Origin of the sequence: Cohnella herbarum, from assembly GCF_012849095.1 — a bacterium.
In the GTDB taxonomy this organism is placed as follows: domain Bacteria; phylum Bacillota; class Bacilli; order Paenibacillales; family Paenibacillaceae; genus Cohnella; species Cohnella herbarum.
Genome location: NZ_CP051680.1, coordinates 7,675,001 through 7,732,671, shown reverse-complemented (window position 1 = coordinate 7,732,671; position 57,671 = coordinate 7,675,001). Strand labels below are relative to the sequence as shown.

Sequence of the window (57,671 nt, the reverse complement as noted above, 5' to 3'; positions counted from 1 at the left end):
CGGATTCCACCTTCCATATCGAAAGCCGTCCCGGAACCGGAACGACAATTACCATCAAGATCCCGCTAGGAGTGATAGAGCTATGAACGTAATTCTTGCCGATGACGAAAGATTAGTACGTTCCAGTCTAAGAAGCATGCTTGAAGAGTTGAATATTCCGATTCGAATCGTCGGCGAAGCCCGGAACGGCGAAGAATTATTAAAGCTGGTCAAGTCCTCGTCCCCGGATCTGATCTTCGTCGATATCCGTATGCCCAAGATGGACGGGCTTGAAGCGATCCGCGAAGGAAAACGATTCGCGCCGGACGCGAGTTGGGTAATCGTCACCGGGTTCTCCGAATTCAAATACGCTCAAGAAGCCATCCGGTTGGGTACCAGCAATTATTTACTTAAACCGGCGGAACCCGAGGAATTGGAGAAATGCGTCCGCATGGCTATCCAAGAGCAGAACAAAACCGCCTATTACTTGAACTGCGAATTCGAGCATTGGCTAACGACCCAGCTTCGCAAATCGAGCTCGGAAGCCATCGATTCCCGCGAATCCTCCTATCAGGGATATCGTTTAACGGGCTTAACGCTTTACTTGAACAAAACCGACTTGAAACCGGGATCCTCGGATCTTATGCAGAAGTTGGCGCAAGAGATTCAACAGGCGATTGTCAAACAACCCGAGTTCAAAGAAGTTCGAAGCGGAATCGTAAGCCTGCGTAGCGAAACGATATCTTGCTTCTGGGCTTTTCCCGTTACGGGTTCGCCTGCTCATATACCCTTGATTTCTAGCATCGAGAGACAAGCGTTGTCCATCGTTAACCGGGAACCGGGATCTTCCATTCACGTATTGCGGACGAACGATTGCGAGGATGTGCTAAATCTGCTGCGCGAGATGGAGGAAATCCATGCTTTAGCTCCGCTCCGGGTTTTGTTTCCCGTTAGTTCCGAAGTTTTGTCTATTGCCGCATTACGTGCCGCTGCCGTTGTCGGTAAATCGAATGTCTTTGAATTCTGCGAACATCTCGTTCAATTGATCAACCTGTACCACCGTAAGGATTATGTAAGCTACCTGAAGAAAGTCGCCACGATGAAGAAACATGACATGCGGGATCTATTCGAGAGTCGCGATAAGCTTAAACACGTTTGCCGGTTTCTCGCGAAGGCCATTCATTCGCCGGTTCACGAAGGGATGTCCGCACCGGACTGGTACCAGGCACTGCAACGTCAAGGAGAAGATTTGCTGACGGACTCCAATCTGAATTCGCCTATGGATAAAACGGATGTTATTCAACGCGTAATCGAATACGTCGATAAACATTATATGGAGGAAATAGGCATCGGGACGTTAGCGGGAGAATTCAACGTGACTCCCAACTATTTAAGTACGCTATTCCATAAAAGGAATGGCGTCACCTTTGTCAAATATTTAACGAATACCCGTATGCTGAAAGCCAAAGAGCTTCTCTTAACGAAATCCGAGTTTAAGGTTCAAGATGTCGCCCAAGCCGTCGGATATTTCAGTTCTCGACATTTTACCAAATTATTTCTTGAACATTTCCAATGTTACCCTTCCGAAATTCGAGAAAGAAACGGATAATAGACCTATACGGTCAAACCGAAATCGGGAATGATGCGAAATACGCGAATGCGACGAACAAGGAGAGATCAGATGAAATCAATCGGATTTATCGGACTCGGCACGATGGGCGAGCCTATGGCCGCCAACCTAATACGCAAAGGTTATTCCGTGCTCGTGTATAACCGCACTCCGGGAAAAGCACGGCAACTGGTGGATTTGGGAGCGGACGAGGCCCCTACTCCTCTGGAAGTCGCTAAGCGAGTGGACGTCGTCATTACGATGATCAGCAACGACCAAGCGATCGAAGAGGTTTATTTCGGGGAAAACGGGCTACTCAAAGAGATCAAGCCCGGGACGACCCTTATCGATAGCAGCACGATATCGCCGGCGCTAGCTAGGCGACTCGCTTCCGAGGTTGCCGATCGGTTCTGCGATTTCATAGACGCTCCCGTTACCGGCAGCAGGCCCGCGGCGGTAGACGGAACGTTGCTGTTCATGGCCGGCGGAGACAAGATGACGATCGCCGATCATCAGGATATATTGCTCGCCATGGGTCGGGAAATTATTTATATGGGAGATAGCGGGAACGGAGCAACCGCCAAGCTTGCCCACAATACGATCGTCGGCATTAATGCCGCCGGATTGATCGAGGGCATGGCGATCGCGGCTAAGAGCAATATCGATGCTTCCTCGTTCCTGCGGATCGTTCAAGGGGGCGGTGCCGCAAGCAAACAGGCAGACCTGAAGGGCAAGAAGATCATAGATAGCGAGTACAGCGTGCAATTCTCGCTTGCGCTAATGCTGAAGGATCTTCGTCTCTCCTCCGTCCTTACGGACAATCTCGGAGTCACCTCTCCCATGCTGGAAGCCGCCCAAGGCATGTTCCAGCTCGGTGAAGCCGCCGGTTACGGCGAGTCGGATCTATCCGCGCTTGCTCAAGTTTACGAGAAATGGATCGGCAAGAAAATCGGCGCTCCCGCTTCCCCATCCGTACCGGAGAGCAAGCTTGCCGAACGGCGCCGCAAAATCCGTTTGCCGCTGGATATCCCGCTCATGATGTCTATTTACCAATGGGAAGGCGACGGCGGATTCCACGGGCAATCCGTTAATGGTTACCTGCGCGATCTCTCCGAGGACGGTATCCAGATCGAATCGGATTTCCCGCTCGAGAAGGACATGTTCATCGTCCTTCACTTCCTTCAGGAATCGGCGCTTCCTCCGATGACCGCGCGAATTATTCGAATCGAACGTCATAACGGGGCTTTCAAATACGGCTGCATGCTGTCCGCGTTGCCGCTGTACCAGCGAATTCAACTTCAGGAATACATCTCTAAACAATCTAGTTAAGCCAAGCATAAACGGCGGGAGCCGCTTGATGTCCCATTCGGACTCAAGCGGCTCCCGTCGTTTTATGAACTTTAGAAGAGGTTCCTTCGTTATTGAAGCTTATTCGTTTTTAACCTTGCCTTCAAGTAATCTCAGGATGAGAACGGCTGCTTCCGATCTCGTGGTCGTGCCTTTCGGGTATAATTTGCCGCCCGAACCGCGAAGTATTCCCAATGGAATCAGCTTTCCGATCGCCTGCCGAGCCCATCCGGCGACTTCGTCGCTGTCGATGAACCGTTCCTTGATTCCATCGGGAACGCTCGCTGCGGATTCGTTGTTCTTATGCAAGCCGAGTAGACGGGCAAGAATGACTGCCGCTTCCTCTCTTGTGATCGCATCGGCAGGACGGAACTTTCCGCCTGACCCGTTAATCAGTCCAAGCGATGCCGCTTCCTCTACCCAAACCGCATACCATGCTTTCGAATTCACGTCCGCAAAGCTGTATTTCTCCCCGGATTGGGTAGAAAATTCCGCCGCCGGATTCATTCGTTGCAGAAGCGCGATCGCCAGCTTGGCGAATTCCGCTCTGGTAACCGGCCGATTCGGCTCGAAGCGATTCTCTCCGGTTCCTTCCGCCAGGTGCTTAGCGGCAAGCACCTCGATATCCACCCTTGCCCAATGATCGGCCGTATCTTCGAAAGTGTAATTGGCCAGCATTACGGCGTAGGTTCCGGTTTCCTTAAATACGGCGGTCATCCCGCTTCCCTTATCCGAGATACCCCCAACATAGGTCCATACTCGCGATTGATCCGGCTCCAGGCGATAGATACCCAGCTTGCGGGGGTCGGCGCCGTTAAGGAGATTCGAATCGTACCGTATCGTCAATGCGCCGGGTTTCAGCAACGACTGGCCTTCGCCTATTTTAAGGAAATAAGCCTGACCAACCAATGATAGTCCGGATCCTTCAGCAGGCTTCGCTTCCCGTATCCCTGCCTCGCTTAAACGGGCCGCGCTCAGTTCCGTCGCCTTCAACAAGGAGCCGCTTGACAGCATCAATCGGAGTTCGCCTTTGAACAGGTCGTATTGTGCTGCCTCCGTTCCAAGCTGCGCCGTCTCTATACTATGATATGCCGGATTATCGGGCTGTTTAACAGGTCCCGGCTTTGTACCCGGCCCGCCGTTTCCACCCCCGCCTGGTTGCACAGAACCACCGCCAGCAATCGATTCAACCTTCTCCGCATAGGATTCATTGCCGGATAAATCGATTGCCGAGACAAAAATTTCATAGCTCGAGCCTCGTTCAAGATCGCTTATCCGGTGAGAAAGCACTCCCTTCCGTACGGTAGCGTTACCGACTTCCGCAAGCTGGCCCGATTTCCTCCAACTTAGTCGAACAGAGGCGAAATCCGCATCGGGCGGATCTTGCCAACTAACCTGAATACCTCCTGCTTCTAATGCCGCTATGGCTTGAATCGCGCTTGGCATAGTTGGAGGCGTTATATCCGCTCCGATAGACTGGCTTGCGCCGGTCGTGGCATTTATGGTTTTTCTCGCGGCGTTGCCCTCGCCGTCAATGGCGCTTACATCAATGCGATAAGATGTATTTTCCTCTAACCCTTCCAATAGCGCATACTGAACGCCTTTAGCTACCACTACCGGCGCAAGATTTTGCGCTGCCGCCAAGCCATTCGCACGTACGGCAACAATCTCCAATCTGTCGAGATCGGCATCCTCCGGGTCGCGCCAACTGACGAGAATTCGTCTGCTGTCGCTGTCCGCTCGTAGTTCCGTGACCTCTGCGGGGGCCGCCTCGTCTAGTGCCGTAATCCGAACTTCAGTACGATAGTCCTTCAACATGCCAACGTGATTGTAGCTTTGAACCGCGGCGTTGATAAGCGCTTCATAACTTCGGCCGACTTCAAGAGCGGTCTCCGGAGTAAACCGAACGGTACGTGCAACCCTCTGCCCGAGGTATACGACCGGATTAAGCAACGATACCGTCCCGTCTATAGGCCGGCCGTCATCCGGGTTCAACACGGCAATCGTCAGATCGTTCGCATAACTTTCAAGCACATGACGGTTAAAAGTAATATCGACGTAAGAACCTCCAGGCCCGGGCGTCACTTGCTTAACCTCAGGAGGCAAATAGGAAATCAGACCGACGTTTACGTCGAAATGGGGCGGGAGAACGGTCATTTCCCAACTCTGCGCGGGTAGATAACCAATTTTCTCATATAACACTTTCCATTTGCCTTCCGGTACATCCCAGCCGTAGCGGCCGTCCGGAGTCGTTTGCAGCGGATTCTGTTGACCGTACCAGTCGGCGTCCCAAACCTTCCATCGGTTTTCCTCTTCAATCCAGTGGATTGCCGTAGCCGAAACGTCCCCTATCCGGTTAGATTCATCAACTTCGTAGACGTAACCGCTCGGATCATAAATCCAAACCGGGTCCGCCAACCGTTGTTTCGGCTCCCTTCTAGGCTTACGTTCCTCGTCTTCGGGCTCGCACTGGGGATCCGAGGCAAAGCCATCCTTGATTCGCTGAAACTCGCCTGCCGCCTCCCCGTCCAGTACTTTCCCTATTCCATTGCTGACCAAGAACATGGCAACCGTCCCGATACCGAAGGTCGCCGGCCCCATGACTGCTCCTCCAAGCATGATCGCCGCCTTCATCGATTCATTGACGATTAGCTTCGTATGCAGCTTATCCAGTTGATCGGCATATTTCTTCGTCGAGGCCGGCGAACAGTTTCCGGACACCTGATCCAGTAACTTACCCATCTCTTCAAGCGTCTCGTTCACTCCGAGCCCATCCGCAAGACTATATGCGGCGTCGATTGTTTTCCAGGTGTTCTCTCCGGCTTTGGAAGCGAAGGCTAGTCCGACACGCGTTGCCACGACCGAGACCGCGCCGCTTACCGAAGCGCCGTTGACCATACCGGTAGAAACTTTTTTTCCATTCAGCAGTCCCGCTTCGCTGAACGCCTGCTCGGGAATGTAGGTGAGCAGTTCTATCGATAGCTTGCCATTGCGGAAGGAATGACTGATTTGCGTGCCGTAGAACGGAACGCCAGTCTCTGCCGCCTTGATCAGGTCCTGCTGCGTCGGCGTATAGAGTTGACGTTCCAGCGAGACGTTCATATTGAAGTCCGCATCGCCGCTAGACGTAGGAATGACTGCCTTGTAAGTCGCAGTTTGCCGATTGCCGTTATCCTCTCTCGGCGAGATCTCTACGGTCTCCTCCTTTACCTGCTGGAAACGGGAAGGAAGCGCCGAACGCTGCTCCGCTTCGGACTTTACAAAGGAACCAATGCTCTCTGCTTGCTCGATCGGTGTGTAATCTATGCCAATCCGGCCAGGTTTCTGCTGGTAAATAAAAGACTGATAGGTTCCGTCCTGCTGGCGGGAAGCTTCAACGATTTGATCACCGAAGTAGAATTTGACATCCTTCACGCGATTCGGCTTATTGAATACGGCAGTCAGCACGAACGGATTTCCGGGCGTGTACACATACGGGAATTTGCCCGGATCCTCTCCCGGCGCGAAGCTAACTAAGCGACCGTTCGTTTGCCGCATGCTAAAGTTGACGATCTCTGGATAATTGACGTCGTAGTAAACGACGGACAACCCGCTGCTCCAGGTTTGGCCGTTCTTCTCCGCCTCGGCCCGCAGCCGGTACGTCGTCAGATCAGCCTCGCCTGCGAGGTTAAGCTTAGTCGACCACAAGCCGGCCGATGAGGCAATCGTTTCTCCCGCAAGCATTTCCCTGTCGTAAATCCGGATCGCGCTCCCCGGAACAGCAGAGCCGCTGACTAGAAAATCCCGCCTTGCCGTAAACGCCGGAGCCGTCAGCGTCACGCTCGATAGCTCTATGAACGCGCTGCCGAGAGGTTCTTCCACGGCGGTTCCGTCTATCGCATGTTTCATTGCGGGAGCCGGAGCTATCGCTAATAGATCAGGCGGAGTACTCCCATCCAGCCGGAGTTTATAGGAAACCGCTCCCGAAGCACGCGAGGCAATCGTTCCGATCGGCACGTAGAACCGATCCTCTTCGCGTATCGGCTCTACCGCGACGCCGTTAAGGACAACGCTACCCGCGACGAGCTCGGAATAGGCGGGAATATCCAACCTCAGCTTTGCATCCGTCGATGCCGTTTGCGCGCTATTGCGATAAGCAACTCGAACTTGGACTTGATCGCCTTGCGAAACCGTCTGCCGGTCGGCGGAGACTTGATTGCCTTCCCGACCCGCGTAGCTTCCGTTAGCTATCGGAACGATCTTGCCCAGACGAATCGTCTCTCCAAGAGCCGCTTGAAACCGGTTAGACGCCCAATAGCTTCCTGCCTTATACTCGAGCTCGTAAATCCCTTCGGATGGAAGCTTGATCTCGACGAGTCCGGAGCGACTCGTGCCGCCGTACATTTCCTGTCTTTTGTCGCCTTCGACAATCTTATAGAGTCTGTAACTGCCGTATTCCGGAAATAAAGAGAAATCCGCAATCGCCAGCGCCTTCGAATCTTCTAACCGTAGTTCCACCTGACCTTTCATATTCTCATCGATAACGGTAACGCCGCAGGCCGACGGTAGGCCTGCTTCCGCGCCACTGGCGCAAAACCTTACCTCCTCGCCCATTCTAGCCTTCACTACGGTCGGGTTGCCCCTTTGAACGATTTCATTAGAGGAAGTAATCCGATAGTGAACCGCTTCGCGCCAATCCAGCTCGTAAGGGCCGACCCAATCCCCATTCCCCATTCGCGTAAAAAGGTTTACCGTAACCTTAGAACGCTCCTGTCCCATCGTAATCGGCGCTTCCTGTTCGCTTGGTGTAAGGTAAAGCGTAACCGGATCGCTCGAATTCATAGTTGCTTGTTGCCATGCCGTGATCGTCGCGCTTCCTTCTTTGGCTAGAACCGAGTAAGTTCCGTCTTTAGCCGTCACGGTTTCGTATACTTTGCCCCCGCTGCTCACCCTCACATTCGTATCTGCGGCAGGCCTTCCCGTTTGAAAACTGACTTTGCCGAATACTCTAACATTGTCCCGTTGCCTTAGAGTAATGGTCATCGTATTTTTTCCGGCCACGAGTTCCTGTTTCATTTCCCCATGCTGAATTTCATTCCCTTCCGTCGTGACTCTTATCGTTCTGCCGATCAGATGTACCAAATCCGTAAAAGTCGTCACTCCTTCCGCATTCGTCCTACTCACTTTCGGCGTCCCGCCATCCATAGCATCAAGAGCGACCTGCGTGATCACCGGGCTTCCCGAAGCGGATTTAACAGTAACGACCAAATCCGCCAAACGAATCGGCAGCGTCACTGAGCGGAGCTTGCCGGCTTCGACGGAAGCGGGCTGGGGAGATCCTTCCAACAAATCTATTCCCCGCGAATCTCTGACGATATAGCGATAATCCGCGGCGGGAGGCAATCCGGTGAAAATATGGCTCTGACTGGAACGGTAGGAAGCGCTCTGAGTTACGCCCATGGACTCGCTATATACCGTTACCTTAACATCGCCGTGCTCTTCGCCGTCTCCCAGCTTCACCTCCAACGAACCGGCAATTACCAGAGGAACCCGCAGTCCTTCGCGCTCTGCCTCCAGTTCCAGCTTTGCATCCGTTGCGACAGCCCGAATCGACGTCAACTCAATGGCATCCTGGGGAACAACGAAAGCTCCATTGAACGCAGTACCTATACCGACCAGACTGGTTTGCAACCGCGCCGTTCCGGATGCCGTGCGATACAGGAGAGTTACCTTTACTTTGGCATCGGCGTTCGCCGTGAGCCCAAGTTCAATTCGTTGACCCGTCTGGACGTACTTATTATAAGTAACGGCCGCTTCAATCCTCATTGCATAAATCCCGAAGGGATGCAGCGATGCCTCGGTTTTCTGGCCATAGGCAAGAGAAACAGACTGCGGAGCGGAGAGTAGGGTTCCGTCGCGTTTTTGCATGTGAACCTTGTACGTTTTCCCGCCTGCTAGGAATATAGGATAGCTGTTCGTTCCGGATACGTAAGGAAGCGTGGCGACCGTTGCCCCGGAAGAGGTCACCACGATATCCGTCCGATCGAGCAATTGAGGATTTGCGGCGACGACCTTCATTTGAAGCTGCCCCGCAACGTTGACTGGCAATCCCGTTGCTGTCTTCTCGAATCCGCCGCTCGCCAGTCTGACACGGATACCTGTAATCTCAACCGTCCGTTCCGGCAATGTAAATAACCCGCGGTATACACCACCTGCAGCCTCGGGCAAATTCACCGTCAATTGTTTCGGTAGCTGATTGGCATCGTTGCCAGGCTGCGAAACCTTATAGTCAATGACTGCTTCCACGGCTTGATCAGGCTTCCCCATAGCTTCGATTGTTAGGGTACTAAGCGGCTTCAGTTGCTCCTCCACCTTGTCGCTATCCGGCACGGACCAGTTAGCAGAACTTAGGGGATCAATTTCTCCACCCTCGCAATTGTCTAGACAGATGACGTACACTCCTCTTCCTTCCGCGCCGTCCGCCGTCGTATAGATAACGCGGCTCCCGTCCCGATTCACATGGACGTCCCGCGTCGAACCCGTGATATTGCCGATCGAACGTACGCGATTCGGCGCTTCGACCTCGAAACGAATAGCTCCTCGCTGCGCCAAGAAAGGCGCCTCGTCCATGTTAGGAACATTATTGTAATAGTCCGTTACGACGTATTTGCCGTCTGCCGACAGATAAGGCTTCTCTAAACGAATGTCTCCGTCTCCCGGCAGAGAATTGATGATCGAGCTGCTTTCGGATAGTCGGTCATAACGCATCAACAGCTTTAGATCGTGAGCTTCTTCAGTGCCATTAAGCGCATTAAACACGATCACATTCCCGTTATGCGACAGGACAGGGGAATGAATCGCCATCTCGCCCGTTTGGCCTCCTAGCCGAGGAATCGCTATTGGCTTGAGTTCATTGGTTTGCGTATCGTAAAGGAACAGCCTGCTAAACGACTCTTCGGCTTCGGGCGATCCTGTCGGCAACAGTTCCCTGGCGGTTGATTCGAATGCGATATATCGCCCGTCTCCGCTGATGGAAGGCTCTTCGCTGCCGCTTGTCGTCTGCACACCCTCCGTGCCCTGGCTAACCCGGGAAATAGAAACGACTTCCGGGTCCGTCAGGTCGGCTAGGAACACGTCCTCCGCGTTGTTCGTATCCCCTGCGACCAACTCGCCGCTATAGGAATTGAACACTACGCGTTTGCCGTTTGCGCTTATCCCGATTCCCGAGAAGCCGCCGCTATACTGGGCAATTACTCTCAATGTTTCGTTTACGCGATCGTATACGGATAAAACGTACTTCTGCGTACTGCTGCCGTCGACCGATTTTAGGACTTGCGAAACAACCCATCGACCATCATCGCTGATCGCCATTCCTCTGGTCCGGAAGGAACCATTCGTTTTATCTACGAACCTGTCTTCTTCCGTTGACAGATTATATACGTAGACTCCCGGAATATCCCTGGTTTGAGACCGATAAGCGACAATTTCTCCGTCGCCGCTAATCGCCGCGTCTATAAAACTAGGTCCGCCCGACGCCACTTGCGTCGCATATTGATGGAAAGTAGCGGCTTTGATCGATGCTCCATCGGACTTGTTGCCAGCGGCGTCTACCGCATACAGCGTATATACGTATAAGTTTTCTGGAGAAAGTCCGAAGTCCGTATGCGACAGTCCGGTGATCGTCCGACTGCTGCCGCCGTTGCGTTCCAACTCGTAATGATGATAGGAAGGATCGGGTACTTGCTGCCCCGGGTTGTCCGGATCGGGAACCGTAGGAGGCACCCAACTGATCGTAACCGAATTGAAGGTCGTCGATACTTCATGATCCAGCGAATAAATATCGGGAGGCGTGCGATCCATCTCTAACGATACCGGTGCGGAAGGATCGCTCTGCTGACCTTCGTATTCCGACATAACCGTCAGCTGATACTCCCCATCCAGCAACTCTAACGAGAAGCTGAAGCCGCCCGTTTCGGTCGCGTCCGTGGAATCATAGACGGAAGGCTGTCCAACCGGCACCCCATTTACTACTCGGACATAGTAAAGCGTTACATACGAATTCGGATCCGCCGTTCCGGTTACTTCAACGACATCTTGGTTCGTTAACGCAGGCAACGGATCGATCGTCGGAACCGTTACGTTCGCAACGGCCGAAAACTCCGCCGATACCTGAGCTTCTGCCGGTGACTCTTGCACCGGTTCGTCCGGCCCTTCCGGCAGCTCCAAACCGTTTTCCAACATTCCGGCAACCTCGCTCAACAGCCTTTCTTCAAGAGAAGCATTCGCCTCCGCTCCTACGGATGCGGTACCTAGCGGACTCGCGATGCAGCTTATAACCAAAACAATCGTCAAGATTTGACTGAACCACTTCTTCATGTCTCTATCCTCATTTCCTACTGCCTAATGCTTTTAATTGTAAAATCGAATAAGCTTTATACCTAGTTACTTATTGTCATCGTTTTTGTCATTCAAGTCATAAAAAAAGCCGCATAGTTGTCAAATTAGCATGACTAATTACTAAGGGCTATCGCATCAGACTTGCTTCGAGCCGAGTACGTATAACGGTTTAAATTTGACCGATGTCGGACATTGCAGCAAACAACAATCGAGAGCAATTTTTCTAGCGGCTGCCACAGTCGCTATTTAGTAAGAGCGCACATTTCCGTTAGATTTTGAAAAGCTCCTTTTTGAGCAGAATAACGGATCTTGGGTTCCGTTATTGAAACTAACGTAGTGAGCCTAAATATTAAGCGATTCCTAATGCGATTGCCCTGACTAATGGACTTGGTTTTGGACATTTTCCGGAAATTATACTTTCCGATAGAAATGAAAAAAACCGTCAAGGAAAATCTCCCTGAAGGTTTTTTGGATTTTGATGCTCGGGGTACTAATTGCCCCTGGAAATTGGCTAGCGCGACGGGAAGCGTTCAAGTGTGATATGAATCATCCTTTGAAACGCGCCGGCTCCACCCTACTGCGGCGGCTGATCCGGTCGGTCGGCGCGCGTTCCCGAAGGAAGCCTCCCGGCCTTGCGCAGCGCCTCTCTAAGCAAATACTCGATATGACCGTTGACGCTCCGAAATTCGTCCTCTGCCCATTTCTCCAACGCTCGGTGAAGTTCGGCATCTACCCGAAGCGGAAATGCTTTCTTTTCCTTGGCCATACCCTGTTACCCGTACATCGTGCCCGTATTGATAACCGGCGTCACCGCCCGGTCAGATACGATTGTCACCATGAGATTGTTGATCATCGCCGCGCGACGTTCTCCGTCGAGCTCGATGCCGTTATCCTTCAGTTGGGCCAGAGCCGATTCCACCATCGTTACCGCGCCCTCGACAATCTTCTGTCTAGCCGCGATGATCGCGATCGCTTGCTGCCTCTGCAGCATGGCGCTGGCGATCTCCGGAGCGTAAGCCAAGTGGGTCAGCCGAGTCTCCAGCACTTCGACGCCGGCGATCGAGAGACGAGACTGCAGTTCGCGCGTCAGTTCCGCCGACACCTCGTCCGAGTTGCCTCGGAGAGACGGCTTCTGCTCCGTCTCCTCCGTAAACGTGTCGTAAGAATAGTGGGCAGCGATATGCCGCAGAGCCGTCTCGCTTTGTACCTCGACGAACTTGGCATAATTGTCTACGTCGAATACCGCCTTCGCCGAATCGACGACCTTGAACACGACGACGCAGCCGATCTCGATCGGATTGCCTTCCGCGTCGTTCACCTTAAGCGTGTGGCTGTTGAAGTTGCGAACCTTAAGCGAAATCTTCGTTTTTCCGGTAAACGGAATGACCAGCCATAGCCCGCTGTCGGATACCGTTCCTTTGTAACGCCCGAAAAAAGTAATCACCTTCGCTTGGTTCGGGTGAACGATCGTGAGCGAAGTAAGCAACACGATAGCTAGCAGGTCTAACGCGATTCCCGCCATAATGAGTAAGCCGCTCGGTTCCGGACGATCCCCTCCGTAGATGAATAGCGCGATGCTTCCGCCCAGGGAAGCTAACACCAGCAAGAGCGCCAGAAATCCGTTTACGTGCCAGGCTTTGGTCATTGTCATAGGGGATGGCCACCTCTTTATGATTATATTTATTTGATATAAAAATGATATCACTTTTTACAATGGATTTCCAGAGTGGAAAAAGTGAAAACAGCTAACATCGTCCTTAAAAATGTAAAAAACGTTGTGCCGCCTTTATGGTGGCACAACGTTTTTAAGAGGTTAACGCATATCGTCGCTTAAAGATTTGCTCCACGTCTCGCTGCCGTCCGAGTTACGAATAGCTTCATGCGAGATGGTTGCTTCCTGAACCTCTCCGAAAGCCCAGTGGCTTGCCGGCATATCCGGGAACATTGGAGCAAGGCCTTTCAGCGGTCCGCGGTAAAGCATGCGGTTAATCATCGTTACGGCTTCCGAACGGATGATCTTATTGTTCGGTTTGAAAGTGCCGTCGGTATAGCCTTTCAAGAATTGACCATTGTACAGCGCTTCGATCGCGTTGCCCGCCCAATGTCCGGAGGTATCCGAGAAATGGGCTTTCGCGGGTTGGCCGGCTTCAAGTTTCAGGAAACGAACCATAACCGAGGCCAATTCTCCTCTGGTGATCGGTTCGTCCGGACGGAACAGTCCGTCATTGCCCGGAGTGAAGTAGCCGTGTTTCGTCGCGATTTTAATGTAATTCGTCGCCCAGTGTCCTTTGCGAACGTCCGTGTAAGGCATCGGGTAATTAACTTCCGCGTTCTCCGTCAAACGCGCTACGATTGCAGCCAACTCGGCGCGGGTCATGTTGTTGTTCGGCTTGAATTCCTTATCCGGGTGACCAAGGATATAACGATAATGCTTCAGATTGCCGAAGCGGTCCGAATTCACGTTAAGCTTCAAGGAAGCTTTCGCGATTTTCGTTACGCCCGAAGCGGTCCATTCTCCGGAAATCTCGAACACTTTTTCCGCTTCATTCAGCATCGCCCACTTAAGGACAGGTTTGAAGGTGCCGCCCTTGCCGCCGGACACATTCGTTACTTTCCAAGTGATCGTATTGCCCTTCACTTCTCCACCGTCAGCGTCTACGACAGTCGCTCCTTCAGGAACGACGAACTTGACTTCGCCGGACGTCAACGTAGAGGAAGATTCGTTCTTGTACGTCACCGTAACTTGTGTTTGTTCCCCTTCCTTCACCTGATTTTTCTCTACGGAAAGGTTAAGGGAAAGATCCGGCGTCGGAACTCCGCCGCCTCCGGATCCACCGGAAGGGATCGGGTTGAGCTGCAGGTCGTGCTGAACGACGTCCCATTCGACGCTAAGCGTCGGGCTGATGTACGTGGTGTAGCCACTCTTCGAGACGACCAAATAATAATCCGTTTCCGAATAAACCATAAATGCATAGAAACCGTTCACGTCTGTAGGTTGGTCCGGGCTCAGGTTGTCGTTAGGCGGGAAGACCCTTGGCGGCAACGTGACGAGTCCGCCCAGAGGCAAACCTTTGCCATCGTTCCTAGGCGTATTCGCGTAATGAAGTTCGACTTTGGCGCCTTCGATCGGCAAACCTGTCACTGCGTCGGTCACGTGGCCGTAAGGGTCGACGAGCTCATCGAGAATGTTCATCTCGCCGTCGGCAGTTACGCTCACCGCGCTTTTGGCAATAATCATCTTTTGGCCAGGTTCCAATTCGTAACGGACTTCAAGCGTGTAGTCTCCTACCGCCAAGCCTTCAGCGTTAAACACGCCTTGGCTATTCAACGGGAACGACTTAGGCGAAGATCCGTCCATGATGTAGGTACCGTCGGATTTTTTCAGATAGATACTCGTTCTGGACAGAAACTCCCCATTCAGATCGAGATCGCCCAGCAAAGATGACTGGCCGTTCGGTTTCTTGAACAGGACGAGACCGGTAACGGTTTTCTCGGAGTTGAAGTTTTCGTCCCCGATTCCCAATACTTCTCCAACCTTAGCTTTTTGATGGAAAGTGATCGGGGTTTTTACGCCCCCGATATCGACCAATTTAACGACTTCGATATCGTATACTTCATCGGCTTTAGGCACTACGACGTAGTAAGCGCCCGTGATGTTGTCCGTGGTTACCGTTTCATCGAAATCGACTCCTGGCGTAATGATTCCGTCTCCATTCAGGTCGAGCGTCACCCTAACATCGGCGCCCAAGACAGGAGCATTTTTTGCTCCTTCCGTAATGACGCCACTGATCGAAGCCGGCATGAACGTTACGTCGATCTGAGCTTGAGCGCTAAGACCTCTTGAAGCATCGTTTGCGTTAGCTTCCAACACAATCGTCTGTTCGGTCGTCCCGCTAATCTGAGGAGATTTATAGACGACTGTTGCCTTTCCGTCCGCGTCCGTTATCGCGCGATTCGGACCTACGAAGCTGCCCGTGCTTGCAGGAGCAGTGAAAACAACCTCAACGCCCGAGATCGGGGTGCCGGTGTCGTCTACCAAAGTCGCCGTGAGCTCCGATGTCGAGTTCCCGTCACCCAATATTTTCTTCGGGTTGGCGGCCAGAGACAGATTCGCTCCGACGACTTGGAAATGATTGTCCGTCAGCTTGGTCGGCTGTTCCGACACTACCGTGCCAAAAGCGTCGATCGACTTGAACGATACCATATACTCGCCTTTCGGCGTAGAAGATTGAAGTTTGAAGGAATCGTTGCTCCATTTCTTAAAGCCCTGGGTTTCCCAAGTAAGCAGGTTCGCCAGTTGCAATTCGACCGCTTGTCCGTTGACGTCCGCGATCACTTTCTGCGCATAGACGGAGCTTACGACGGATAAGCGCAGCGGTTGTCCCGGAACACCGGTCACGACCGAAGGATCGCCCTGAGCTTTATCGCCGACCCAACCCTCGAGCGCTTTGTGAACGCGGATGGTGACGTTGGCGGGCGCGCTGGTTATATGACCGTCATTAACTGTATAAGTAAAAGAATCTCCCAAAAGATCGAACGGATCATTCGGTGTATAGATCCAAGTCTTCCCCGAAAGGTCTGAGAGATCATTATCTAAGACTCCAGTGGAAGGCGGCAGCGTAAAATAATTGAGGACATCTAGTTCATCGCTGTCTTTGCCGACAAGAACGATCTTAACGGAGGATTGTCCTTCTTCCATATCGATCAGCAACGGCTCTGCTACCGGAACGCCATTGTACCTAATGACAATGTCCCCCGGCAGATCGGAATCGTGCATCCCGTCATTTCCTGTCCACGGAATAGTGACGGTGTCTCCGATCGGATAGGTTGCTGACGGCTCGAAAAATAGATTCTGCAATTGATCGCCGGACAGAGTCACGCTGTCTCCTGGCGTAAAATACGTTACTCCGGTTACCGACACGGTACCCAATTTACCGTAAGTACCCAGATCCGATGGCAAGTCGATCGTAACATTCGAGAGATCGTCCTTGTCCGCGTCCTGATACGAAGGCGCCAAAGCAAAGTTTCCTGCTGTAAACGTAATTCTCTCTCCCATAAGACCGGTCTTCGTAATGTCATCGACTACCGGGGGAGTATTAATATGAATGATGACGTTGTTCGGGTCCTTGGCGTATTGCAGGCCGTCGGATCCGTTCCATTGGAATACGACGTTGCCAGTTACGCCCGGCGCCGGAGTGAATACCAGACCGGCGAGATTGGCGACGTCGATTTCATCGTTTGCGTTCACAGGGGTGCCGTTCAACGTTAAAGATCCTTTGGCACCATCAGGGAGCGTAACGATTTTAACAGTCGTCAGCGCTTCAAGGCCCGGATCGATATACCTCGGAGCAAAATCGCTTTGTCCAAGCGGCAATGGCATGTTGATCTTGGCGACTTTGTAGATCTCAAGCACATCCGGCGAGCTGTTGACCGTCACCTTAGCATCACTCGGCGCATATTTGGTGCCGTTGTGTCCGTTCCACAAGAAATCGACCGTTCCGTCGAATCCATCCGAGACGGGGACGAAAGCGAGTTGTGCGACCTGCGCGATCGGAATCTCGGCTCCGGCAACGACAGGCACGCCGTTCAGTTGCAATTCGCCTTTCGCAGGGTCCGGCAGCGTCACGATTTTCACGGTTTGCAATTGATCGCCGTTAGCCGTTCCGCCGTTGATCTTCAAGTACTTGTCCTTAAAATCGTCTTCGGTAAAAGAAGTCGGAGCCGCGCGATAGCCCGATTTGGAGATATCCGCGACGAGCGGGTCGTGCGTGGAGAACGTAACTACGTGCTCCGCAAAGCCCGGATTCGTGAAAAATTCCTTCTCTTCAAATGCAGTTCTCTCCGTCCCTGCCGGGTACTTGGTGAGATCCGCGGGACCATTGCCGCGATCGTCGAATAAGACAATATTAACGACGTATTCCTTGGCAGGATCGATTCCGGGATCTGTAATGACGAGCGCATTATCCCACTCTTCTTCAACGTCGGCCGCCGGCTTGCCAAAAAACTGCTTGCCGATGCCTAAGTTTCTCTCCACGATTTGTCCGTTAACGATCGTTTTCTCGATGACGTTAACTTCCATCGCGAAGTTCTGTCCGGCAATATTCGGGGTCAATCCGGTATTCAGCGTGAGCTTGCCGTTTACGACCTTTAATTCCGCAGTCGTAATCTCGCCCGTATTGCGAATGCCGCCGTCGATCACCAATTGGCCCCAATCCACCTTCATGGTCCAGTTGGTATTGGCAAGCGAACTGCTGCTTCTCGTATCTTGGTAGTAATGATGGATCGTAATGCCAACGTAATTATCGCCGAGCGCGATCCGATTAAATTGCTCCGCCGCAAAGCTGAGCACCGTCGTATTCCAGCTCTCATTTTTCCCCGACAATGCGCCGACGAGAGCGGATTCCTTGATTTCCTTTTTGTAATCCTGTCCGTTAGTACCTACTTTGGAAGCTTCGATATTCGTTTTCCATGTGCCCGTCGTTTGCCACGGCGTATACGGGATTCCAAGAGCGATATCCGCGGGATTGGAGGAAAAATAAACCCGATCCCACTCCCCATTCCCCGACACCGCGGCAATATATTCGTCCACGTCATAAGCCCGGATCAACAGCTGAGCGCTCTTGGTCGGAAGCTGCTTGACGTCCGTAATCTTAAATTCGACAGGGTACTTGGAGTAGTTGTCGGCCGTGGTTTTGTTTTGATTCTTGATGTTCGTGTCCATATCCGAGTCTTTGGTGGACGACGAGGCCCCCCCTCCCCAATTGTCGTTGTCCGTAAAATAGGTTACCCCGACGGACGTCAAGGCGCCGGCCGCCTCCGCATTGGACGGGCCCACCAGCCACTGGCCTCCCGCGAGCAGCAGAGCCAGCATTCCCAGCGCTGCTTTTCTACTCCACCCCCTGTTTCTCTTGCTTAACAATCCGCCCGTACTCTGAGTTTCCATTAATTTTTTCTCCTCTATTTATATTTACTCTTTCATAACCATTAATTTACTATTATCATCTGATCCATTTCTGAACAATTCGACAATAAATAACATTAATTAAGAATTTTCTACTACGTAAGACCCGGAAATAAAACAAAAAAAGACGACCCCTGAGATTACATCAGGAATCATCTTTTTAACAGCATTATCTAGTTTCTTATTTCGATTAATCGATATACGAGCAAATATAATCCGTAACCGTCTTAACGTTCAGCTTAAAGCTGGAGTTCGCAGGCACTTCGAATTTCGTCGGCTCGTTGATTTCTTGCCATTGATCGTTGCCCGGAAGCAGAATGGAAAGCTCGCCTGCTTGGATGTCCATGATTTCCTTTTGCGCAGTACCGAACTCGTACTCGCCCGGAAGCATGATGCCCAGCGTGATTTTGGTGCCGTCTTCGAAAATAACCGCTCGGCTCGTTACTTTTCCTTCGAAGTATACATTGGCTTTCTTCACTACGGATACATTATTAAATTGCGACATCGTTTCTCTCCAGCTCCCCTGTTAGCTTTGGTTTGAATTACACTAATTTGTTGAATTGAGCGACAACGTTGTCTACCGTGAAGCCATATTCTTTAATGACGCGATCGCCCGGAGCGGAAGCACCGAACGTGGAAATTCCGATAATCGCACCGCTGTCCCCAACATAACGCTCCCATCCGAACGGATGAGCCATCTCGATCGCAAGACGGGCTTTGATCGCTTTAGGCAGAACGCTTTCTTTGTAGCTTGCGTCTTGTTTCTCGAACAGATCGAAGCTTGGCAAGCTGACAACGCGAACGTGTACGCCTTGCTCTGCCAATGCCTTCTGGGAAGCGACGGCGAGTTGAACTTCCGAGCCCGTAGCGATCAGGATTCCTTGCGGCTGTCCGTTAGCCGCTTCGGAAACAACGTATCCGCCTTTGGCGATGTTGTCGCGAGCCGACGAAGTACCTTCGAGGATCGGAAGGTTTTGGCGCGTCAGCACCAAGGCAACCGGGTTGTCTTTATTTTGCAACGCATAAGCCCAAGCAGCGGATGTTTCGTTCCCGTCCGCCGGACGGATAACCGTTAGGTTAGGGATAATCCGGATTGACGCCAATTGCTCGATCGGTTCGTGCGTAGGACCGTCTTCTCCGACCGCGATGCTATCGTGCGTCAGTACGTAAACGACAGGCAAGCCCATCAGAGCAGCTAAGCGAACCGCCGGACGAAGGTAGTCGGTGAACACGAAGAACGTGCCGCCGTATACTTTTAATCCCCCGTGCAGCATAATTCCGTTCATTGCCGCAGCCATGCCGAACTCGCGAATACCGAAATAGATGTTGCGGCCGTCGTAGTTGCCCGGTTTGAATACCGGCAGGCCTTTCAGGTGCGTCATCGTGGAGCTTTCCAAGTCCGCGGATCCGCCCACGAGGAAAGGTACGTTTTTCGCAAGTCCGTTCAAGGCATTCCCCGAAGCAACGCGAGTCGAGAGCGGCTTATCTTCGGAAGTGTATACCGGCAGATCCGCATCCCAACCGCTTGGCAATTCGCCTGCGAACGCAGCCTCGAATTGAGCCGCAAGCTCAGGGTAAGCCGATTTATATTTCGCGAATTGAGCATCCCAAGCCGCGTTCGCTTGTTCGCCCGCTTTCTTGATTTCCGCGAAATGGGCGCGAACTTCCTCAGGCACGTGAAACTCTTCATGCGGCCATTCATAGAAGCCTTTAGTCAATTTAGCTTCGTCCGTTCCGAGAGGGGAACCGTGCGGGCCGGCATGTCCGCCTTTACCGCCTTTGTTCGGGGAACCGTAACCGATCACCGTTTTCACTTCGATGAGAGTCGGTCTGGCAAGGTCCGCTTGCGCTTCGGCGATCGCTTTAGCCAACGCGTCGAGGTCGTTGCCGTCTTCCACGCGCAGGTATTGCCAGCCGTATGCTTCGAAACGTTGGCCCACGTTCTCGGAGAACGACAGGCTTAATTCGCCGTCGAGCGAAATATCGTTGGAATCGTACAGAACCACAAGTTTACCCAGTTTCATATGGCCGGCCATCGAAGCGGCCTCGGAGGAAACCCCTTCCGATAGATCTCCATCTCCGCAGATGGAATATGTGAAGTGGTTAACTACATCGTAACCTTCGCGATTGTAAGTAGCAGCCAACTGCGTCTCGGCCAATGCCATACCGACAGCCATGGCAACCCCTTGGCCAAGCGGACCGGTCGTAGCGTCTACGCCAGCCGTATGTCCGAATTCAGGATGCCCCGGCGTTAATGAACCCCACTGACGGAAATTTTTCAGTTCTTCCATCGGCAGATCGTATCCGCTTAGGTGAAGCAAAGAGTATAACAGCATGGAACCATGTCCCGCGGACAGTACGAAACGGTCGCGGTCGATCCATTGCGGTTTGGACGGATTATGTTTCATTGTTTTCGCGAACAATTGGTAGCCCATCGGAGCTGCGCCCATCGGCATGCCGGGATGTCCGGATTTCGCTTTCTCGATCGCATCGATCGATAGCGTACGTACCGTTGTAACGGAGAGTTGGTCGATTGCTTTAGTGCTGACAGTCATTAAATTGATTCCTCCTAGTTAGAAACCTACAAAATGTCTCATGCGCACGTCGAAAAAATTAATTTTCGCATACATACTGTGAAATATTGTACCATTATGCTTCGTCCATTTCCATCCTTTATGCCATGCAGTCAAGCAAGAAAGGGATCGTAAGCACTCGCGCGCTTACGATCCCTTCATCTAAAAGTATAAACTTTTTGCCTTACACGAAAGCTACCGTTTTATTTTGATAAACGAGCATTCTGTCCTCGACATGCCATTTCACCGCGCGGGCTAGTACGATTCTTTCGATATGACGGCCGATACGTTTCAATTCGGTCACGTCGTCGCGATGAGTAACGCGCTGGATATCTTGCTCGATAATCGGACCGCCGTCCAATTCTTCCGTCACATAGTGTGCCGTCGCGCCGATCAGCTTGACTCCGCGATTGTACGCTTGCTGATAAGGCTTGCCTCCGACGAATGCCGGAAGGAAAGAATGGTGGATATTAATGATGCGATTGTGATACTGCTCGATGAATTTCGGGGAAACGATTTGCATGTATCTGGCAAGTACGATCAGATCGACTTTACCGGACGTCAGTTCCCGTTGTTTTTGCTCCGCTTCCGCTTTCGTATCCGCAGTAACCGGAACATGGTGATACGGTATTCCGAAGGATTCGACCAGGCTCCTCATATCGTCGTGGTTACTGATAACCATGCTAATCTCCGCGTCCAAGTCTCCGGCTTGCCATTGCCACAGAAGTTCGGTTAAGCAATGATCTTCCTTCGATACGAAGATCGCGATCCTTTTGCGCCGCGCCGCGCGGAAAATACTCCATCTCATCGAGAAACGATCCGCGATTCGGTTGAAATCCTCTTGAAGGGACTGCAGGCGTTGCTCTAGTTCTTGCAGATCGAATTCAATCCGCATGAAGAACATGCCGCCTTCCGGATCCATCGTATATTGATCGGACTGCACGATGTTCGCGCCTTGCTCATACAGGAATTGGGACACCGCCGCTACGATTCCCGCCTTGTCGGGACACGAAATCAACATGCGCGCCCTAATGCTCTTATCATCGAACTTCTTGTTTTCCTGAAGCTGGTTATTGTGACTCATCTGACTTACTTCCTCTCCGCATGACACATCTATTCGATTGAACTGCGCAAATTATTGGCTAGATAACCATTCCTGACCCGCAAGGAAACCAAGCAACCTCTGATTGACGGCCTCTTCGCTGTAATCGCCGGACAGAACGCGATGTTCCGCCAGCATATCGTATAACCGTTCCATAGGTTCGCGTGAGTCCGCTTTTCTGGCTTTGGCATCTGATTTCAGCAACTCCCACGTATTCAGCACGTACAGTCGGGAATCGATACCTACTTTATCAAAGAAATGATGCAGCCTTTCCACATCTTCGAGGAATTCCCCGCCGAAACGCTCTTCCGTATCGCCGCGAAGCATTGCAATTTCGGCTTCGTACATCGGGCGTTCGGTCTTCTCCGTTTTGCCGATCCAAGGCGTCTCCAGGATGAATGGCTTGTCCTTCAGCAAATCGTGACCTACGACTCCGGCGATGCCTTCGTAGCCGATCCAGCCCGAACCGATCGGAGCATGGCGGTCTTTACCGGCGCCTACCGGATTTTTGCTGTCGTTGACGTGAACGACCGCAATCCGGTTAAGGCCTACGATCTCGTCGAACCTGCGCAACACGCCGTCGATATCTCCTACGATGTCATATCCCGCATCGTGAATATGACAAGTATCCATGCATACCGTCAACCGGCTGTTCAAGTGAACTTTGTCGATAATCTGCGCCAGTTCCTCGAAACTGCGGCCGATTTCCGTACCTTTACCCGCCATGGTTTCCAATGCGATATTCACGTCGGTTTCTTTCGTGGCTTCCAGTACTTCATTCAATCCTTCCGCGATCCGCGCGATTCCGTATTCCGCATCCTTATCCGTGTAGGCTCCGGGATGCAGCACGATATTCTTGACGCCGATCTTGTGCGTGCGGCGAATTTCTTCCTGAAGGAAATCTACCGCAAGTCTGTAAGTGTCTTCCTTGTATGAACCCAAGTTCACGATGTAAGGCGCGTGGACGACGATGTCGTTAATTCCGCTCCCCGCCATCATTTCTTTACCTTCGGGAATATATAAATCCTCGATCGGTTTTCTCCGGGTATTCTGAGGCGCCCCCGTGTAAATCATGAAAGTACTGGAACCGTAAGAAACCGCTTCTTTCGTAGCGGTCAACAATCCCTTGTCCGAAAATGAAACGTGCGATCCAATCTTCAACATAGTATAGCTCCTCTCGCCATGCGATCCGTACCCCGTAAACGTTGATGGGGCCTAGTCTAGCAATCATTCCTATATTGTATCGCGAACGTCGAAATAAATCTAGAAATGAGCTATAATTTCAGAATGAGGTGATAATTATGAATTCGACGCCAGATTGGTTTATGTACTTCATCGGTTTTTGGACCATCGTGCTTGTATTGTTCATGTGTATCGGCGGCTTCTTTATGTTTCGCAAATTTTTGAAAGTGTTGCCGAAAAGCGACGGAAAATCGAAGCTGGACTGGCAGAATTATTGGGTGGAACGCAGCCGGGATCTATGGACCGAAGAATCCAAGCAGATGCTTCATAAGCTTGTTTCGCCGGTTCCAGGACCCTTCAGGGATATCGCAAGCCACTCTATCGCTGCCAAAATCGGCCAAGTGGCCGTGGAGAGCGGCTCTTCCGAGGTAACGAAGGATCATTGCATCGAAGGTTACATACGCGCGACTCCGCCTCGCGACCACCGTAGCCTGAAAGATTTTCTCGAAAAAAACCAGATCGATTACGCGGCTTACAGCCATCTTCTCAAGTAAGCTCGTACGCCCGATCGCGAAAAAACGAAACCTTTGCCGCTTTTTTTCGTCTAACCTCAGAGGAGGTGTAAGCTACATGACGAAAAAACACAACAAAACGGCTATGGCTATGAGCGTTGCCGTACTTACCCTAGTCCTGATGGGGACGGCTTGCAGCAACAACAATAACGCGAACCCGTCGCCGTCTGCCAGCTCTTCCGCTTCGGCAAGTCCAAGCCCAACCGCAAGCGGTGCGATCGAAACCGAAAGCGCGAGCCCTTCGGCTTCGCCGGAGACAACTTCCGCCACCGGTAAATACGTAGGCTTGCAGGATAGCCATTCTATCGAAATCACGACGGATAAAGGACCGATGGCATTCCAAGTCAGCCCGGAGATCGCCGAGAAGGTCGATCCTTGGAAAGAAGAGACGTCCGTCCAATTCCAATACAAAACCGAAAAGCTTGAAGCGAACGGCGAGCAAATCGAGCAGCACACGATTATTTCGATCGATAAGCAGTAACCGATGTGAGGAGGGGCGCAATGCGCCTAATATTGTGCGGTGGAACGGGATTCATTGGTAAAGCTCTAACGCATGCGCTGTTATCCCGAGGGGATGAAGTGTGGATTATTACGAGGAATAAACCTTTGAAGTCTCCTTTCGACACCGACCTTCCTCATCCTCAATACGTCACTTGGGCGGAATGGAATGCGTCTCCCGATCGGTTAGGCGATTTCGATGGAATCGTGAATCTGGTCGGCGAATCCATCAATCAAAGGTGGACTCAGAAGGCCAAGGAGCGGATATTAGCTTCGCGAACGGAAACAGCCGATCGAATCGCCGACAATCTGAGGCGGATGAGTTCCCCGCCCAACGTCGTCGTGAACGCTTCGGGCATCTCCTTGTATGGACACTCGGGAGAGCAGGTGTTCGATGAAAACTCGCCTGTCAGACCCGCCGACTTTCTAGGAAAAACCGTCGTCAAGTGGGAAGAGGCCGCGGATCGGATTCCGGTCAAGCGGCTCGTAAAGCTACGCATCGGGCTCGTATGCGCCCGGACCGGAGGAGCGTTCCCGCTCATTCGACTGCCTTACCGTTTGTTCGGAGGCGGACGGATAGGCGATGGTAAACAAGGCCTGCCATGGATTCACTTACAGGACATGGTTTCCCTGATCCTGTTTTGTCTGGACACCGATTCCATCTCTGGTCCCGTCAATGCGGTAGCGCCGGATCCGGTGTCGAACGACGAATTCGGCCGCATGCTGGGTCGCGTAACGAAGCGCCCGCATTGGTTCCCGGTTCCGGGATTTATGTTAAAAGCCTTGCTCGGAGAAATGAGCACGCTCTTGCTTACCGGCCAGAGAGCGATGCCGCGAAAGCTGTTAAATCACGGCTTTCAGTTTGCCTTTCCTAAGCTTGAAGGAGCCCTGCGGGATATTACCCGCTAGGGCTTTTTTTTTCTTCCCGCATTCCCCGCTCCCTCACTCTTCCTGTTGAAAACGGTATTGGGAATTGGCAATCGTCAAGCAATCTCCGACCTGCAAGGAATACAGTTCATAAGGAGCCATCGGCTTATCGTTTAGTCGGCTTCCGTTCCGCGATCCGAGATCTTTAACCTTCCACTGATCGGATACCTTTAAGAACTCCACGTGCGCTCTAGAAATTCCTATCGACTCATCTATGTGTTGAGCGGCTTCCGCTGATCTTCCAATTACGAAAGAGTTGCCTTGCAGAGGGATTCGAATTCCGGAGTCCTTGGTTTTCCAGATCAAATAGAAGATTTCGATATTGGACGTCTGTTTGGAATTGAGATAGGCCGTTTGATCGTTCGAAGCGGACATCCATGTCGTATCCGCTATATATGCCGGGTCTTTATTGACATCTAACATAAATGGATCAGTCAAACTATCCCGCGAAGCAATCGTTGACGGCAGATGAGGAGAAGGAAATCTAGGTATAGCTCCTTGCTGTTGAACCTCCCTTTCCTCCTCTGCCTGAGCAAATTTAAACGACTTTTCGATTTCGGGACCGCTTGGTTGTACAAGTTCAGGACGCCGATTGGTAAACCTAAGCCTGTCGGGTATGCCGTTCCATAAGAAAATGACCAGCGAGCAGACGATCAAGGAAAGACACAGACACGCTAATAGCTTCTGCTGGTTAGGCTGACTCAAGTAAATAAATCTCCAGGACAAGGCGACGACGAATACGGAGACGCAACCGATCACGATTCGCCAACGGCCGATATCCATTACGTCGCTTCCGGTATCAGGCTCATTAGCCCTCATCTTGCTCGAAGGGAAAGACTTCGGCAGAGCATTCGGTGCGTCCCCCCACATTTCGGAGACGGGATGAAGGTCGCCCGAAACCGGGTTCAGAAAATCCCACGAACGAGACGGCTTCGTTGTTGCCGGCTTCGGCTCCATGACGTGCAACTCCGGCAAGGGACGAACCGGGGAATGTCCCCTGTCTGCTGCCGCTTCTCCCCCCGGAGAACCCGCTAAGTATTGTCTTGCATAACGACTCAACACGATCGGCATAAAACCCGGGGAGCCAACAAGCCGTAAAATATTTTGCAAAGCTTGCCCATCCGGCTCCTTCACCCTCATCATCCATCGGATGATAAGCCGTTCTAAATCATCCGCCCTATGTAGCGTGGGCATGTCGATAGGCAGGTAAGTAAATTTCAGATCATACCACTCGTCTCCGACAAATATAAACTCATCCAGCAGCCTAATGCGGTCAGCGTCCAGCAAATATAACCTGCACTCTTCAAGCACTTCCGCAAGCCTGCATAAAGCTCCCATCATATCGGCCATCGACCACGTTGACGTTCTCATCGCTTCCGACAGCATGCGTGTTCCCGAAAAAGAATAACGGAGGGAAACCCGACCGTCGCACTCTTCGGTCTCAAGCGTTAACAACCCTGGAATATCGCATTGTTTGAGCATGTGAATCTGGGTATCATTTAAATCTTCTCGCGTTAAAGGAGGATCGCGTTCCACGATCATATAGTGGCCCCTCCTCTGCTCAAAGCGAACCGACAATGCCTCCATATCTCTCTACCCTTTCCCCATTAAGGTCATAAAACCCGGAGCCACAGCCAGCATAAAAGGAAAATGAACGCCTTTGCCTTTCGTTAACGGATGGTTTCCCCAGGGCCACTTTATTCTCATTCCTAGCTTTTTCAAGCCCGGGAGGCGCAACATAAGCAGAATAAACGCGATTCCTCCGGCAAAAAGAATCGACGACATGAGCAATTGGAAAGTCATCGAAGGACCTGCCCATGCCCCGAATGCGCCGAACCATTTCACGTCTCCCCCGCCGATCCCTCCGAATCGGTTCATCACATACAGAGGGACGAGCCCCGCGAAAGCTCCCGCGAACGCCCAACCCAGTCCATCGATACCGCCAGCTATACAATGATAAATCAATCCGCTGCCGGCAAAGAAAATCGTCAGTTCGTTAGGTATCCGCATCTTGCGCAAATCCGTCCAACAGGCGGAAACCAGCAGAACGCATACGATGATCAACTCCCACGTATTCACTTCTCACCCTCCTTGGCTTCGTCTATTCGGCTGCTTGTTTACCTGCGACCTCGAAGGTTTGTTGCCAAACTCCGCCTTCGGCGTTCGAGACTTGCCAGCTCCATTGTCCCGGCGTCGTTCTTCCGGATACATGCCAAGTCCATGAAATCAAACCCGAAGCATCGGCGGTAGCGCTGCCTAGATGTTTAGCCTGGCTTAGTCCGCTCTTGTATATAATGGATAGATCGACGGAGGTCCCCGGTTCCACTCGAATGACCAGCGTAGCCTTGCGCCCCGGCTTGACGGGATTCGGCTCCAAGGAAACGAAAGATACGTTGAACGGCGTTTGACTCTCTTGCTTCGCAATCTTGGAAACGGAAGGGGCGCCTCCGATCCAAACCCGTTCTCTCGCGGATTCCCTAACCATTAATCTCCGTCCCAGAAACGGTACCTGAACGGGCAAAGTGTACTCGGCTTCGACGGTTAAATAGGCTTTTCTCCTATCGTCAATATCCGGCAATCCGATCGAGGTCACCTTTAATCTCGATTCGTCTAAAACTCGTTCGTCCGCAAACTGTTTAACGAGTTGGCCGAATGCGAGCTTGGCGGCATGCTGCTCTAACGAAAACGTACCGTTCGTAGCTTGCTCCGCCCACTCCTTCATCGGAGAAGGCAACCATTTTCCGTACTGGCTGACCGTCTCTCCCACGCTAAGCCATTTCTCGTTCCACTGTTCGATCTGCTGATTGATTGCGGAGCCTCTCGCCTGATCAATACCTAAAGATATCGGATACCAAGCGGATGCGGCTTGTCTTGCGGTTTGGTTCAATGCTCCGTGCAATGCCATCGAAATGACGGCGGTTTGTACCATGAAGATCAGGAATAGAACGAACATTAGAAATACTGGCATAACGAGCGCGGTTTCCAACGTTACTCCGCCCTCATTAGTCTTAATGGAATTCCTTTTTTTAGAGATAGGAACTATCGGCCGTATACGTTGTTTCATAACGGTTCCCCTTTACCGTTCCTCCTAGATTTCCGAAACGCCCCATCGCCTTTAGCAATCCGGGGAAAAACCACAAGCTGACCGAAGCGCTCCCTTCTGCGCTCGCATACGTATATGCTCCTCGATAATCCAACCCTGAAGCATGCTCCATTACGGCTATCATTCTTGCTATTTGGTTGGCTGATCCTCCATGCAAAAGGAGAAACAGCCTAAGGTAATCCGTGTAAAGAGTATCGGTTTTGATATACTTGGAAAGTTCAACTTTGCCGGTGTTGATTAATAGGTTCATATCGGTCAATGCGCCGCGAATACCGTATACTAAAGCCGCAGCCAGAACGAGAAGAGGATGTCCCATCGCCCTGCACTCGATAAGACCTTCCATCGTTCGAACGGCTAAACGGAATGCGAATATTTCGCCATAAGCAGCCGCAATATTGCCCGCGGGATTGTTCAGCCCGTACAAGATGTACTCCGCTTCTTGCATATGAATATCCAGAGAAGCTTGCCCGCCTGCCAACATCTCCTTGACTAAGGGCGGACCGTAATGGGACAGCCTCGACAGCGTGTACTCGGAGAAATACAATTGATCGCGCGCCCCCAACAATGCGCCTTGCAGAACATCCATCAATCCGTCGGAGCCCGACATTGCCGCATCTCTCCCCTCGGAAGGATCGTTGCTCCTAGCAGCTCGCTCAGCCTGCTCTTCCTCCGTCTTGTTCCACTCTTTATTGCTTGAATAAAGGTCCGTCGTCGTCGCGAAGCTTATCTTCTCCTCGGCCGATCCGGCAACGCCGGTTAACGACCCGAGAAAATTCGCCGCTCCCGCCCAAGCGGCCTTCGCTTTCTTTTCTTCCTCCTTGCGTTCGTTGTCCTGCGAACGATGTGCTTCCAACGTCGCTATTCGGGCAGCGATCACGGAGCCGGCCGAGCCATATGAACTTACGAAAGCGTCATACGCGCTTTGCAGCCGAGATTGGCCGCTTTGCAACGATGCTCCCATTCCCGTCGATCCCGGGACGGAAGCCGCTAACGAGGCGAATGAAGCCGCTTCTCCGGCCAACGACAGCCCTTGAATGTGCTGAGTTCTGATCTCCGCGAAATAAGCTTCGAAGAAAGCTTGCTTCAGCACTAAATCCTCGGCAGACTTGCGAAGGTTCTCTAACGTTTGAACATGCTCCTTATCGACCGCGGAACCCGTCTCGCCCTCCTCATCTCCGGATGAAACAGGCGGCTGAGCTCTGGATCGCTCGAGAATAGCCACCATTTCATCGTTGGCTTTCTTAGCTTTCTCAATGGCTTCGTTCGCTTTCAACAGAAATCTTTCAGACTGTTCCCTTACCGCAGCCGCTTGTCGGCTTAACGCACTCGATAAAGAGACGGCACCGGATTCGTAAGCGGCTACCTCCGCTTCATATCGAGGTCCTTCCGGCTTCGTCTTCTCGTCCTCCGGTTCTTCTCCGTTCTCTTCCCGATTTTTTTGCTCCTCTTCCCACTTCCTTACCGATTCGCGTCTGGATTCGTTGTCCAGCCGTTTGATCACATAATCTTCATATCCCCCCGTTATGCCGCCTATCGAGCCGATTTCCGAGCCTAACGCTTGCTCGCTCTTCACGCCGTGTTGCTTCTGGGCTTCCAAAGCGTCATCGAAAGCCGCTTCCCGGCGATCGTAGGCTTTACGCATTTGCTCCAGCAGGTCTACCGTTCTCGTTGCTTCTTTCATTGCCCCCGATACTCCGCGAAATCGGCTCGCGACCTCCAAAGCAAGATCAACCGGAGCTTTGTACTTCATCTCCTCTAGAATTTGCCTGCGAAACACGTCATGCGTAGCTAACGGTCGGCTTTCCGTTACTCCCGTTTCCTCCCAGCGCGTATCCAGGAAAGTAAATGCCCCTTTGCCTTGGGGAGCCGCATTCCCCTCTACAGTGTCCCGGAATATCTCGTTCGCCGCTTCTCCGCCTCTAATAAACAACCCATAACGTGCATAGATCGTCGGATCGTAAGACGACAACGTTGATCGCGCGCCCGATTTCACCGCCAGTTCAGCTTGCTTGCGGAATGCCGCAACTCGGGCAAAGTCGATTAACAACGCGGTCAGTAACAGGAAAGCGGCAGTGGCTGCGATAAAATAGATGGACACGGAGCCCAAAGTCCCCTGCCTTTGCCGTTCATGGGAAGGAAGCTCCCGACTATGGTTTGAACCCTCCATCCCATAACCTCCCGTTCACGATTTCATGATCTTTAGCGTTTACGTTTCTGTAGAACCCCGCCCGCTTGATCGCGATAGGCCGACTCCCCCTGCGGGGAACTCTTCATCTTAGTAGCGTAATAACGAATGAGATCGAAGGAACGCAGAAATTCCGGAGGTTCAACGACCAAAGCGTTAACCTCTGTTCTCGCCGCACCTCCGCCGCGCAGCCAGATTAACGGCTGCGCAAGCCAATTACTCGTTAAATCCACTTCGATCTCGCGTTTGATCCCGATATTCCGATATCTCATTTCTCCCGTTCCCACGTTGTGGGAAGAAGCCGTTTCGAAACCTATGCGCCTAAGCTTATCGATTGCCTGGGAACCTTCTCCCCCCGCCATACCCGCATGGATCTCAATTCCCGCGCCATTGCTTTCGGCGACTAAGCCGAACAGTCCCTGAACGAGGCTATCGTCGGTTAGTCGCCAGTACAATCCGTCATACTCGCCTTGCGGGTATGCGCCGGTTTGCGCGTCTTTCGCCGAATTCGTCCAACTGAACGCGGTTCTCTCCGCCATAATCGACGAGCTATAGTAAAGCAAAGCACCCTGCGAGATATAGAGGGAGAAGAACAGCAACAGAAAGGTCAACATCAAGACCCACGGAATTACAAGCGAAGCCTCTAATGAAATCGATCCCGACGTATTTCCCCAATCTCTTAATTTTCCTATTAATTTCATCGCTTTATCCTTATTCCTCGAACACGTCTTCCGCTTTCCCTTCAACGGAATCCATTAGGTTCCCTAGAAACTCCAAAATCCAGTCTTTAAAGAAGATCGCTACGATGATTAAAACCGCGGCAATAAGAACAAGTTCCAACGTGCCTAATCCCTCTTCATCCTCCCACAGATCGCTTACGGCCTTCATTCCGAATTGAAATAGGTTTCCGATCATCCAAATCATCCCTTCGATAATAGTGTTGGCTTACATCATGAATACCGTTGGCGCACCTACTAAAACCATGATCAACAAAAAGACGATCGTTAGCGGAAAAGCGAGTCTTGAAGAGGCTTGCTCCCCAAGCGTACGGGCGATCGCTTTTCTCTTGTCCCACATTTGCCTAGTTAATTCGCGCAACGCGGGCACGAATGCATCCCCTCCTCTTCTGGCATTGATGAGCAACGTCGTCGCGAACAGCTTCACCTCGGGCACGGCGCATCTTCTCCCCATCTCCTCCAGCGCAATAGATAGACTCTCTCCGCGTTTCAATCCTTCGAGCGCTGAATTCAATTCAACGTAAAGGGGATGCTGGATTCCTTGCTTCTGTTCCACGGTACGAGCTAACGCCCTCATCACGTTCTCCCCCGCGTTAACCATGAGCAGCAGCTTGCTAAGCAATTCCGGCAATTCCATGACGATCGACTGATGTCGCTTTTTCACTTTGCCGTAAAGCTCTTTCGCGCGTAAGGCCGGCAGGATTCCCGCGAGAATCGCGCCTACGAAAAGCAAAGCCGGGTTTTCCGCGCCGATGGCCAGAAATCCGGTTACCATCAAGGTGAGATAGGCTAGTCCGATACTCTCGGCGGACCATCCGATCAACGTTTCCAGAGTACAGGTTCCTCCGTTCAATAAGGCCAACGGGATTCTCAACTTGTTCATCCACGGCTGCAATTTATTCCATAAAGGACGATAACTCAGAAGGACGACGAATGGATCCACGTTCGGCCGAAACCGTTCTTTCCTTCGAATGCTCAATGCCCGAACGGTCAGCACTCCATATAGAGCCAACAAAACAGCACTGTAAAGCACCATAGCCCACCCGCTCATAGCCTAATATCCATGATCCGCAGCATCCACCAACTGCAACCCGTCAGCAGGAGCAAGCATACCGTCAGCAATAAGATCCCCATCCCTTCATGGAGCGGTTGCATATAATCGGCCGCCATGAACCCGAGTATCCCTACGAAAGCGAACGGCATCCCCATCATGATTTTAGATTCGAATTTCTTCTGGGAAATAAGCACGGAAACTTCAAGCTCTACCTCCAGTTTCTCGCTAATGAGCTGCGAGGTTCTGCGGACAACCTCGACTAAATCCCCTCCGGCCCTCTTGCAAATCTTGATCACTTCGGCGAAGTTCCTCACCTCCTCCAGATCTGAACGATTGGCGAAATCCTGCAATGCCGCTTCCAACTGTTCCCCGTTATTTAATCGATTGGTGATCGCTCTAAGCTCCATCATTAAATCGGACTGCGTATCACCGATTAGAAGAACCAGATCGTTCTCCAAGGACATAAAAGCATTTTCAACCGACCTCCCAGCGGACAGCAACGACGACAAAGCCTGCAGGGCATCCTTGAATTGTAGTCGTAACTTCTCCCGCCGTTTCCTGCATAAGGTGCTCGCATATAAACGCGGATACAGCAACCCTAGAGGAGCCGCAACCAAGGCAATGTAAGGATTTCGGTACATCAGCCAGATTGCCGCGAAGCAGAACAGACTTCCGAATCCGATCGCCCAAGTTCGTTCCAAGACGCTAAGCCGATAAATCCCATAGTCGGTCATGGCCCCTCCCTCCCGATTAATCCGGCTTCCCTAAGCTTACGTTGGTCCCGTAAAGACTCGACCGGCAGCAGCCGACCGACGATTCTGCCGTTGCGTTCCCCCGTCTCTTCAAAACGGAACAACGTGCTGAGCTCGATTTCGCCATTTCTTATCCCGGTAACCTCGCTGATTTCCGCCACTCTTCGAGAGGAGTCGCGATAGCGGCTCAGATGAATGACGACATCCAAAGCCGAGGCGATTTGTTGACGAATGACGCTTACGGGCAAGTCGGCTCCGCTGAGCACCATCGTTTCCAGCCGGGAAATCATATCCTTGGCGCCGTTGGAATGTCCCGTAGACAAGCTGCCTTCATGCCCCGTATTCATTGCCTGCAGCATATCGAGAGCCTCAGCGCCACGAACTTCTCCGACGATGATTCGATTGGGCCGCATGCGCAGCGACGCGCGAATCAGTTCTCGGATCCCGATTTGACCTTTACCTTCGCTATTCGCATTGCGCGTTTCCAAGGAGACTAAGTTCGTCACCCCTCTGATTTGCAGCTCCGCCGCATCTTCGATCGTGATCACCCGTTCATCCGACGGAATCCATTGGGACAATGCGTTAAGGAAAGTCGTTTTGCCCGATCCGGTTCCACCGCTAATGAATAAGTTGTATTTCGCCGTAACCATCCGGCGAAGAAATTCGGCCGCCTCTTCCGAAAGGGCCTCCCGTTCGATTAAATCTTTCATACCGAGCGGGTTCCGCGGGAATCGTCGAATCGTAACGGTCGGACCTTTCAAAGCGATCGGCGGCAAGACGACATGTACCCTGGAACCATCCGGCAAGCGAGCATCGACTATCGGGGAAGCTTCGTTTACGATCCGATTCACTCGTCCCACCATGCTTTGGATCAAATCCTCCAATCTTTCCGAGCTATCGAAACCTACATTAACCGCGCTCAGTTCCCCTCTTCTCTCGATATAGATCTCATCGTGGGAATTGATCATGATTTCCGTAATTTCTTGATCCTCCAACAACGGCTGCAAAGCATCCAAGCCGCGAAAAGAATGAAACAATCTCATTACCGCGGCCTTTCGCTCGGCTGCCGTCATTTGACGCGTCCGTTCCCTACGAAACAGCTCGCTCTCGATCAACTGTCTCAGCTCTTCATCCGTCACGGAACTGTCCCACGATAGACGCGATCGAACGGCATCCCTTAGCTCAGACAGCTCCCCTTGCGTGAGTCCGCTGAATGCCATGTCTTTCCTCCCTCTTCCTTCCCGAGTCCGGAACGTTTCCGCCGAGCGCCAGTCTATCCATCAAACGATCGACGGCACCGGAGAATGCGGGGGAGGCTAATAGCCGTCCCGGCTGGTCGATGGCTTTCCATTGCGGAACGTACGGTAATATCGAAGGCGGAGAACCGCCCGATAAACTCCAGTGGTTTACAAGTCCTCCCACGTTTCCTTTATTTACGGCGAAGATCAGCTTGTGCACGATCTCGTCTTTCTCCATCTGCCCTTGCCAATATCGAAGCAGCTTCTCGTTCTTCATTAGCATCTGAGTATCGTCGAGCAGGAGCCAGACGATTCTATCGCTTGCTTCGAGCAGCTTGCGATACCACTCTCCAGCCCCCGAATCCGGATCGATTACGATCAAATCGTATTTTCCGGTCGAGCGGATTTTCTCCAAGAGCATTTCAGTCAGCTCGGGAGTCAGAGCCAGTCTTTCTCCGGGGTGGTCTGGAGCGTCTAAATAATCGGTTCGCAGATACGGCTGATGACGGCATAGCCGATTCAGCAAGGCGTCGCCCTGTTCCGGATGCGTCTGCAGCGCATATAACAGTCGTGACAGGCTATCCGGCTCGCCTTTACCGAACAGTAAGGATGTCGCGTTCAATGCCTCCAAATTCAAATAAAACGTGCGTAATCCTCGCTCTCCCGCTTGCCGTATCAGATTTAACGCGACGGTTGATTTACCCGCTCCGCCCGATGAGGAGAACAACGTCAACACCTGACAATCCGGCGGCGGACTTGCGGAAACAGTGCCCAGTCCGTCTCGTATAGCTGAGAGGATCGCCGGCAAAGGTTGAAACTGAATGACCTCCTGCCAAGGACCGCCGCTTGTTCCCCTCTCCTCCACCAGCGCTAGAATTTTCCCGGCCTTATCGATTGCGTCTGCCGTTTCATACAATAAGCTCGGTTGGCCGATCAACAATTCCACCGAACGATCCTCAAACAGTTCTCTTCGCAATGCGCTGGCATGCGTATACGCCGCGATATCCCACCCCGGTTCCTCTTCCCTCAAATACTCGGCAAGCTTGGCGGCATATTCACGCTCCGATGCCGCTAACACGACTCTTTTCATCCTCTCGACCTCCTGTCCGATGAATACAAAAAAACCGCAAACTCCGACGAATTAACGTCAGAATTTGCGGTGCTTCCGCCTAACCTTTAAAGGTAGTTCAAAAAGTCAACTTTTGTGAATGTAGAGATAAGATACCATGAGTTTCCATATTCGTCAACAACCGATTTTTTTCGATTTACTCGTCAGGGATTGTCGTATATTTTCCATTCTTCCGCCAGAAAATCGTGTACAATAGAACATAATTAATCTACGACAATTGGAGGTTATATCATGACGTTTCTTATCGTGATCGGCGTCATTATCATCGTTGCGCTTCTAATCCGCAATGATACGCGCTCTAGCAAGCGTCGTAACTTCTCGAACTATCACAACAGCTCCAGCAACTTCGATACAAACTCGAGCCATCACCATCACCAAAACCATCACCATCATAACCATCACCACAACCATCATTCCAACCACGGCAATGATTCCCATGGCGGAGGTATCTCCGATAGCGGTGGGAGCAGCGGATCAGACGGTGGCGGAGGCGGGGGTGGCGGAGGGGATTAATTCCGCGTTCCACTCCACATTCTGAAAAGTATTTGTTTCCGCGGACTCTTTCGCCTTCAAACATAATAAAGCGCTCAACAATCCATCATCCAGCGTCGTAGCCGACTTTTCCGCTCCGCGCATCGTCTGAATAAAATTGCGAACTAATATTCCGTCGCCCCCTCCATGCCCGTCCAGAGCATTCAAATCGAATCGATGCGTTTCAACCTTAGGCTCATGGTGCATATATACATTTAATTCGCCCGTGTACCAATCGAATTCCAGCGTGCCCTTATAACCCAGCAGTCTTGCGCCTCGCTTCTCCGCTCCCCTTCGGGCGAAGAAATTTTGCGAATAGTTCACGTGCATGCCTGACTCATATCGTAGCAGCGCACTTCCGGAATCCTCGTTCCCGGTATCCACGGCAAAGCTGCAATATTCCCCTCGCTCCCGATTAACAGGCTTAATCGTGCTCTCCTCGCAAGTATGCCGCTCTTCGCAATCCGCGCACTTTAAACCGGCCGGCTTGTGACCCTTGAAGATCTGCTTTGATTTCATCGCGCATACCGAGACGGGTTTCAGGCCGAGCAAATACTGAATATAGTCGAAATCATGCGTCGCCTTCTGCAAGAATAACCCGCCGGTTATCTTTTCGTCCCTATACCAGCTATGGTAATAAACCCCGCCGTAAGGAACGTTATTCACCGCTTGCACATGCTCTACCGTTCCGATTTTCCCAGAATCGATGATTTCCTTAGCAAGTTTGACCAGAGGCGTGTTCCTGAGAGGAAACGAGACGACAACTTGCGATTTCGAAGCCTCGTAACCGGCTTTCAACCGGAATAAATCCTCGTAGTTCGTAGCGACCGGCTTTTCCAGGTACAACGGCAAATTGAGCTTCAAAACCTTCAAAGCCATCTCCGTATGAAGGTTGCAGCGAGTTCCGATGACGACCCCGTCCAATTGCACGTTGCTTAGCATTTCGTCCGCATCATCGAAAAAGCGGATGCCATCGGCATTTCCCTCGAAGCTCGATCGGAGCTCGTCTTTGCGCGGGTCCGCAATCGCGACGATACGGCACTCGGGATCGGTCTCCGCGATATTCCTGAATAAGCTACTTATCCTCAAGCCATAGCCGATTATTCCGATTTTCATCGCTAACACCCTTTCATCTTTTCCGCAAACTTGTTTATTGTCGATCTATATTCTGAATGATATCATACTGATATGGCTAAGTATTTGTCCGAATTCGATGTGAAGTTGTATATAATCGATCTTTTCAATTGCGAAGGTGGCATTCGATTTGAACGTGGAAAATTCCAACACAAGATTACTCAACAGCAATGAAATACGACCAAGCATTCATTGGGCGCAGAGGCAATACGTTTCGCAAACGGACGGCGTAACAAGGAGACTGTACGACTTCGAGATTATGTATGTCATTTCCGGGGAAATGAGAGTCGCATTCCACGATGAGAAGGAATCGAGAGTTTACTCTCCCGGAGACCTGCTGTTCCTCCCGTCGGCCGTCCCTCATTTGATCGAAATTACGCCCGTGTCCGGCGCGGCATTGCTTGGCATTCATTTCGACTTTTACGATGAATTCGAAATTACCCCGGATATTTACATCGTCGTCGATGAGGACAAGGTTTATCCGGAAGCTATCTGCTCCATGCCCGTAAGCGCGAACGGAGAACCGATGCTTGCCCGTCGGTATGCTTCCATTCCCGTCGAGATCGTTAAGTGGATGGAGTTCATTTGCGAAGAATTCACGACTTGTCGCCCCGGATTCGAAATCGCTTGCAACGGCGCGATGATGCTGATTCTTTCGGCTTTATATAGACTGCAGCCCATGCCGGAACGGACATTACCCTCACCGTATCACGTCATGCTTAACGACTTAATCGACGAGTTGAACAACGGACTCCATTTGCAATGGAACAATGCGACGATGGCGCATCGTCTCAGCGTCAGCGAGGACCATTTTATTCGTATATTCAAAGAAACCTACAGCATGACGCCCAACCAATATCTTCAACACTTGCGTCATCAAGAAGCCAAAAGAGGTTTAAGGGAAACCGATATGAAAGTAGAAACGATCGGCAAACACGTCGGATACGACAGCTTGCATCATTTCAGCCACATTTTCAAAAGATGGCAAGGCGTCTCCCCGCGAGAGTATCGAAAAATGTGCAATATTCTATAAACGCCAAATAACCGCAACCCCGGCTATTGCACCGAGAACTGCGGTTATTGTTGTTGCGATTACCGTTTGATATAATCGATCATCGACGAAACCTCGAGCTTACCTGGCGAGGCCGGACCAAAGGCCGCATTGCCCGCGCCTCTCTTCATAAACTGCACCGTCTGCGGAATCCCCGGCACGAGATCGAAGAAATTATCGGAGAATACGCCCTCTTCCTCCGATTGCAGCCACACTTGCTTCGCAAACCCCCTTGCTTTTACGACGAATGTCGAACCCGAGGAGCCTTCGACTTCCGTAACTTCAATTGCCGGTTCCGGCGCTAACGCCAGATGCTTCAGGTATTCGAAATAGTGCTCCTTGCGATCCAGCACCGTGCCTTCTTGAATGAGCCTTCCGATCAATACCGTCCGCAAAGGATCGTATTTGACGGCCCGATCTTTAACCGGCCAATCCAATAATTTAACCGCCTTATTCGCCGGCACTTCAATCGGATATTCCGCTTGCTCCAACAAACGACCTTCGAAGTCGTATAGGCTCCACTCCAAAGTACCCGAGAGCGACTCCGGAATATCAGAGACGGCATGGAATTCCACCGTTTCCCCATTCTGATCGATCGATAACATCAAGTCGCGATAGCTTCGGCGAGCGTAATACTGAACCGCTTTCCATCTGCCCAAATAATCCATGCTGGACCACGAGGCAACCGGCCAACAGTCGTTCATCTGCCAATACAACGTCCCCATGCAGTAGTCCTTGTTTCTCCGATGGGCTTCGATCGCCATCTTCATCCCTTCGGCTTGAAGCACTTGGCTCAAGTAGAGGAACGAAACGAAATCTTTCGGCTCGCTGAGGTATTTGTCGGAGTACTCTTTAATCAAGAAATTGCCCCGACCGTTCTTCTGATGATGCAGCATGACTTCGGAATCCAGTGCCATCTGTTCCTCATTCGCGTACGTGCGAACCGTTTTGTATTCGGGGAACGATTGAAATCCGTATTCGCTCATGAACCGGCCGACATTTAACTTATAATTCTCGAACGGCTCCGAAGCATGCCAAACCGCCCAAAAATGGATATCCCCATGAGAAGAATCGTTCGTCGCGTGTTGTTCGGCATCGTTCGTAATCGCCTGCATTGGCGAGGACGGCCAATAATCCGTTTCGGGTGCTAATTCCGCGACGATCCCGGGAAGTAATCCGTGGAAAAGCTCTTCGTAATCCGCCCATATTTTCTCCCTAAGTTCATGCGAATATTGTTGTTTCCATCCCCATCCCGCGTCTTCTTTATAGTGCGACCACGCCCCGTCGATTTCGTTGTTTCCGCACCATAACGCGATACTCGGATGGTTGCGCAGCCTTCTGATATTGTCGGCCGCTTCGCCGCGAACGTTATCTAAGAAAGCCTCGTCGCCGGGATACATACTGCATGCGAACATAAAATCCTGCCATACGAGAATGCCGTATTCATCGCACAAGTCGTAGAATATATCTTCCTCGTATATGCCTCCGCCCCACACTCGAAGCATATTGAAATTCGAAGCGGCGGCGCTCGCGATTTCATGGCGATACCGTTCGAAAGTGACATCGTTAATAAAGCTATCATTCGGGATATGGTTGGCGCCTTTGGCGAAGACCGGAATTCCGTTCAGCTCGAAATAAAACGAAGTTCCTCGATCGTCCGGTTTACGGATCAGCTTCAACGAGCGAAGTCCCGTTCGAACCGATCTGCTCGCCGGCGATAGATCCAAAGCGCGAATCGAAGCTTCGAAGGAATACAAGTTAGCCTCTCCTAACCCTCTGCTCCACCACAGCTTCGGATTCGCGATTTCCAATGCCACTTCCACCGTTTGGCTTCCGGGAACGATGACCGCTTCTTGCGCCCAACGTTGTCCATCGTTCGCAAGAACCGATATCTCTGCCTTACCGGCAATCTCCGATTGTATTTCCACGATCGCGAGAACGCTCGCGATTTCGGTCGTGACCCGCTTCTGATAAATGAATAAATCCGTTATTCGGTAGCCTGTCCAGCCAACGAGGGTAATATCCTTGCAAATGCCGCTGGTGACGAATCTCGGTCCCCAATCCCAGCCGAAGTGATAGGGGGCTTTCCGCGAGAATACGCTTAGCTTCGTATCCCCCAATCCGCCCGTGATAGAATCGTCATTCGATGCCGGATAACCGAATCCGTTAGCTTCGAGCTTAACAAGTCCTTCATTGATCGGCGAACGAAAGACGATCCTTAGACGATTGCCATGCGCGCGAAGATGAGCTTTCACGTTAAGCTTCCATGTACGGAACATGTTGTTCGCCGATAACAGATGAATATCGTTCAAATATACCTCGGCATAGGTATCTAATCCTTCAAATACGATTTCCGCTTGGGAATGAGCGAGCAGTTCCGGTGGAGCGTCAAATTCGGATACATACTCCCAATCCTTGCGATCTATCCATTGAAGTTGCTTCTCGTTCGCTCCTTCGAAGGGGTTCGGGATTAGTCCGTTTCTCAACAAATCCGTATGAACGCATCCCGGTACTCGTGCAGGCAACCAGCTCGGATCTTCGCATGCTTTGAATTTCCAGTCGGCGATTGCCCAACTAAATTCAGACATTCCCATTCCTCCGTTAGTATAAAAGTTAGTTATTGTTATGCTAAAATTATATCATACATATAACAAATTAAAATACGCATAGAGGAATCCACGCAAGAAAAAACCGTCAGGTTGATCTGACGGTTTCGATTTCTATTTTATGAGCGGCTTCATCTAGCTTCCCTAATCCTTATCCACTAAATCGCGTTGCAAGTACTGTTCGAGCGCGTTCGTGATCTCGTACGTGGTTTGCCCCAAATCGTAATTCTCGAAAGCATGCTCGCAAGAACCGCGATAACTCATCTCGAGATCATAATGACTCAGATGCTTAGCAATGACGTCTTCCGCCAAACCACGCGAACGTTCGCGTTGCTCTATTGTTCTGCGATCTGCATAGAGGAATAGACGAATCACCATATCCCCGTAAATTTTCTTCAGAATGCTTGCGCCTTCGCGATTCAGAATCAAATAAACAGAGTCATGATGGCTGAATTTATTTTCGATGTCCAAGCTGCGTATTCCATATAAATTACCGTCAATCTCAACGCTTTCGAGAAATTCTCCTTGCTCCTCCATTTCCCTATACGTTGCATGAGCAATGAAATGATAATCTTGCCCGTTTACTTCCCCTGGTCTGGGTAGCCGGGTGACGAAGGAAATGATCTTCTCCATTCCGAAGGTTTGGCCGACCGCTTCCGCTACCGACTTTCGTCCCGATCCATCCGGACCCGTAAATACGATAATTTTCTTCCGTTCTTCCCGTTCGTACATCCCCACCATCTCCCTCTTCAACAAATAATGATCAAACGAATAGGCAGAATTGTCAGATTATTGTACCACATATTCCCAATATTAAGAACCCCTTAGTTTCCTATTTTAGGACAAGCCCTGTGCTATACTTCCATTTGTCACCTAGATCACCTAGAGGAGGATTCATATGACTAACATTAACCAATTCAAAAAACTGATTATCGGCGCCGCTTGCTTCGCGGTTATCGCTACGGGCATCGGTGTTTCCGGTCAACATTCAGCATACGCGGCAACCCAATCTTCGAATGCGGCGGTCCAAGAAAGCGTAGCCACGGCAAGCGCGACTTCCGCGCAAAAGATCGACAAGGTTATATCGCTATCGAAAAGCCTGATGGGCAAAGTAAAATACAAATTCGGGGTTAACAACCCGAGCAAGCTATGGTTCGACTGCTCCTCGTTCACGAAATACGTGTTCGGGAAGCAAGGGATTAACTTGAAATGGGGCTCTAGCGCTCAAAGCAAGCAAGGCGTATATGTTTCGAAAAGCAACCTGAAAAAAGGCGATTTAGTGTTCTTCAGCGTCGCAACGCCAGGAAAAGTCAACCACGTCGGAATTTACATCGGCGGCGGCAAATTTATTCAGAACACGATAGGCGGCTCGGTAAACGGCGTTATTATCAGCGACTTGAGCAAATATTCTAAGCGTTATATTACGGCTCGCAGAGTAGTATAACGATAACGAATCCCCGCCGGCTTGCCGTGCGGGGATTCCTATTCGATTGAAGTCTTATTAGACAATGGCTATTCCGACTTCTTAGCTTTGAATACTTCTCCAATCGCACCGATACTGCCCAGCGTATCCACGGCGCTTACGGGAAGGAATACCTTATTCGACGGCCCCTTGGCGATCTCGCCCAGCGCCTCGAACGAATAGTACGCCAGCACCTTCTCATCCAACCCGGCGGATCTTAGCAATTCGATTCTGATCTTCTCCGCCTCCGCTACCGCTTGGATCGCTTTGGCTTGACCGATCGCTTCCAGCTCCTGCGCCTGACGCAAGCCTTCGGCTTGCCGAATCCGCGCCTCCTTCTCTCCTTCCGCTTTAAGAATCTTGCTCTGCTTGTCGCCTTCGGAGCGCAAGATCAAATCTTGTTTCGCCGCCTCCGCCTCCAAGACGATCGCGCGTTTGCTTCGCTCGGCTTTCATTTGCTTATCCATCGCTTCTTGAATGTCCGTCGGCGGTTTAATGTCGAGCACCTCGACCCGCTCGATGCGTACGCCCCACTTTTCCGTGGCCTCGTCTAAAGCTAACCGAATGTTGGACGAAATTCTTTCTCTTCCGGATAACGTCTCATCCAGTTCCATATTCCCGATAATCTGACGCAACGTAGCCGTCGTAATGTTGCGAACCCCGTATACATAGTCCGAAATGCCGTATGTAGCCTGATCCGGGGCAACGATCTGATAGAAGATGATCGTATCGATCTGTACCTGAACGTTATCCTTCGTAATCACCGTTTGCGGAGGAACGTTCGCCTGTTGAATGCGCAGATCATGATATACGCGGACGTTATCGATGAACGGAACGAGCACGTTGACTCCCGGCGTTAATAACCGATTGTATTTGCCGAGTCTTTCCACGACGCCAACTCTTTGCTGAGGAACGATCTTAATCGATAAAATAACGATAAATACAATAACGATTAAAACGAGAAACACGACGTAAATCATTCCGTAGAACCTCCCCATTTTTGAACTTCCAGTACGGTTGTCCCTCTACTGATGACTCTGACTTGATCGTCTTTAAGTAATAATTCGATTGAAGTCGCGCTCCAAGATTCGCTGCCTACCTTTACGATGCCAGGGTTGCCGGGAGAGATGGACTCCACCACGATTCCTTGCTTACCGACAAGCTCCTCGATAGCGTCCCGATACCCTCGCGATTGTCGAAATCTGCGCGTTAACGGCTTGGTGAACACGGTTAACGCAAGCGCGGCGATCCCGCCGGCTAATGCTTGAATATAGATTCCGTCTGGAGAAATCAAAGCGGCAGCGACAGCGATCAAGGCGCCGATTCCAAGCCAGAGCAAATAAAATGTTAACGTCAACATTTCCGCGATGAACAAAACGCCGGCAACAATGAGCCAGATCGCCCACCATTCCATCTCTCTCCCTCCTCAACGGACCCTTCTTACATGTTTACGATCCCGATCCCCCGATATGACAACAAAAAAGCTCTCTACAGGGGTTTAAACCCGATAGAGAGCTTCGATTTATGATTAAGGATTACGGATTGGCAGCAGATTCCGAAGGCGACGAACTCGCTTCCGAATCCGATGACGATGCCGAAGGAGATGGACTTTCCTTCTTGGCCGCCTCTTTCGCCTTGATTAATTCTTCTCGGCCTTTCTCTTGAACGGTCGTCACTGCTTCTTCCACCGACTTCTTGTCCGCCATTACGGCATCGACTTCCGCCTTGACTAGGGTGGAAAACGCTCCGAAGAAGCTGGTAGGAGCTTTCGTATACTCGCTATTCGTATTCGCCTTCGGTTCAAGCTTGAAGAACGGTTCCATACTCCGGCCGTCCTTGTCCGCGTTGTGCTCGGTCCGGCTCAATAAATTGCCGTTACTGGATTTGGACTTCATCTTGGCGAATTCGTCGCTGTTCACGAATTTTACGAATTCCCAAGCGGCGCGTGTACTTCCCGAGTTCGAGCTTACGGCAAAAGTATTGCCTAGGTTGAAGTAGCTGCTCTGGTTCCGGTTGTTCGGGTCTACGGGCGCCGTAACGATGCCCCAATTCACCGGAGTTACGTCCTTCAGTTGCTCTTTCGCTTGCATGATCTGCTGAACCTCATAACTATACTTGAAAGCCATAGCGGATCTACCCATAATGAACAGGTTCTGCTTGTACATATCTTCCATGCTAGTGAAATTGTAATTGCGGTCTTCCTCCTTCGGAACATAAAGCGCGCCCGACTTCGCTGCATCTACCGTCGTTTGAAATACCTTTTTCCAAGAATCCGTATTGATATTGAGATCCGTCGCATCGGAGTTCAGAATTCTGAGATCCTGTGCCGTGCCGATCGTTTGGATCAGATTGTCAACCGTTAAGTAGGTATCCGTCGATAAGCCGTAAATCCTCTTATCCTTATCCCCATTCTGCGGGAACCGCTTGGCAAGCTCGAATATTTCTTCCCAACTCATCGAGTCCTTAGGAAGCTCTACGCCGTGTTTGTTAAACAAATCGATATTATAGAAAATGGCTGCGCTCGAGAACTCGGGGGTCAAACCGTACAGCTTGCCGCCCCCTTGCTCCCTCAGGATCTTAAGGATCGCCGGGTGAACGCCCTCCAGATTGAATTCATCCTGTTCGATGACCGAATCAAGCGGGAATAGCTTTCCGTCCTGCGCATACTTCTCGTACTGATCCCCTTGCAACAATAGTACGTCCGGTTTATTTTCTTCAATAAACTTATCGAATCTTTCTTCCATCGTTTCCGTCGAATTCTCGCTATAGATAGATTGCATATTAACGACTTCGATTTCGATATTCGGGAATTTAAAATTAAATACGTTTCCGTACTCCTGAAAAAAATAATTGCTATCCCAGAACATCACTTTGATTTTGGCTTCCTCGTCTTTGCCCAGCGGAGCTAATTCGTCTTTGCTTTTACCGCCCCCTCCGCCGCAAGCGCTCAGGAGCGCGATTCCCATTACGAAGACCATTAACATCGATAATATTTTTCTCAAAACAAATTTCTCCCCTCTATTTAAGTACCACCCACCCTAATATATACCAATTTCTACAGCCTGTACCTTAAATTTTTCATAAACTTTCTTAATATAATCGAATACTGTAAACAATCGTTAAATGGTATCAAAAAAAAGCCCATCCCTTGTAGAGACAGGCTTCCAAATTCCGATATCGAGCTTAATGAATGCTTTTCTTCTCGATATTTCCGCCCAATACGTCCGCGACGTTCTGAATGGAGATGAAGGCTTTAGGATCGATTTCGTGCACGACGGCTTTCAGCTTCGCCACTTCAAGCCTGGTCACGACGCAATAGATCATCTGGGTATCTTCTTTCGTGTAGCCGCCTTTGGCATAGATCAAGGTCGTGTTTCTTCCCAATCTGTCCATGATCGCTTCGGATATTTCCTCGTGCTCTCCGGAAATGATCGTAACCGATTTGGATTCATCGAGTCCCTCCACCACGATATCCATGACTTTAGCCGCCATATAAAATGAAAATATGGAATACATGGCCGAATCCGCGCCGAACACGAAACCGGCAACGATGAAAATAAATACGTTAATGAACATAATGATCTGTCCGACGGGAATGCGCATTTTCTTGGACAACAGTATCGCAACGATCTCCGAACCGTCCAGCGCGCCTCCGAAACGAATGACCAGTCCTACTCCTAAGCCTAGGATCAGCCCCCCATACAAGACCGCGAGTATTTTCTCGTTCGTAAATGGTTCAACGTGATGCAGCAGTGCCGTCGTAATCGACATGACCGCGACCCCGTACAGCGTCGATATGGCGAAGGTCTTGCCGATTTGCTTATAACCGATAAATAGGAATGGCAAGTTAATGACGAATATAAATATACCGAGGGGTACAGAAGTAATCTCCGATAAGACGATCGAGATACCGGTTATACCGCCGTCGATGATTTCATTCGGAACGAGGAAAATTTCGAGCGCTACGGCCATTAATATGGCCCCGATCGTAATAAAGATGAACTTCTTCAGAAAATCGGCGAAAGTCGGCTTCTTGTGTGTTTTGTTTCTGGGCATTGTTAGACTCCTTCTCCGGGATGGACAAAAACTTGATTCGATTAGATTGCGCAAATTTCAAATCAATAGTCGACAAGCGCGAATAAGCGATCCGCAGGTCTCGTTTGACCTTACAGGATCGCTTTGACTTTGTCAAAAAACGAACTGGTTTTTCGGATTTTCGACCGTGTTTCAAGGTTAAATGGCTTTCGCCGGGAATGCCACCCGGACCGTCGATCCGATCCCCGGCCTGCTGGCGATCGTCACGCCGTATTCTCGGCCATACTGCAGCTTAATGCGCTGATCTACGTTGCGAATACCGTATCCCGCTTGAATCGTATGGCTTGCCGATCCAAAAATCAGTTTAATCGTATCCCTCTGAAAGCCTATGCCATCGTCGATGATCTGAAGAACGATGATTCCGTTCTCGATCGTCCCCGTGATCCGAATATTAATGCTATCCCCGCACCAAGCATGCTCCAGTATATTCTCCACGAACGGTTGCAGAATAAGCTTTAACGTTTCGTAATAGAAGATTTCCATTTGGATATCGTAATGGATCTGCATTCGTTCTTCGTATTTCGTTTTCTGGATATCGATATAAGCTTTGACCTGCTCGAACTCGTTATAGATCGAAATAATGTTATTTCCGTTATTAAGCGACAGGCGATAGAACTTGGCCAAATCCAATACCATCTGCTGCAGTTTGTCCACTTCTCCGAATTTTGCCAGACGACTGATGGAGGATAACGTATTGTATAGGAAGTGCGGATTGATCTGAGCTTGAAGGGAAGCCAGTTCCGCTTCTTTCTTCTGCAGATTCGTCAAATAGACTTCCCGGATAAGGCCGCCGATATTGTATCCCATATCGTTCAAGGCGGACGATATCCTCGTAAATTCGTCGTTGCCTTTGAATAAAATCCGCTTGTGGAATTCTCCTTCCTGGAAGGAATCCAACACGGATACGATCTTGGACACGCGCTTGGAGAAAAACCGGGAAATAAAAATACCCGCGATCGAGAAAATAATAAAACACGCTAAGCAAACAAACAAGGTCAGTTTCTGTACTTTGGCCGTATCGCCATCGGTCAACTTCGAAGGAACAAGAGCAACCAGATTCCAATTCAACTCCGGCAGAGCTTGCTGAATATCGAGATGTTCGCCCTGATCGGAGCTACTCCAAACATCGCCCTTCATTAATCCCGGAGATCCGGAGGAGATTACGATGCGCTGATTTTCATCCAAGACGAAGATGGTCGTTCCTTCTCCGATCTTCTTGAAATCTACGCTTTCGAACAAATCCGATATATACACGCTTATCCGAAGCATTCCGATTTCTTTCATTTCGCTTTGGGTAATGTCCACTAATCTTCTAAGCAGTGAGATTCGGCCCGCTTTTTCGTCGTCTTCGATTCTAACCCATTGCATCGTATCCCCGTAATTTTCCTCGGGAAAATGACGGTACCAATCCTTCTCCAAGATTCGTTTGATATGGAACCACTCTAACACTCTTGGATTCCTAAGCAGCGGATCGGAATCTTCCCATAAGTTATAAATTTCGTTAAAGGATTCATTGTGAAAATAAAAAGACAACCATGCCTTTATGTTCGCCGTTTCGTTCGCCGTACGGAATCTGGGCAACAGATGCTTTTTCGTCGCTTCGTACGTCACCCAACCCATTTCGTAATGGCGAAGGTTTTCCGCTATCGTATCGTCGTAGTATAGCAGATCGGAGACCCTTCTTATGTCATCCATTTTATACATGATATTGTCTTTCATCTGCTGTAAAGTTCCTTGAATGTTGCTGCTCGTTTGTTTGCGAAAGGAATCGACGAACACGGAGTTGGCGATATAGCTTACCAGCAGCACCGGAATAATGATGAAGGCAGAATAGGAAAGCATAAGCTTATGCCCGAAAGGCATGTATTTTCTCGCTGCGTTCTCGTTCACCACCCACCTTCTCCTTCCGATCCGTCCCGATTAGCGTTTCCTTCGAAATTCTAGCGGCGTCATCCCGATCGTCTCTTTGAATTGACGGCTGAAATAGGGCAAATAACGGTACCCGACTTGGCTTGCGACCTCGTAAATTTTTAGATTCGTAGCCCTTAAGAGCTGCTGAGCTTTCTCCATTCGAAGCGAAATGATATAATCGCTGAAATTCTGACCCGTTTCCTCTTTGAATAGAACGCCGAGGTAATTGGGAGAGAACGAGAATTGATCCGCCACTTCCCGTAACGTAATGTTATCCTCTAAACGGTCGCTTACGCTTGCCAGAATGGACTGTACCAGCTTGCCGTTCTTCGTTTGTTTCTTCGTAAATAAAATTTCGGAAATTTCGAATACCCGATTGCGAAGCCATTTATGAATATCGTCGATCGTTTCGAATTGCAGCAAAATATCCAGATTTTTGAGTTCCATTCCAAGCAATTTGAAAAGATCCTCGTTCATGGTACGTAAATATTCGTTGAGCTTCATGACTAAGTACATGGCGAAGTTATGGATCGTTATTCTCGATCCAATCTTCGTCGAAGTTTGGAATAACCCGTGCAACTCATCGTGAATTCCGACGAGATCGTACCGCGACATCGCAGCCAACATCGCCTCCACTCGCTCATCCATGTTTCTGATCTCTTGTATATCCGTGCTTCCCACTTTGTCGTACGTAATTAATTTGCCTTTCCCCCTGAACATCTTCGAGTCGATAGCTTCGACGGCTTGGGAATACGACACGTGCAATTCGGTTATTCCGCTTACCGATTCGCCCAAGCCGATCGTGATCGTAAAGGGAAACGTCGTCTTTATTCGCGCGATCAGTTCTCTTAAGTCTTCGTGGTCAACCTTCTCGTCCAGAATTAATGCCGTTCTTTGCTTCGAGATTTTGCAGGCATGCCCGATTCCGTAGTCATGAAAGTCGCTCGACAATTCGCCGTAGAAGTTGCCGATTAACTTATCTCTTTTCTCGTCTTTATACGGGTTCAGTTTCCATGAATAATCGTCGATTTCCACGATAGCCACCTTAGCCGGCCAAGTTAAACTGTCCAATCCGTACTCATGGTCCAGTATTTCCGATGAGGAATCATTCATCTCGCCGTCCAGCAATTTCATTAGATATTCGTTCTTCACGATCGGAACCATCTGCTTGAACGCATGCTCCGTTTCCCTATCCCGCTTTTTTTGATTAAGATCCTGACAGAGCCTGCCTAATGAATCGATTAATTCTTTGTCATCCATCGGCTTTAGCACATAACCATGCGCATTCAGCGAAATGGCTTGTTTTACGTAATTAAAATCCTGATGACCGCTTACGAAAATAATTCTTAGATGCTCCTGCTTCTGCAGAGCTCTCTTCGCCAGCTCTAATCCCGACATATTCGGCATGCGGATATCCGTGACGAGGATATCGATCGGCTCTCTGTCGATGACCTCGCACGCCGCGAACCCGTTGTTTACCGCTCCGACGACTTCCAAGCCCATTTCACGCCAAGGTATGAACTTACGCATGCCTTCTAGGTCCAGTACTTCATCATCCGCAAGCAGCACCCTGTACATCACTCAGCCTCCTTGCAAAATGAATATTGGCAAGGAGAGTATACTCGAAGGTATACTCCCCTTGCCTATGACTTTCGGGTCTTAGTTTCCGTTCATTTTCTTAACGTTGGCTTGCCATGCTTCCGTTTGGTAATCCAACTGTTTCTGGTAACCAACGGCGAATGCTTTTTCGTTCGCTTCATCGAGAATTTTGAGAACATCGTCGTCGTTCTTGCCGTACAGCGCCTTCGCTCTGTACTCGTCGAAGATATCTTCAACGGCTTGAGTAGCGATACCGGCTTCGGAGTCTTTGGAAGGAAGCATGTTTACGGAATATTCCGTAGCGTCCGCTTGCGTTTTCCAAGTGACTTCATATTGGTAATGCGTATTCCAGTTGCGCTGTTCCATCGGCAGCGTCGACTCGTACTTCGCTTTCGTCGTATCGAGGAATACCGTGTTGCCGTTCCAGAAAATATTGTTCGAATCAGCTTGCAGCTTAGCAAGACCTTCTTTGTCGGAAGCATATTTCTCCGTGAAGATCGGAGTAATTCCATCATCCTCTAAACCATTCCAGTATCCGCCTTCAGGTCCCCACATAAGAACGCGTTGTCCTTCAGGTCCCGTGTACCAGTCAAGGAATGCGAAGATCGCTTCCGGATTTTCGGCTGCTTTCGTAATTACGCTTACGTTCCATCCTAATTTACTATAAGTTCCGGGGAAGATTTTGTTTTTGTCCAATCCAGGCTTAGCGATCGGCCATGTCACGAAGTAACCGGCATCCGGATCGGATTTGGACAGAATGCCGTCCGCTTCCGCCGCAAAGTCGGTCGGACTAGAGCTTGCGTACACGGCAACTTTACCGTTCAATACTTTTTCTTTCACTTGATCGCGGGTTTGGGTTAATGCATCTTGGGTCATCAGTTTCTCGCGGAACAGCTTAGCCGCGAACTGCATGGATTCACGGAATGCGGTATCTTCGAATACGGACGTCATTTTGCCATCTTTAGGAATCGAGCGATTACCTACCCAACGGTTAAGAGCGTTTTCTTGGAATGCGGTGTACAGCACATCCAAGCCTTGACCGTCGATAACGAGTTCCGGCTCGAAAGGGACTACGTCGCTATATTTGGATTTAACGGCTTTGAGGTATTCGTACAAATCATCCGTCGTTTCCAACTTAGGGGAACCGAGCTCTTTGTAGATTTTTTTATTTACGACATATCCGGCGTTACCGTTCGGTTGGTTGGTATACCAGTTCGGAAACTGATACAGTTTGCCGTCGTCGCTGCGAAGCATATTAATCGCTTCCGTGCTCAACCATTTTTTCAAGTTCGGATATTTATCGATATAGTCGTCGAACGGAACAAGCATATCCGACTCAATCAGCAATTTGATATCCGCGGAATGGCGATCCGCCCAGATCACGTCCGGCAGATCGTTCGCGGCCATCATCGTGTTCAGCTTTTGTTTGGCGTTGTTTGCGGATTGTACGGCCGTGATATTTACTTTTTTGTTTTCTTTGATCCACTTAGAAGCCGCATCCTCTCCCCATTTCGGCATCGAATACCAATCATAGTGACCATAGAAACTAAATTCCAAAGGCTCTTTCCCTACTTCGTAAATATCGGCCGGAGGAGCTTCCTCGGATGCGCTCTCGCTAGGTGCCGCTTCGCTGCTGCTTGCCGAAGGAGGACTGCTGGCGTTCGACGCCGCTTGATTTCCTCCGTTGTTGTTTTTGCCGGCGCAACCGGCGAGGATAACCGTTAAAACCATTAGGACTGCGACCGAAACGAGTAAAGCTTTTCTGCTTCTCATTTACTTAATGCCCCTTCCTTTTTTTAGTATAATCTATGTTTAAAGCAAATTGCTCTAAACTCGGGAGACAATCCTCTTATTCCTTGAGGGATCCGATCAACACGCCTTTGACGAAAAATCTTTGCACGAACGGGTAGACGCACACGATCGGAACGGTGGCCACCATCATAATTGCCATCGACAGAGACTTGCTCGTAATGCTCTGCATTCTTCCTAATATCGCTTGCGAAGCCGTATCCAACGCCGATGTGTTCGCGGTTATGACGTTCGTATTGAGAACTTGCTGAAGTAACGTCTGAATCGGAATCAAATTTTCGTTGGTGATGTAGATGCTGGGCAAGAACCATTCGTTCCAATGGTATACCGCCGTGAATAGCGCCAATGTCGCAATGACGGGACCGGACAATGGGAGAACGATACGGAAGTAGGTCCCCCAGTTGCCGCAACCGTCGATTTTCGCGGACTCTTGCAAGCCGTCCGGCAAGCCGTTAAAGAAGGTTCGAAATATAATCATGTTCCAGACGCTTATAAGCGAAGGAATAATGTAAACCCAGAAAGAATTGTCTAATCCGATACCGCGAATGAGCAAGTACGTTGGAATCAATCCGCCGCCGAAATACATCGTAATGATGCATACGACCATATAAAACTTGCGGCCGATCAATTCTCTCTTCGTCATTCCGTAAGCTAGTATCGAAGTCGCAATAATCGAGGTAATCGTACCGACGATCGTCCGCATGATTGTAACGGAGAAGGCGCCTACCAATCTTTTATCCTTGAATACGGTATCGTAATTGTCCAAAGTCCAAGCTCTGGGCCAGAAAGTAATTCCGCCAAGCGCGGTATCTTTGCCTTCGTTGAAGGAAATAACCAACGCGTTCCAGAACGGATAGAAGGTTGTAAATGCAAGCAGTACTAGGAGAAAATAAATCGCAATAACCATCGTACGATCTCCGTAACCAAGTCTTCTCACGGATGTTCACGCTTCCTTCCTACCATAAGCTGTTACCCGAACGACGAGCGAAGTAGTTTGCCAAGATAAGCATCCCCACGCTAATGACAGCCTTGAACAATCCGATTGCCGTCGCGTAAGCATATCGTCCGTTCTGAATCCCGGTACGGTACACATAGGTATCCAGTACGTCCGTAACTTCTCTTAGAAGCGGATTTACGCCGAGTAACAAAATATCCTCGAAACCCGCATTTAGCAGATTTCCCATTGCCAGGATCATGAAAATAATGATGACCGGCATGATCGATGGCACCGTGATTAAGAACATTTGCTTGAATTTGCTTGCCCCGTCCATCTCCGCCGCTTCATATAAGTGGGGGTCGACGCCTGCAATCGCCGCAAGATACACGATGGAGGCAAAACCGATGTCTTTCCACACGTTCGCCGTAATCAAGATTGTCCAGAAATACTCCGGCACGGAGAGGAAATTGATCGGTTCGTTGATCAGATTCGCCTTTTCCAATGCAATATTCACGCTGCCGTTGTCGGTAGCAAGCATTGAAGTGAAGAATCCCGCAACGATAACCCACGATAAGAAATAAGGAAGGTAGCTGACCGTTTGCACGAATCTTTTGAAGAACATATGCCTTACTTCGTTTAGCATTAGCGCAAGTAAAATGGGAGCCGGAAATCCGATGAAAAATTTCAATAGACTTACGATCACCGTGTTGCGCATAACCCTGGAAAAATCGGGACTATTGAAAAATTGTTCGAAATACTTGAAGCCCACCCACGGGCTGTCCATAAACCCTTTAATGATGTTGTAATTCTTAAATGCGGTCAGTACCCCGTACATCGGGATGTAACTAAAGATGAAAATAACGATCAGCGCCGGGATCACCATCAGCTGGATATCCCATTGCCTCAGGAATCTCTTGAAATTATTGGTCGGCTTTTTTACTTTTACGGTCTCTTTGTTAATCGTAAGCTGCGACAAATCCACCCCTCCTGCTGCCTTCCTTCTTTCGTTCATACCTTCATTTTATAAGGTTGTAAGCGCCAATAAAATTTGCCTCATCAACTAAAAATGATACTTTTCAAATGAGATTAAGCTTTTCATCGTTAAATATTGATAAAGTTTGTTTTGAGGGTTTACATGCAATGTGAGGAATGAAAGATAGTGCTCGAGGGGGAATAGGGGAAGGAGTTTGTCGATTCTCGGAGAATATTTGGTATTCGTGAGAAGGGAGTCTGTCGAAATTCAAATGTCTGTGAGAGTATCTTATCTGGGTCGCTGGTGGGGGATTGAGCACTTGTAGCGTACTCAGAGTATCTTATCTTCGTCGTTGTTGGGGATTGGGCATCTGTAGCGCACTGAGTGCAGCTAGAATAGAAAGTGGACACCTCATAAGAACTAACAGATAATAAAAAACAATAAGAAGATGAGGTGTCCGGTATGGGTGAGAAGAGACAGCATTACAGTGAAGAGTTTAAAGAACAGACTGTTAAATACATTCAGGAACAGACAAAGACATTGCCCCAGATCGGAGAAGATTTAAACATCCCAAGTGGTACGTTAAAACAGTGGATGACCAAGTACCGCAAGTTTGAGAATGAACCGCTTGTAGATCGTGCGACCCTTCACCAGAAAGATAAGCAACTGATGGAGCAAGAACGCACGATTGAGGATCTCAAGGAAGAAATCGCTATCCTAAAAAAGGCCATGCACATCTTCAGCAAAGAAAGGAACTAAGGTTCCAGTTCATCGAAGATCATCGCTCCGAGTTTCGAATGGAGAAGATGTGCACAGTTCTATGTGTATCACGGAGCGGTTACTATAAATGGCTCTTGGAGAAGACCGTCCAGAACAGTTATCAGAAGCGTCGCAGAGCGCTATTGGCGCGAATCACCTGGCTTTTCCTAGACGCTCACAACAGGTATGGTAGCCCTAAAATCACAAAACTTCTACGAAAAGAAGGTTGGACAGTTTCTGAACGTTTAGTAGGGAAAATCATGCATGAGAATGGTTTACGTTCTTGTGTATCTAAGAAATTCCGAGTGACCACCACTGACTCGAATCACGATCAACCTATAGCACCAAACGTGCTGAATCAGAATTTTAAGACGACTGCACCTAACAAGATTTGGGTAACCGATATTACCTATATACCGTGCCGTGAAGGCCGTTTGTACCTCGCCAGCGTTCTGGATTTATATACCCGTAAGATTGTGGGCTGGAAGCTCGCAGACCGAATGACAACCGATTTAGTGCTTGCAGCGCTTGATCAGGCATACAGTACGCACAAACCTCCCAAAGGGCTTATACACCACTCTGATCGGGGTTCGCAGTATGCATCAGATGAATACCGTGAAAGGTTAAAGCAATATGGCATGGAAGCAAGCATGAGCCGCAAAGGTAACTGCTACGACAACGCCTGTATCGAATCGTTCCACAGCGTGCTGAAGAAGGAGTTTATTTACTGTACGAAATTTCAAACGAAGGCGCAGGCGCAACAAGAGATGTTTGTATATATTGAGCTCTTCTACAACCGTAAGAGAATACATGGTTCGCTAGGTTACTTATCACCTTCGCAATTCGAAGCCCAGTACTATACCAGTATTAAATAAACGCTCTTATAGCGTGTCCACTTTCTTGACAGAGGTCCAGAGAGTATCTTATCTTCGTCGCGAATGGGGGATCGAGCAATTGTAGCGCACTGAGAGTACCTTATCTGCGTCGCGGTTGGGGGATCAGGCAATTGTAGCGCACTGAGAGTACCTTATCTGCGTCGCGGTTGGGGGATCAGGCAATTGTAGCGCACTGAGAGTACCTTATCTTCGTCGTGGTTGGGGATTGAATCAAGACAATTCTAACATACGCAAAAAGCACCCGGTTAAGGGTGCTTTTCTTGTTCTCCGGCCTGGCAACGTCCTACTCTCCCAGGACCCTGCGGTCCAAGTACCATTGGCGCTGGAGGGCTTAACGGTCGTGTTCGGGATGGGTACGCGTGGAACCCCTCCGCCATTATTACCAGACCGGATCTTAAACTCAAGGCTTGCGCCTTGAAAACTGGATGCGAAGTAAAGCGATCAGAAGAAGGTGAGTATCATTTGTCTTGCTAGCATCATTCGTGACGACTAAAGTCGCACGAGTTCGTGTAGGATAAGCCCTCGACCGATTAGTACCCGTCAGCTCCACACATTGCTGCGCTTCCACCCCGGGCCTATCAACCTGGTGTTCTTCCAGGGGTCTTACGAATTGGGAAATCTCATCTTGAGGCAGGCTTCGCGCTTAGATGCTTTCAGCGCTTATCCCTTCCGCACTTGGCTACCCAGCGGTGCTCCTGGCGGAACAACTGGTACACCAGCGGTGCGTCCATCCCGGTCCTCTCGTACTAAGGACAGCCCCTCTCAAATTTCCTACGCCCGCGACAGATAGGGACCGAACTGTCTCACGACGTTCTGAACCCAGCTCGCGTACCGCTTTAATGGGCGAACAGCCCAACCCTTGGGACCTACTTCAGCCCCAGGATGCGATGAGCCGACATCGAGGTGCCAAACCTCCCCGTCGATGTGGACTCTTGGGGGAGATAAGCCTGTTATCCCCAGGGTAGCTTTTATCCGTTGAGCGATGGCCCTTCCATTCGGTACCACCGGATCACTAAGTCCGACTTTCGTCCCTGCTCGACTTGTAGGTCTCGCAGTCAAGCTCCCTTATGCCTTTGCACTCTGCGCGCGATTTCCAACCGCGCTGAGGGAACCTTAGAGCGCCTCCGTTACTCTTTAGGAGGCGACCGCCCCAGTCAAACTGTCCGCCTGACACGGTCCCTCTACCCGATCAGGGTAGTAGGTTAGAACTCCGATACGATCAGGGTGGTATCCCAACGGCGCCTCCACAGAAGCTTGCGCTCCTGCTTCATAGGCTCCCACCTATCCTGTACAGACCGTACCAAAGTTCAATATCAAGCTACAGTAAAGCTCCATGGGGTCTTTCCGTCACGTCGCGGGTAACCTGCATCTTCACAGGTACTAAAATTTCACCGGATCTCTCGTTGAGACAGCGCCCAAGTCGTTACGCCATTCGTGCGGGTCAGAATTTACCTGACAAGGAATTTCGCTACCTTAGGACCGTTATAGTTACGGCCGCCGTTTACTGGGGCTTCAATTCATAGCTTCGGGTTACCCCTAACCACTCCTCTTAACCTTCCAGCACCGGGCAGGCGTCAGCCCGTATACTTCGCCTTACGGCTTCGCACAGACCTGTGTTTTTGCTAAACAGTCGCTTGGGCCTCTTCACTGCGGCCCCCTCGTGCTATTCACACTACCGGGGCACCCCTTCTCCCGAAGTTACGGGGTCATTTTGCCGAGTTCCTTAACGAGAGTTCTTCCGCGCGCCTTAGAATTCTCATCTCGCCCACCTGTGTCGGTTTGCGGTACGGGCACCTTCTCCTGGCTAGAGGCTTTTCTTGGCAGCGTGGGTACATGACCTTCGGTACTATGATTTTCCCTCCCCATCACAGCTTGAGGTATTAGTGTGCGGATTTGCCTACACACACCTCTCACTGCTTGGACGAGCTATTCCATCAGCTCGCGTCGTTCTCCTCCTGCGTCCCCCCATTGCTCATAACGGATTACGGTGGTACAGGAATTTCAACCTGTTGTCCATCCACTACGCCTTTCGGCCTCGCGTTAGGTCCCGACTTACCCTGGGCGGACGAACCTACCCCAGGAACCCTTAGGCTTTCGGCGGACAGGATTCTCACCTGTCTTTTCGTTACTCATACCGGCATTCTCACTTGAATGCAGTCCACCGTTCCTTCCGGTACGACTTCAACCCGCATTCAACGCTCCCCTACCCAAGCGCGCTTGCGCGCGTCTGCCATAGCTTCGGTGGTGTGTTTAGCCCCGTTACATTTTCGGCGCAGAGTCACTCGACCAGTGAGCTATTACGCACTCTTTAAATGGTGGCTGCTTCTAAGCCAACATCCTGGTTGTCTTCGCAACTCCACATCCTTTCCCACTTAACACACACTTGGGGACCTTAGCTGATGATCTGGGCTCTTTCCCTCTTGACGACGGATCTTAGCACTCGCCGTCTGACTCCCGAGTATACATACATGGCATTCGGAGTTTGACTGGACTTGGTAACCCTTGGCGGGCCCCGCACCCAATCAGTGCTCTACCTCCATGATGCTTCACCTCGAGGCTAGCCCTAAAGCTATTTCGGGGAGAA

40 protein-coding genes, 2 rRNA genes and 1 pseudogene (2 of these 43 running past the window's edge) are annotated in these 57,671 nt (G+C 50.5%); 11 read left to right on the top strand and 32 right to left on the bottom strand.

What is annotated here, in order from left to right:
* From HH215_RS32425 to HH215_RS32415, 3 genes are all read left to right on the top strand, one after another.
* A protein-coding gene (locus HH215_RS32425; protein ID WP_169283666.1) for a cache domain-containing sensor histidine kinase crosses the window boundary here: on the top strand, positions 1 to 86 show its 3' portion. 1,654 nt of this gene lie to the left of the window's left edge; the window shows 86 of its 1,740 coding nt (coding positions 1,655–1,740); the start codon falls outside the window, past its left edge; it ends in the stop codon at positions 84 to 86.
* On the top strand, positions 83 to 1,588 hold the full coding sequence (locus HH215_RS32420) for a response regulator transcription factor (RefSeq protein WP_169283665.1): 1,506 nt from the start codon (positions 83 to 85) through the stop codon (positions 1,586 to 1,588). The genes HH215_RS32425 and HH215_RS32420 overlap by 4 nt, the downstream gene beginning before the upstream one ends.
* A gap of 72 nt (positions 1,589 to 1,660) precedes the next feature.
* Complete coding sequence (locus HH215_RS32415; RefSeq protein WP_169283664.1) at positions 1,661 to 2,917, top strand: NAD(P)-binding domain-containing protein; 1,257 nt, start codon at positions 1,661 to 1,663, stop codon at positions 2,915 to 2,917.
* A gap of 99 nt (positions 2,918 to 3,016) precedes the next feature.
* Here HH215_RS32415 and HH215_RS32410 read toward each other — a convergent pair whose 3' ends face one another.
* From HH215_RS32410 to HH215_RS32375, 8 genes are all read right to left on the bottom strand, one after another.
* Positions 3,017 to 11,290: an S-layer homology domain-containing protein gene (locus HH215_RS32410; protein ID WP_169283663.1), complete on the bottom strand. Its 8,274-nt coding sequence runs from the start codon at positions 11,288 to 11,290 to the stop codon at positions 3,017 to 3,019.
* A 595-nt stretch (positions 11,291 to 11,885) separates the two neighbouring features.
* On the bottom strand, positions 11,886 to 12,077 hold the full coding sequence (locus HH215_RS32405; protein ID WP_169283662.1) for a type II toxin-antitoxin system antitoxin: 192 nt from the start codon (positions 12,075 to 12,077) through the stop codon (positions 11,886 to 11,888).
* A gap of 6 nt (positions 12,078 to 12,083) precedes the next feature.
* Positions 12,084 to 12,962 carry an SPFH domain-containing protein gene (locus tag HH215_RS32400; RefSeq protein ID WP_169283661.1) on the bottom strand — a complete coding sequence of 293 codons (879 nt, stop codon included), beginning with the start codon at positions 12,960 to 12,962 and terminating at the stop codon, positions 12,084 to 12,086.
* Between the two features lie 162 nt (positions 12,963 to 13,124).
* The gene (locus tag HH215_RS32395) at positions 13,125 to 18,254 is read right to left on the bottom strand and encodes an S-layer homology domain-containing protein (RefSeq protein ID WP_169283660.1); all 5,130 of its coding nucleotides are present in this window, start codon (positions 18,252 to 18,254) and stop codon (positions 13,125 to 13,127) included.
* A gap of 208 nt (positions 18,255 to 18,462) precedes the next feature.
* Positions 18,463 to 18,777: a pyrimidine/purine nucleoside phosphorylase gene (gene ppnP / locus HH215_RS32390; RefSeq protein WP_169283659.1), complete on the bottom strand. Its 315-nt coding sequence runs from the start codon at positions 18,775 to 18,777 to the stop codon at positions 18,463 to 18,465.
* A 37-nt stretch (positions 18,778 to 18,814) separates the two neighbouring features.
* Entirely contained in the window at positions 18,815 to 20,827 is a 2,013-nt protein-coding gene (gene tkt / locus HH215_RS32385) for a transketolase (RefSeq protein WP_169283658.1), read from the bottom strand.
* 202 nt (positions 20,828 to 21,029) lie between these two features.
* Complete coding sequence (purU, locus tag HH215_RS32380) at positions 21,030 to 21,929, bottom strand: formyltetrahydrofolate deformylase (RefSeq protein WP_169283657.1); 900 nt, start codon at positions 21,927 to 21,929, stop codon at positions 21,030 to 21,032.
* 51 nt (positions 21,930 to 21,980) lie between these two features.
* Positions 21,981 to 23,111, bottom strand: a complete 1,131-nt coding sequence (locus HH215_RS32375; protein WP_169283656.1) for a deoxyribonuclease IV — start codon at positions 23,109 to 23,111, stop codon at positions 21,981 to 21,983.
* Between the two features lie 137 nt (positions 23,112 to 23,248).
* On the opposite strand from HH215_RS32375, the gene HH215_RS32370 reads away from it, so the two are divergent.
* The 3 genes from HH215_RS32370 to HH215_RS32360 all read left to right on the top strand — a co-directional run bounded on the left by HH215_RS32370 (position 23,249) and on the right by HH215_RS32360 (position 25,108).
* The gene (locus HH215_RS32370) at positions 23,249 to 23,683 is read left to right on the top strand and encodes a DUF2621 family protein (protein ID WP_169283655.1); all 435 of its coding nucleotides are present in this window, start codon (positions 23,249 to 23,251) and stop codon (positions 23,681 to 23,683) included.
* A 76-nt stretch (positions 23,684 to 23,759) separates the two neighbouring features.
* Positions 23,760 to 24,182, top strand: coding sequence for a LytA/YqiH family protein (locus HH215_RS32365; RefSeq protein ID WP_169283654.1), 423 nt, complete (start codon positions 23,760 to 23,762; stop codon positions 24,180 to 24,182).
* A 20-nt stretch (positions 24,183 to 24,202) separates the two neighbouring features.
* On the top strand, positions 24,203 to 25,108 hold the full coding sequence (locus HH215_RS32360) for a TIGR01777 family oxidoreductase (protein WP_169283653.1): 906 nt from the start codon (positions 24,203 to 24,205) through the stop codon (positions 25,106 to 25,108).
* A 33-nt stretch (positions 25,109 to 25,141) separates the two neighbouring features.
* Here HH215_RS32360 and HH215_RS32355 read toward each other — a convergent pair whose 3' ends face one another.
* Genes HH215_RS32355 through HH215_RS32310 form a run of 10 tightly spaced genes read right to left on the bottom strand, consistent with a single transcriptional unit; the run spans position 25,142 to position 35,285 of the window.
* On the bottom strand, positions 25,142 to 26,668 hold the full coding sequence (locus HH215_RS32355; protein WP_169283652.1) for a DUF6382 and FHA domain-containing protein: 1,527 nt from the start codon (positions 26,666 to 26,668) through the stop codon (positions 25,142 to 25,144).
* 51 nt (positions 26,669 to 26,719) lie between these two features.
* Positions 26,720 to 27,205, bottom strand: a complete 486-nt coding sequence (locus tag HH215_RS32350; RefSeq protein ID WP_169283651.1) for an A24 family peptidase — start codon at positions 27,203 to 27,205, stop codon at positions 26,720 to 26,722.
* A 22-nt stretch (positions 27,206 to 27,227) separates the two neighbouring features.
* Positions 27,228 to 28,190 (bottom strand): TadE family protein, encoded by a 963-nt coding sequence (locus HH215_RS32345; RefSeq protein ID WP_169283650.1) that lies wholly within the window; start codon positions 28,188 to 28,190, stop codon positions 27,228 to 27,230.
* Entirely contained in the window at positions 28,153 to 30,396 is a 2,244-nt protein-coding gene (locus HH215_RS32340; protein WP_169283649.1) for a hypothetical protein, read from the bottom strand. The genes HH215_RS32345 and HH215_RS32340 overlap by 38 nt, the downstream gene beginning before the upstream one ends.
* Before the next feature lie 32 nt (positions 30,397 to 30,428).
* Positions 30,429 to 31,115: a pilus assembly protein gene (locus HH215_RS32335; RefSeq protein ID WP_169283648.1), complete on the bottom strand. Its 687-nt coding sequence runs from the start codon at positions 31,113 to 31,115 to the stop codon at positions 30,429 to 30,431.
* Positions 31,116 to 31,125: 10 nt separating this feature from the next.
* Positions 31,126 to 31,329, bottom strand: a complete 204-nt coding sequence (locus HH215_RS32330; protein ID WP_169283647.1) for a Flp1 family type IVb pilin — start codon at positions 31,327 to 31,329, stop codon at positions 31,126 to 31,128.
* A 30-nt stretch (positions 31,330 to 31,359) separates the two neighbouring features.
* Positions 31,360 to 32,202, bottom strand: coding sequence for a type II secretion system F family protein (locus tag HH215_RS32325; protein WP_169283646.1), 843 nt, complete (start codon positions 32,200 to 32,202; stop codon positions 31,360 to 31,362).
* Positions 32,199 to 32,939 (bottom strand): type II secretion system F family protein, encoded by a 741-nt coding sequence (locus HH215_RS32320; RefSeq protein WP_169283645.1) that lies wholly within the window; start codon positions 32,937 to 32,939, stop codon positions 32,199 to 32,201. The genes HH215_RS32325 and HH215_RS32320 overlap by 4 nt, the downstream gene beginning before the upstream one ends.
* Complete coding sequence (locus HH215_RS32315; protein WP_169283644.1) at positions 32,936 to 34,177, bottom strand: TadA family conjugal transfer-associated ATPase; 1,242 nt, start codon at positions 34,175 to 34,177, stop codon at positions 32,936 to 32,938. Before HH215_RS32315 ends, HH215_RS32320 begins: the two co-directional genes overlap by 4 nt.
* Positions 34,140 to 35,285: a P-loop NTPase family protein gene (locus HH215_RS32310; protein ID WP_169283643.1), complete on the bottom strand. Its 1,146-nt coding sequence runs from the start codon at positions 35,283 to 35,285 to the stop codon at positions 34,140 to 34,142. The genes HH215_RS32315 and HH215_RS32310 overlap by 38 nt, the downstream gene beginning before the upstream one ends.
* A gap of 270 nt (positions 35,286 to 35,555) precedes the next feature.
* On the opposite strand from HH215_RS32310, the gene HH215_RS32305 reads away from it, so the two are divergent.
* Entirely contained in the window at positions 35,556 to 35,837 is a 282-nt protein-coding gene (locus HH215_RS32305) for a hypothetical protein (RefSeq protein ID WP_169283642.1), read from the top strand.
* On the opposite strand, the gene HH215_RS32300 is transcribed toward HH215_RS32305, so the two are convergent.
* Positions 35,799 to 36,971, bottom strand: a complete 1,173-nt coding sequence (locus HH215_RS32300; protein WP_169283641.1) for a Gfo/Idh/MocA family protein — start codon at positions 36,969 to 36,971, stop codon at positions 35,799 to 35,801. The genes HH215_RS32305 and HH215_RS32300 overlap by 39 nt on opposite strands.
* Positions 36,972 to 37,125: 154 nt before the next feature.
* Here HH215_RS32300 and HH215_RS32295 point away from each other — a divergent pair, with 154 nt between their 5' ends.
* Positions 37,126 to 38,022 carry a helix-turn-helix transcriptional regulator gene (locus tag HH215_RS32295; protein WP_254450634.1) on the top strand — a complete coding sequence of 299 codons (897 nt, stop codon included), beginning with the start codon at positions 37,126 to 37,128 and terminating at the stop codon, positions 38,020 to 38,022.
* A gap of 59 nt (positions 38,023 to 38,081) precedes the next feature.
* Here HH215_RS32295 and HH215_RS32290 read toward each other — a convergent pair whose 3' ends face one another.
* Positions 38,082 to 40,628, bottom strand: coding sequence for a beta-mannosidase (locus HH215_RS32290; RefSeq protein ID WP_375140477.1), 2,547 nt, complete (start codon positions 40,626 to 40,628; stop codon positions 38,082 to 38,084).
* 162 nt (positions 40,629 to 40,790) lie between these two features.
* Positions 40,791 to 41,378 (bottom strand): guanylate kinase, encoded by a 588-nt coding sequence (locus HH215_RS32285; protein WP_169283638.1) that lies wholly within the window; start codon positions 41,376 to 41,378, stop codon positions 40,791 to 40,793.
* A 166-nt stretch (positions 41,379 to 41,544) separates the two neighbouring features.
* Here HH215_RS32285 and HH215_RS32280 point away from each other — a divergent pair, with 166 nt between their 5' ends.
* Complete coding sequence (locus HH215_RS32280) at positions 41,545 to 42,090, top strand: C40 family peptidase (RefSeq protein WP_169283637.1); 546 nt, start codon at positions 41,545 to 41,547, stop codon at positions 42,088 to 42,090.
* Positions 42,091 to 42,158: 68 nt separating this feature from the next.
* Here HH215_RS32280 and HH215_RS32275 read toward each other — a convergent pair whose 3' ends face one another.
* The 9 genes from HH215_RS32275 to HH215_RS32235 form a co-directional block, all read right to left on the bottom strand.
* Positions 42,159 to 43,088 (bottom strand): SPFH domain-containing protein, encoded by a 930-nt coding sequence (locus tag HH215_RS32275; protein WP_169283636.1) that lies wholly within the window; start codon positions 43,086 to 43,088, stop codon positions 42,159 to 42,161.
* Positions 43,085 to 43,522 (bottom strand): NfeD family protein, encoded by a 438-nt coding sequence (locus HH215_RS32270; RefSeq protein ID WP_169283635.1) that lies wholly within the window; start codon positions 43,520 to 43,522, stop codon positions 43,085 to 43,087. Before HH215_RS32270 ends, HH215_RS32275 begins: the two co-directional genes overlap by 4 nt.
* A gap of 121 nt (positions 43,523 to 43,643) precedes the next feature.
* Positions 43,644 to 45,110, bottom strand: a complete 1,467-nt coding sequence (locus HH215_RS32265) for an ABC transporter substrate-binding protein (protein ID WP_169283634.1) — start codon at positions 45,108 to 45,110, stop codon at positions 43,644 to 43,646.
* A 181-nt stretch (positions 45,111 to 45,291) separates the two neighbouring features.
* Positions 45,292 to 46,164, bottom strand: coding sequence for a YitT family protein (locus HH215_RS32260; RefSeq protein ID WP_169283633.1), 873 nt, complete (start codon positions 46,162 to 46,164; stop codon positions 45,292 to 45,294).
* A 177-nt stretch (positions 46,165 to 46,341) separates the two neighbouring features.
* The gene (locus tag HH215_RS32255) at positions 46,342 to 48,066 is read right to left on the bottom strand and encodes a cache domain-containing sensor histidine kinase (protein WP_375140537.1); all 1,725 of its coding nucleotides are present in this window, start codon (positions 48,064 to 48,066) and stop codon (positions 46,342 to 46,344) included.
* A 57-nt stretch (positions 48,067 to 48,123) separates the two neighbouring features.
* On the bottom strand, positions 48,124 to 49,692 hold the full coding sequence (locus HH215_RS32250; RefSeq protein ID WP_169283632.1) for a response regulator: 1,569 nt from the start codon (positions 49,690 to 49,692) through the stop codon (positions 48,124 to 48,126).
* A gap of 81 nt (positions 49,693 to 49,773) precedes the next feature.
* The gene (locus HH215_RS32245; RefSeq protein WP_169283631.1) at positions 49,774 to 51,486 is read right to left on the bottom strand and encodes a type 2 periplasmic-binding domain-containing protein; all 1,713 of its coding nucleotides are present in this window, start codon (positions 51,484 to 51,486) and stop codon (positions 49,774 to 49,776) included.
* A gap of 76 nt (positions 51,487 to 51,562) precedes the next feature.
* On the bottom strand, positions 51,563 to 52,459 hold the full coding sequence (locus HH215_RS32240) for a carbohydrate ABC transporter permease (protein WP_174887650.1): 897 nt from the start codon (positions 52,457 to 52,459) through the stop codon (positions 51,563 to 51,565).
* Positions 52,460 to 52,478: 19 nt separating this feature from the next.
* Entirely contained in the window at positions 52,479 to 53,435 is a 957-nt protein-coding gene (locus HH215_RS32235) for an ABC transporter permease (RefSeq protein WP_174887649.1), read from the bottom strand.
* A 459-nt stretch (positions 53,436 to 53,894) separates the two neighbouring features.
* Here HH215_RS32235 and HH215_RS36175 point away from each other — a divergent pair, with 459 nt between their 5' ends.
* The gene (locus HH215_RS36175) at positions 53,895 to 54,191 is read left to right on the top strand and encodes a transposase (protein WP_169281813.1); all 297 of its coding nucleotides are present in this window, start codon (positions 53,895 to 53,897) and stop codon (positions 54,189 to 54,191) included.
* Positions 54,192 to 54,199: 8 nt separating this feature from the next.
* A pseudogene (locus tag HH215_RS32230) lies at positions 54,200 to 55,066 on the top strand (IS3 family transposase); the annotation flags it as partial.
* Between the two features lie 291 nt (positions 55,067 to 55,357).
* Here HH215_RS32230 and rrf read toward each other — a convergent pair.
* Positions 55,358 to 55,474 (bottom strand): 5S ribosomal RNA (rrf, locus tag HH215_RS32225).
* A gap of 123 nt (positions 55,475 to 55,597) precedes the next feature.
* A 23S ribosomal RNA gene (locus HH215_RS32220) occupies positions 55,598 to 57,671 on the bottom strand; it runs 856 nt beyond the window's last position.

Excerpts from the sequence above, each read along its gene's own strand:
- HH215_RS32420 (WP_169283665.1), top strand. The coding sequence starts at position 83 with ATGAACGTAATTCTTGCCGATGACGAAAGATTAGTACGTTCCAGTCTA.
- HH215_RS32315 (WP_169283644.1), bottom strand. The coding sequence starts at position 34,177 with ATGGCATTCAGCGGACTCACGCAAGGGGAGCTGTCTGAGCTAAGGGAT.
- HH215_RS32245 (WP_169283631.1), bottom strand. The coding sequence starts at position 51,486 with ATGAGAAGCAGAAAAGCTTTACTCGTTTCGGTCGCAGTCCTAATGGTT.
- HH215_RS32305 (WP_169283642.1), top strand. The coding sequence starts at position 35,556 with ATGACGTTTCTTATCGTGATCGGCGTCATTATCATCGTTGCGCTTCTA.
- HH215_RS32260 (WP_169283633.1), bottom strand. The coding sequence starts at position 46,164 with ATGCCCAGAAACAAAACACACAAGAAGCCGACTTTCGCCGATTTTCTG.
- HH215_RS32345 (WP_169283650.1), bottom strand. The coding sequence starts at position 28,190 with ATGAAACAACGTATACGGCCGATAGTTCCTATCTCTAAAAAAAGGAAT.
- HH215_RS32400 (WP_169283661.1), bottom strand. The coding sequence starts at position 12,962 with ATGACAATGACCAAAGCCTGGCACGTAAACGGATTTCTGGCGCTCTTG.
- HH215_RS32270 (WP_169283635.1), bottom strand. The coding sequence starts at position 43,522 with ATGGAATGGTGGGCGATCTGGCTCATTGTTGCCGGCGTTTTGTTCATC.
- HH215_RS32320 (WP_169283645.1), bottom strand. The coding sequence starts at position 32,939 with ATGACCGACTATGGGATTTATCGGCTTAGCGTCTTGGAACGAACTTGG.
- HH215_RS32375 (WP_169283656.1), bottom strand. The coding sequence starts at position 23,111 with ATGTTGAAGATTGGATCGCACGTTTCATTTTCGGACAAGGGATTGTTG.
- HH215_RS32280 (WP_169283637.1), top strand. The coding sequence starts at position 41,545 with ATGACTAACATTAACCAATTCAAAAAACTGATTATCGGCGCCGCTTGC.
- ppnP (WP_169283659.1), bottom strand. The coding sequence starts at position 18,777 with ATGTCGCAATTTAATAATGTATCCGTAGTGAAGAAAGCCAATGTATAC.
- HH215_RS32405 (WP_169283662.1), bottom strand. The coding sequence starts at position 12,077 with ATGGCCAAGGAAAAGAAAGCATTTCCGCTTCGGGTAGATGCCGAACTT.
- HH215_RS32300 (WP_169283641.1), bottom strand. The coding sequence starts at position 36,971 with ATGAAAATCGGAATAATCGGCTATGGCTTGAGGATAAGTAGCTTATTC.
- HH215_RS32360 (WP_169283653.1), top strand. The coding sequence starts at position 24,203 with ATGCGCCTAATATTGTGCGGTGGAACGGGATTCATTGGTAAAGCTCTA.
- HH215_RS32340 (WP_169283649.1), bottom strand. The coding sequence starts at position 30,396 with ATGGAGGGTTCAAACCATAGTCGGGAGCTTCCTTCCCATGAACGGCAA.
- HH215_RS32330 (WP_169283647.1), bottom strand. The coding sequence starts at position 31,329 with ATGATCGGAAACCTATTTCAATTCGGAATGAAGGCCGTAAGCGATCTG.
- HH215_RS32365 (WP_169283654.1), top strand. The coding sequence starts at position 23,760 with ATGACGAAAAAACACAACAAAACGGCTATGGCTATGAGCGTTGCCGTA.
- tkt (WP_169283658.1), bottom strand. The coding sequence starts at position 20,827 with ATGACTGTCAGCACTAAAGCAATCGACCAACTCTCCGTTACAACGGTA.
- HH215_RS32250 (WP_169283632.1), bottom strand. The coding sequence starts at position 49,692 with ATGTACAGGGTGCTGCTTGCGGATGATGAAGTACTGGACCTAGAAGGC.
- HH215_RS36175 (WP_169281813.1), top strand. The coding sequence starts at position 53,895 with ATGGGTGAGAAGAGACAGCATTACAGTGAAGAGTTTAAAGAACAGACT.
- HH215_RS32290 (WP_375140477.1), bottom strand. The coding sequence starts at position 40,628 with ATGTCTGAATTTAGTTGGGCAATCGCCGACTGGAAATTCAAAGCATGC.
- HH215_RS32325 (WP_169283646.1), bottom strand. The coding sequence starts at position 32,202 with ATGAGCGGGTGGGCTATGGTGCTTTACAGTGCTGTTTTGTTGGCTCTA.
- HH215_RS32255 (WP_375140537.1), bottom strand. The coding sequence starts at position 48,066 with ATGCCTTTCGGGCATAAGCTTATGCTTTCCTATTCTGCCTTCATCATT.
- HH215_RS32310 (WP_169283643.1), bottom strand. The coding sequence starts at position 35,285 with ATGAAAAGAGTCGTGTTAGCGGCATCGGAGCGTGAATATGCCGCCAAG.
- HH215_RS32370 (WP_169283655.1), top strand. The coding sequence starts at position 23,249 with ATGAATTCGACGCCAGATTGGTTTATGTACTTCATCGGTTTTTGGACC.
- purU (WP_169283657.1), bottom strand. The coding sequence starts at position 21,929 with ATGAGTCACAATAACCAGCTTCAGGAAAACAAGAAGTTCGATGATAAG.
- HH215_RS32410 (WP_169283663.1), bottom strand. The coding sequence starts at position 11,290 with ATGAAGAAGTGGTTCAGTCAAATCTTGACGATTGTTTTGGTTATAAGC.
- HH215_RS32415 (WP_169283664.1), top strand. The coding sequence starts at position 1,661 with ATGAAATCAATCGGATTTATCGGACTCGGCACGATGGGCGAGCCTATG.
- HH215_RS32275 (WP_169283636.1), bottom strand. The coding sequence starts at position 43,088 with ATGATTTACGTCGTGTTTCTCGTTTTAATCGTTATTGTATTTATCGTT.
- HH215_RS32335 (WP_169283648.1), bottom strand. The coding sequence starts at position 31,115 with ATGAAATTAATAGGAAAATTAAGAGATTGGGGAAATACGTCGGGATCG.
- HH215_RS32395 (WP_169283660.1), bottom strand. The coding sequence starts at position 18,254 with ATGGAAACTCAGAGTACGGGCGGATTGTTAAGCAAGAGAAACAGGGGG.
- HH215_RS32285 (WP_169283638.1), bottom strand. The coding sequence starts at position 41,378 with ATGTACGAACGGGAAGAACGGAAGAAAATTATCGTATTTACGGGTCCG.
- HH215_RS32355 (WP_169283652.1), bottom strand. The coding sequence starts at position 26,668 with ATGATCGTGGAACGCGATCCTCCTTTAACGCGAGAAGATTTAAATGAT.